This is a genomic window from Microbacterium sp. MPKO10 (assembly GCF_026107415.2).
GTDB lineage: Bacteria > Actinomycetota > Actinomycetes > Actinomycetales > Microbacteriaceae > Paramicrobacterium.
This window is the reverse complement of sequence record NZ_JAPCHX010000003.1, coordinates 1-57,671: the sequence shown is the minus strand read 5'-3', so window position 1 is coordinate 57,671 and position 57,671 is coordinate 1. Positions and strand designations below refer to the sequence as shown.

The 57,671-nt window shown below is 64.3% G+C and carries 52 protein-coding genes and 2 tRNA genes (1 of these 54 running past the window's edge); 20 read left to right on the top strand and 34 right to left on the bottom strand.

The window, feature by feature from the left end; genetic code table 11:
- From ftsX to prfB, 3 genes are all read right to left on the bottom strand, one after another.
- Positions 1-700: the 5' portion of a permease-like cell division protein FtsX gene (gene ftsX, locus OK352_RS07780; RefSeq protein WP_265140900.1), read on the bottom strand. Its footprint begins 221 nt before the window's first position; 700 of the gene's 921 nt are visible here — the first part of the coding sequence; its start codon is at positions 698-700; its stop codon lies beyond the left edge, outside the window.
- Complete coding sequence (ftsE, locus tag OK352_RS07775; RefSeq protein WP_265140899.1) at positions 697-1,662, bottom strand: cell division ATP-binding protein FtsE; 966 nt, start codon at positions 1,660-1,662, stop codon at positions 697-699. Before ftsE ends, ftsX begins: the two co-directional genes overlap by 4 nt.
- A gap of 73 nt (positions 1,663-1,735) precedes the next feature.
- Positions 1,736-2,842: a peptide chain release factor 2 gene (gene prfB / locus OK352_RS07770; protein WP_265140898.1), complete on the bottom strand. Its 1,107-nt coding sequence runs from the start codon at positions 2,840-2,842 to the stop codon at positions 1,736-1,738.
- Between the two features lie 58 nt (positions 2,843-2,900).
- Between prfB and OK352_RS07765 the strand changes: the two genes are divergently transcribed.
- Entirely contained in the window at positions 2,901-4,157 is a 1,257-nt protein-coding gene (locus OK352_RS07765; protein ID WP_265140897.1) for an MFS transporter, read from the top strand.
- Between the two features lie 3 nt (positions 4,158-4,160).
- Here the strand turns inward: OK352_RS07765 and OK352_RS07760 are convergent, their stop codons facing one another.
- From OK352_RS07760 to OK352_RS07730, 7 genes are read right to left on the bottom strand one after another with little or no spacing between them, the layout of a single operon-like run.
- On the bottom strand, positions 4,161-4,601 hold the full coding sequence (locus tag OK352_RS07760; RefSeq protein WP_265140896.1) for a pilus assembly protein TadG-related protein: 441 nt from the start codon (positions 4,599-4,601) through the stop codon (positions 4,161-4,163).
- Positions 4,598-5,065, bottom strand: coding sequence for a TadE family protein (locus tag OK352_RS07755; protein ID WP_265140895.1), 468 nt, complete (start codon positions 5,063-5,065; stop codon positions 4,598-4,600). The genes OK352_RS07760 and OK352_RS07755 overlap by 4 nt, the downstream gene beginning before the upstream one ends.
- On the bottom strand, positions 5,040-5,435 hold the full coding sequence (locus OK352_RS07750) for a TadE family protein (RefSeq protein ID WP_265140894.1): 396 nt from the start codon (positions 5,433-5,435) through the stop codon (positions 5,040-5,042). The genes OK352_RS07755 and OK352_RS07750 overlap by 26 nt, the downstream gene beginning before the upstream one ends.
- A gap of 1 nt (position 5,436) precedes the next feature.
- Complete coding sequence (locus tag OK352_RS07745) at positions 5,437-5,619, bottom strand: hypothetical protein (RefSeq protein WP_265140893.1); 183 nt, start codon at positions 5,617-5,619, stop codon at positions 5,437-5,439.
- Positions 5,620-5,652: 33 nt separating this feature from the next.
- Positions 5,653-6,576 carry a type II secretion system F family protein gene (locus OK352_RS07740; protein WP_265140892.1) on the bottom strand — a complete coding sequence of 308 codons (924 nt, stop codon included), beginning with the start codon at positions 6,574-6,576 and terminating at the stop codon, positions 5,653-5,655.
- Positions 6,573-7,445: a type II secretion system F family protein gene (locus tag OK352_RS07735; protein ID WP_306387785.1), complete on the bottom strand. Its 873-nt coding sequence runs from the start codon at positions 7,443-7,445 to the stop codon at positions 6,573-6,575. Before OK352_RS07735 ends, OK352_RS07740 begins: the two co-directional genes overlap by 4 nt.
- The gene (locus OK352_RS07730; protein WP_265140891.1) at positions 7,442-8,677 is read right to left on the bottom strand and encodes a TadA family conjugal transfer-associated ATPase; all 1,236 of its coding nucleotides are present in this window, start codon (positions 8,675-8,677) and stop codon (positions 7,442-7,444) included. Before OK352_RS07730 ends, OK352_RS07735 begins: the two co-directional genes overlap by 4 nt.
- 122 nt (positions 8,678-8,799) lie before the next feature.
- On the opposite strand from OK352_RS07730, the gene OK352_RS07725 reads away from it, so the two are divergent.
- Together OK352_RS07725 and OK352_RS07720 are read left to right on the top strand one after the other, a co-directional pair.
- Positions 8,800-8,881: transfer RNA gene (locus OK352_RS07725), tRNA-Leu, on the top strand.
- Between the two features lie 49 nt (positions 8,882-8,930).
- Entirely contained in the window at positions 8,931-9,662 is a 732-nt protein-coding gene (locus OK352_RS07720; protein ID WP_265140975.1) for a DedA family protein, read from the top strand.
- A gap of 10 nt (positions 9,663-9,672) precedes the next feature.
- Here the strand turns inward: OK352_RS07720 and OK352_RS07715 are convergent, their stop codons facing one another.
- The 4 genes from OK352_RS07715 to murI all read right to left on the bottom strand — a co-directional run bounded on the left by OK352_RS07715 (position 9,673) and on the right by murI (position 12,845).
- Complete coding sequence (locus tag OK352_RS07715; RefSeq protein ID WP_265140890.1) at positions 9,673-10,581, bottom strand: cation diffusion facilitator family transporter; 909 nt, start codon at positions 10,579-10,581, stop codon at positions 9,673-9,675.
- Between the two features lie 100 nt (positions 10,582-10,681).
- A complete protein-coding gene (gene rdgB, locus OK352_RS07710; protein ID WP_265140889.1) occupies positions 10,682-11,269 on the bottom strand; it encodes an RdgB/HAM1 family non-canonical purine NTP pyrophosphatase in 588 nt (195 codons plus the stop codon).
- Positions 11,266-11,997 carry a ribonuclease PH gene (rph, locus tag OK352_RS07705; RefSeq protein WP_265140888.1) on the bottom strand — a complete coding sequence of 244 codons (732 nt, stop codon included), beginning with the start codon at positions 11,995-11,997 and terminating at the stop codon, positions 11,266-11,268. Before rph ends, rdgB begins: the two co-directional genes overlap by 4 nt.
- Entirely contained in the window at positions 11,994-12,845 is an 852-nt protein-coding gene (gene murI / locus OK352_RS07700; protein ID WP_265140887.1) for a glutamate racemase, read from the bottom strand. Before murI ends, rph begins: the two co-directional genes overlap by 4 nt.
- Before the next feature lie 37 nt (positions 12,846-12,882).
- Here murI and OK352_RS07695 point away from each other — a divergent pair, with 37 nt between their 5' ends.
- The gene (locus tag OK352_RS07695; protein WP_265140886.1) at positions 12,883-14,199 is read left to right on the top strand and encodes a nicotinate phosphoribosyltransferase; all 1,317 of its coding nucleotides are present in this window, start codon (positions 12,883-12,885) and stop codon (positions 14,197-14,199) included.
- Positions 14,200-14,212: 13 nt separating this feature from the next.
- Here OK352_RS07695 and OK352_RS07690 read toward each other — a convergent pair whose 3' ends face one another.
- From OK352_RS07690 to OK352_RS07680, 3 genes are read right to left on the bottom strand one after another with little or no spacing between them, the layout of a single operon-like run.
- Entirely contained in the window at positions 14,213-14,494 is a 282-nt protein-coding gene (locus tag OK352_RS07690) for a DUF3039 domain-containing protein (RefSeq protein WP_265140885.1), read from the bottom strand.
- A 31-nt stretch (positions 14,495-14,525) separates the two neighbouring features.
- Complete coding sequence (locus OK352_RS07685; protein ID WP_265140884.1) at positions 14,526-16,100, bottom strand: hypothetical protein; 1,575 nt, start codon at positions 16,098-16,100, stop codon at positions 14,526-14,528.
- Complete coding sequence (locus tag OK352_RS07680; protein ID WP_265140883.1) at positions 16,076-17,164, bottom strand: ATP-binding cassette domain-containing protein; 1,089 nt, start codon at positions 17,162-17,164, stop codon at positions 16,076-16,078. The genes OK352_RS07685 and OK352_RS07680 overlap by 25 nt, the downstream gene beginning before the upstream one ends.
- 256 nt (positions 17,165-17,420) lie before the next feature.
- Here OK352_RS07680 and OK352_RS07675 point away from each other — a divergent pair, with 256 nt between their 5' ends.
- The 6 genes from OK352_RS07675 to OK352_RS07650 all read left to right on the top strand — a co-directional run bounded on the left by OK352_RS07675 (position 17,421) and on the right by OK352_RS07650 (position 22,211).
- Positions 17,421-17,876: a hypothetical protein gene (locus OK352_RS07675; RefSeq protein ID WP_265140882.1), complete on the top strand. Its 456-nt coding sequence runs from the start codon at positions 17,421-17,423 to the stop codon at positions 17,874-17,876.
- Positions 17,877-17,915: 39 nt separating this feature from the next.
- Complete coding sequence (locus OK352_RS07670) at positions 17,916-18,458, top strand: hypothetical protein (protein ID WP_265140881.1); 543 nt, start codon at positions 17,916-17,918, stop codon at positions 18,456-18,458.
- A 618-nt stretch (positions 18,459-19,076) separates the two neighbouring features.
- Positions 19,077-19,772 carry a phosphocholine cytidylyltransferase family protein gene (locus OK352_RS07665; RefSeq protein WP_265140880.1) on the top strand — a complete coding sequence of 232 codons (696 nt, stop codon included), beginning with the start codon at positions 19,077-19,079 and terminating at the stop codon, positions 19,770-19,772.
- A 68-nt stretch (positions 19,773-19,840) separates the two neighbouring features.
- Positions 19,841-20,644 carry an ABC transporter permease gene (locus tag OK352_RS07660; RefSeq protein WP_265140879.1) on the top strand — a complete coding sequence of 268 codons (804 nt, stop codon included), beginning with the start codon at positions 19,841-19,843 and terminating at the stop codon, positions 20,642-20,644.
- Complete coding sequence (locus OK352_RS07655; protein WP_265140878.1) at positions 20,644-21,381, top strand: ABC transporter ATP-binding protein; 738 nt, start codon at positions 20,644-20,646, stop codon at positions 21,379-21,381. The genes OK352_RS07660 and OK352_RS07655 overlap by 1 nt, the downstream gene beginning before the upstream one ends.
- A 59-nt stretch (positions 21,382-21,440) precedes the next feature.
- Entirely contained in the window at positions 21,441-22,211 is a 771-nt protein-coding gene (locus OK352_RS07650) for a hypothetical protein (RefSeq protein ID WP_265140877.1), read from the top strand.
- Between the two features lie 28 nt (positions 22,212-22,239).
- On the opposite strand, the gene OK352_RS07645 is transcribed toward OK352_RS07650, so the two are convergent.
- From OK352_RS07645 to OK352_RS07625, 5 genes are all read right to left on the bottom strand, one after another.
- Positions 22,240-23,502, bottom strand: a complete 1,263-nt coding sequence (locus OK352_RS07645; RefSeq protein ID WP_265140876.1) for a CDP-glycerol glycerophosphotransferase family protein — start codon at positions 23,500-23,502, stop codon at positions 22,240-22,242.
- A gap of 46 nt (positions 23,503-23,548) precedes the next feature.
- Positions 23,549-24,433, bottom strand: coding sequence for a glycosyltransferase family 2 protein (locus tag OK352_RS07640; RefSeq protein WP_265140875.1), 885 nt, complete (start codon positions 24,431-24,433; stop codon positions 23,549-23,551).
- Positions 24,420-25,235, bottom strand: coding sequence for a CDP-alcohol phosphatidyltransferase family protein (locus tag OK352_RS07635; RefSeq protein WP_265140874.1), 816 nt, complete (start codon positions 25,233-25,235; stop codon positions 24,420-24,422). Before OK352_RS07635 ends, OK352_RS07640 begins: the two co-directional genes overlap by 14 nt.
- A complete protein-coding gene (locus tag OK352_RS07630; protein ID WP_265140873.1) occupies positions 25,219-26,307 on the bottom strand; it encodes a glycosyltransferase family 2 protein in 1,089 nt (362 codons plus the stop codon). Before OK352_RS07630 ends, OK352_RS07635 begins: the two co-directional genes overlap by 17 nt.
- 100 nt (positions 26,308-26,407) lie before the next feature.
- Entirely contained in the window at positions 26,408-28,123 is a 1,716-nt protein-coding gene (locus OK352_RS07625; RefSeq protein WP_265140872.1) for a S1C family serine protease, read from the bottom strand.
- A 233-nt stretch (positions 28,124-28,356) separates the two neighbouring features.
- Between OK352_RS07625 and OK352_RS07620 the strand changes: the two genes are divergently transcribed.
- Positions 28,357-29,553, top strand: a complete 1,197-nt coding sequence (locus OK352_RS07620; protein ID WP_265140871.1) for an aminotransferase class I/II-fold pyridoxal phosphate-dependent enzyme — start codon at positions 28,357-28,359, stop codon at positions 29,551-29,553.
- A gap of 7 nt (positions 29,554-29,560) precedes the next feature.
- Here the strand turns inward: OK352_RS07620 and OK352_RS07615 are convergent, their stop codons facing one another.
- Both OK352_RS07615 and OK352_RS07610 read right to left on the bottom strand, forming a co-directional pair.
- Positions 29,561-30,382, bottom strand: a complete 822-nt coding sequence (locus OK352_RS07615; RefSeq protein ID WP_265140870.1) for a carbon-nitrogen hydrolase family protein — start codon at positions 30,380-30,382, stop codon at positions 29,561-29,563.
- 159 nt (positions 30,383-30,541) lie between these two features.
- Positions 30,542-31,393, bottom strand: coding sequence for a helix-turn-helix transcriptional regulator (locus tag OK352_RS07610; RefSeq protein WP_265140869.1), 852 nt, complete (start codon positions 31,391-31,393; stop codon positions 30,542-30,544).
- 100 nt (positions 31,394-31,493) lie between these two features.
- Here OK352_RS07610 and OK352_RS07605 point away from each other — a divergent pair, with 100 nt between their 5' ends.
- A complete protein-coding gene (locus OK352_RS07605; RefSeq protein WP_265140868.1) occupies positions 31,494-32,228 on the top strand; it encodes an SDR family NAD(P)-dependent oxidoreductase in 735 nt (244 codons plus the stop codon).
- 17 nt (positions 32,229-32,245) lie between these two features.
- Complete coding sequence (locus OK352_RS07600) at positions 32,246-33,511, top strand: M24 family metallopeptidase (RefSeq protein WP_265140867.1); 1,266 nt, start codon at positions 32,246-32,248, stop codon at positions 33,509-33,511.
- A 74-nt stretch (positions 33,512-33,585) separates the two neighbouring features.
- Here OK352_RS07600 and OK352_RS07595 read toward each other — a convergent pair whose 3' ends face one another.
- The 4 genes from OK352_RS07595 to OK352_RS07580 all read right to left on the bottom strand — a co-directional run bounded on the left by OK352_RS07595 (position 33,586) and on the right by OK352_RS07580 (position 38,557).
- Complete coding sequence (locus tag OK352_RS07595; RefSeq protein ID WP_265140866.1) at positions 33,586-34,101, bottom strand: mycothiol transferase; 516 nt, start codon at positions 34,099-34,101, stop codon at positions 33,586-33,588.
- A 90-nt stretch (positions 34,102-34,191) separates the two neighbouring features.
- Positions 34,192-34,268, bottom strand: a tRNA-Met gene (locus OK352_RS07590).
- Between the two features lie 146 nt (positions 34,269-34,414).
- The gene (locus OK352_RS07585) at positions 34,415-37,327 is read right to left on the bottom strand and encodes a UPF0182 family membrane protein (protein ID WP_265140865.1); all 2,913 of its coding nucleotides are present in this window, start codon (positions 37,325-37,327) and stop codon (positions 34,415-34,417) included.
- 78 nt (positions 37,328-37,405) lie between these two features.
- Positions 37,406-38,557, bottom strand: a complete 1,152-nt coding sequence (locus OK352_RS07580; RefSeq protein WP_306387783.1) for a YlbL family protein — start codon at positions 38,555-38,557, stop codon at positions 37,406-37,408.
- A gap of 114 nt (positions 38,558-38,671) precedes the next feature.
- Between OK352_RS07580 and OK352_RS07575 the strand changes: the two genes are divergently transcribed.
- On the top strand, positions 38,672-40,090 hold the full coding sequence (locus OK352_RS07575; protein WP_265140864.1) for a zinc-dependent metalloprotease: 1,419 nt from the start codon (positions 38,672-38,674) through the stop codon (positions 40,088-40,090).
- Between the two features lie 731 nt (positions 40,091-40,821).
- Here OK352_RS07575 and OK352_RS07570 read toward each other — a convergent pair.
- Both OK352_RS07570 and nudC read right to left on the bottom strand, forming a co-directional pair.
- On the bottom strand, positions 40,822-42,549 hold the full coding sequence (locus tag OK352_RS07570) for an ATP-dependent helicase (protein WP_265140863.1): 1,728 nt from the start codon (positions 42,547-42,549) through the stop codon (positions 40,822-40,824).
- Positions 42,546-43,436 carry an NAD(+) diphosphatase gene (gene nudC / locus OK352_RS07565; protein ID WP_265140862.1) on the bottom strand — a complete coding sequence of 297 codons (891 nt, stop codon included), beginning with the start codon at positions 43,434-43,436 and terminating at the stop codon, positions 42,546-42,548. The genes OK352_RS07570 and nudC overlap by 4 nt, the downstream gene beginning before the upstream one ends.
- Positions 43,437-43,506: 70 nt before the next feature.
- Between nudC and OK352_RS07560 the strand changes: the two genes are divergently transcribed.
- Complete coding sequence (locus OK352_RS07560; protein WP_265140861.1) at positions 43,507-44,733, top strand: phosphotransferase; 1,227 nt, start codon at positions 43,507-43,509, stop codon at positions 44,731-44,733.
- Here OK352_RS07560 and OK352_RS07555 read toward each other — a convergent pair.
- On the bottom strand, positions 44,673-47,855 hold the full coding sequence (locus OK352_RS07555) for an ATP-dependent DNA helicase (protein ID WP_265140860.1): 3,183 nt from the start codon (positions 47,853-47,855) through the stop codon (positions 44,673-44,675). The genes OK352_RS07560 and OK352_RS07555 overlap by 61 nt on opposite strands.
- Positions 47,852-50,998 (bottom strand): ATP-dependent helicase, encoded by a 3,147-nt coding sequence (locus OK352_RS07550; protein ID WP_265140859.1) that lies wholly within the window; start codon positions 50,996-50,998, stop codon positions 47,852-47,854. Before OK352_RS07550 ends, OK352_RS07555 begins: the two co-directional genes overlap by 4 nt.
- Positions 50,999-51,131: 133 nt before the next feature.
- Here OK352_RS07550 and OK352_RS07545 point away from each other — a divergent pair, with 133 nt between their 5' ends.
- Together OK352_RS07545 and OK352_RS07540 are read left to right on the top strand one after the other, a co-directional pair.
- Positions 51,132-51,356 (top strand): DUF3107 domain-containing protein, encoded by a 225-nt coding sequence (locus tag OK352_RS07545; RefSeq protein WP_265140858.1) that lies wholly within the window; start codon positions 51,132-51,134, stop codon positions 51,354-51,356.
- Between the two features lie 9 nt (positions 51,357-51,365).
- Positions 51,366-51,653, top strand: coding sequence for a hypothetical protein (locus OK352_RS07540; RefSeq protein WP_265140857.1), 288 nt, complete (start codon positions 51,366-51,368; stop codon positions 51,651-51,653).
- 151 nt (positions 51,654-51,804) lie between these two features.
- On the opposite strand, the gene OK352_RS07535 is transcribed toward OK352_RS07540, so the two are convergent.
- On the bottom strand, positions 51,805-52,512 hold the full coding sequence (locus OK352_RS07535; RefSeq protein WP_265140856.1) for a ferritin-like domain-containing protein: 708 nt from the start codon (positions 52,510-52,512) through the stop codon (positions 51,805-51,807).
- Positions 52,513-52,591: 79 nt separating this feature from the next.
- Between OK352_RS07535 and OK352_RS07530 the strand changes: the two genes are divergently transcribed.
- Positions 52,592-54,067, top strand: a complete 1,476-nt coding sequence (locus tag OK352_RS07530; protein ID WP_372338087.1) for a DEAD/DEAH box helicase — start codon at positions 52,592-52,594, stop codon at positions 54,065-54,067.
- Between the two features lie 22 nt (positions 54,068-54,089).
- On the opposite strand, the gene OK352_RS07525 is transcribed toward OK352_RS07530, so the two are convergent.
- Positions 54,090-54,953: a PHP domain-containing protein gene (locus OK352_RS07525; RefSeq protein WP_265140854.1), complete on the bottom strand. Its 864-nt coding sequence runs from the start codon at positions 54,951-54,953 to the stop codon at positions 54,090-54,092.
- A 50-nt stretch (positions 54,954-55,003) separates the two neighbouring features.
- On the opposite strand from OK352_RS07525, the gene OK352_RS07520 reads away from it, so the two are divergent.
- Together OK352_RS07520 and OK352_RS07515 are read left to right on the top strand one after the other, a co-directional pair.
- A complete protein-coding gene (locus OK352_RS07520; protein WP_265140853.1) occupies positions 55,004-56,038 on the top strand; it encodes an endonuclease/exonuclease/phosphatase family protein in 1,035 nt (344 codons plus the stop codon).
- 169 nt (positions 56,039-56,207) lie between these two features.
- On the top strand, positions 56,208-57,626 hold the full coding sequence (locus tag OK352_RS07515) for an aminopeptidase P family protein (protein ID WP_265140852.1): 1,419 nt from the start codon (positions 56,208-56,210) through the stop codon (positions 57,624-57,626).
- The last annotated feature ends 45 nt before the right edge of the window (positions 57,627-57,671 follow it).

The window sequence follows — 57,671 nt, the reverse complement described above, 5'->3', positions numbered from 1 at the left end:
CGAGGATAAACGGCGTTTGAATAAACCTATTCGAGGCTCCGACTAGCCGCATGATCCCGATCTCCTTGCGGCGGGAGAAGGCGGAGAGCCGGATCGTCGTCGCAATGAGCAGAACTGCCGCGACCAGCATCAGTCCGGCGATGCCGATGGCGGAGTAGCTGGCGATGTTGAGGACGCTGAAGATCTGGTCGAGGTATTGACGCTGATCCGTCACCGACTCGACGCCCGGGGTGTCCGAGAACGCTTCGATGAGGACCGCTGACTGCGACGGGTCCTTCAAGTTCACCCAGTACGTCTGATTGAACTGTTCCGGTGTCACGAGCTCCGTCATCTCGTTGCCCTCGAACTGCTTTGAGAAGTTCTCATATGCCTGTTCGTGGTCCTCGAAGTAATACTCCTGGATGTATCGCGACAGCGTCTCGTCTTCCAGCTGCGCCTTCACAGCATCAAGCTGCTCCTGGGTCGCCGCACCGCCTGCACACGCCGCGTCGACGGCAGCATCCGTCTCGGTACACATGTAGATCGCGACCTGCGCACGGTCGTACCAGTAGTTCTTCATCTGGCCGATCTGCATCTGCATGAGAGCCGCCGCCCCCACGAAGGTGAGCGAGATGAACGTGACGAGGATCACCGAGATCACCATCGACGCATTGCGGCGCAGCCCGTTGAGCGCCTCCGACAGGACGAGATTCAGCCTCATGTGGTCGGTCCTACATTCTGCTCGTCATCGCCACGATCGGAGTTGGAGCGCAATCCGAGGCGCTCGGCGAGGGACAAGTGCTCTGACGTGTCGGCGTCCGTCGCCGTGTCGTCCGCGTCTTCGGGCACCGCGGGCGCAGCATCCGGTACCGATTCGACGGTCACGGGAACAGCGACCGAATGAGTATCCGGCGTCGACGCGGCTTCCTCTGCCTCTGCTTTCGCCTTCTCGGCCTGCTCGCCGCGCTCGGGCAGCGGTGTGATATCGATGATCGACGCGGTGTCGCCGTAGCCGCCCTTCGTCTCGTCGCGAACGACGCGTCCGTCCACGAGCTCAACGACGCGTCGGCGCATCCTGTCGACGATGGCTGCCTCGTGCGTCGCCATGACGACTGTCGTGCCGTTGCCGTTGATCCGTTCAAGCAGCTGCATGATTCCGGCGCTCGTCGCCGGGTCCAAGTTTCCCGTCGGCTCGTCGGCGAGGAGGATCTGCGGCTTATTGACGACGGCACGGGCAATGGCGACGCGCTGCTGCTCACCTCCCGAGAGTTCGTGCGGCATGCGACCGCCCTTGCCGTCGAGGCCGACGAGTTTGAGGACGTCAGGGACGGCCTCCTGCACGAAGCCGCGCGATTTGCCGATCACCTGCAGCGAAAACGCGACATTCTGAAACACAGTCTTCGTCGTGAGGAGTCGGAAGTCCTGAAAGACCACACCGAGGTTACGACGGAAGTACGGAACCTTGCGGTTCGAGATCGATACGAGATCGTGTCCAAGAACGTGCACGGTGCCGCGTGTCGGACCCTGCTCTTTGAGAATCAGCTGCAGGCAGCTCGATTTTCCCGACCCCGAGGCTCCCACGAGGAACACGAACTCGCCCCGCTGCACCTCGAGGTCGACGCCGTTGAGCGCCGGCCGCGGGTTGCCCGGGTATTTCTTGGTGACCGTGTCGAATCGAATCATGACTCTTTAGAGCCTAAGCAGGCGGCACGCCAACCGGCGGAGCGACTCACCCCAGCGTCCGGCATTCAGCGTTTTAAGCGTCTTTCATCGATCGCCAGCGGATACCCGCCGCGATGAATCCGTCGAGATCGCCGTCAAACACGTTGCTGGGGTTGTTGACCTCGAATTCGGTTCGCAGGTCTTTCACCATCTGGTACGGCGCCAAAACGTAGGAGCGCATCTGATCGCCCCAGCTCGCCGTGATGCTGCCCGCCAGCTCCTTCTTCTTCGCTGCTTCCTGCTCGCGCTGCATCAGGAGGAGCCGTGACTGCAGAACGCGCATGGCGGCCGCACGGTTCTGAATCTGGCTCTTCTCGTTCTGCATCGATACGACGATTCCCGAGGGAACGTGCGTAATTCGCACGGCCGAGTCCGTTGTGTTCACAGACTGACCGCCAGGTCCGGAAGACCGAAAGACATCGATGCGGATGTCCGTGTCGGGAATCTCGATCTCCGTCGCCTCTTCCATGAGCGGGATCACCTCGACGGCCGCGAAGCTGGTCTGCCGCTTGCCCGCCGAGTTGAAAGGGCTCATCCGCACGAGCCGGTGCGTGCCTGCTTCGATGGACAGCTTGCCGAACGCGTACGGCGCATCCACTTCGAACGTCGCCGATTTGATGCCGGCCTCTTCGGCGTAACTTGTGTCGAGGACCTTTGCCGCGTACCCGTGATGCTCCGCCCAGCGCAGATACATGCGCAGCAGCATGTCGGCAAAGTCAGCGGCATCCACCCCGCCGGCCCCAGCCCGAATCGTGACCACTGCGGGTCGTGCGTCGTACTCGCCGTTCAGCATCGTCTGAATCTCGAGATCCGCGATCGTGCGCTGAAGACCCGTGAGTTCGGTGCGCGCCTCGTCCGCCGATTCCTCGTCTCCCGCTTCGTTGGCGAGTTCGACGAGCACTTCGAGGTCGTCGATCCGTTGTTCGACGCTCTTCACCCGGGCGAGGTCCGCCTGTGCATGGCTCAACCGGCTCGTTACCTGCTGGGCGCGCTCCGTGTCGTCCCACAGACCCGGCGCCGATGCCTCGGCACTCAGCCGCTCGATGTCGTCGGTCAGTTTGTCGACATCAAGCACCGTGCGAATATCGGCAAAGGTCGCGCGCAGCGCGTCGATCTCCGCGCTCATATCAAGGTCTAGCATCGTCTCCCCACACTACAGGGCCACTGGCTGAGCCGCCCGTGACTAGGCTGGACTCGTTATGGCCGACGACGATTCCGGGTTCTCTCTGCGCACTGTCGCCGCCGCCGTCTACCTCCCGACCCTGCTTTTCGGCATCGGCGAGGGGGCACTCATCCCCCTGATCCCGGCGGCCGCCTCCAGCTTGGGCGCCACCATCGCCATCGCCGGAGCCATCGCGGCGATGCTCAAAATCGGCGAGCTGGTCGGGGACATTCCGAGCGGCATTCTCGTGAGCCGCATCGGCGAGCGCACGGCGATGATCGCGGCCGTCGCTCTCGCCCTCGTATCGGCCGTCGCAATCATGCTCGCCCCAACCCCGTTCGTGCTGGGCATCGGAGTCTTCGTCCTTGGCCTTGCTACCGCGGTGTTCGCCCTCGCCCGGCACGCGTTTATGACGACGTATGTTCCGATCAGATTTCGCGCCCGCTCTCTCTCGCTCCTCGGCGGCGTGTTCCGGGGCGGCCACTTTATCGGCCCCCTGCTGTCGGCACCGATCATCCATCTCACGGGCGGGATGGCGGGCGTGTACTGGACGATGGTGGTGTTCTGCCTGAGTGCAGCGATCGTGCTCCTCGTCCTTCCCGATCCAGAGAAGGTCGCACGGGCGCACCGTGTCTCGGTCAGGACGACCACATCAGAGGTCGCTGTTCCGCCGACGGGAATCATCGCGACGATCGGTGCCAATCGCCGGGTGCTCGGGACGGTCGGAGTCGGGGCCGCGATCCTCTCTGCGCTCCGCTCGGCACGCACCGTGATTATCCCGCTCTGGGCGGTGAGCCTCGGCGTCGACGAGGCCTCGACGGCGTTGATCATCGGCATTGCCGGCGCCGTCGACTTCGCACTTTTTTACGTCAGCGGGCACATCATGGACACGTACGGTCGGCTCTGGGGAGCTCTGCCGCCGATCATCGGCCTCGGCGCGGGCTTGGCACTGCTTGCCTTCACACACGATGTCCCATCGGCTGTCGTATGGATGTGCGTGGCGGCGGGTCTTCTCGCTGTCGCGAATGGGATTAGCAGCGGCATCCTGATGACCTTGGGTGCTGACCTCGCCGGCCCTCGGAATCCGGCGCCGTTCCTTGGCGCGTGGAGGTTCGTGACGGATGCTGGCGCGGCAACGAGCCCTCTCGTCATCGCCGGTGTCACGGGACTCGCATCGATCGCCGTTGCCGCTGGCTCCCTCAGTGGTCTCGCCGTTGTCGGAGCCGTCGTGATGGCGACGTCGCTCCCCCGCTACATCAGCCGGCCCCCGCGACGCCCCTCTCTCGAAGATTGACCGTCACTCGAAAACTGACCGCGCGACACTCGTCACCTCGACGCGGATTCCCTCGGGAACGAACAGGGTGAGGACGGGCGGCTGCCACTGGCTCGACACCGTGACCGTTGCGCTCACCCCGTCTCTGCTCGTTGCTCTGACGAGTGTCAGGTCGTCCTGATCGGCAAACGCGGGGTCATCGAGAAACGCCGTCACTGCCCGGTCCACGTCGGCGGGGTCCAGTGTCAGCGCGGGAGCGCCGTCGTCTGCGCGCACGTCAGACAGGGAGAAGGCCTCAGCCCCGACGAGTGCCGCGGCATCAGCGACGCTGACGAGCTGCTTGCGCTCCAGATACAGAGACGTCGCGGCAGCGACGATCAGGATGAGCAGAAGAGACAGCGCCCCGTAGAAGATCGTCAGTATCAGTGTCGAGCCGTCGTCGTTGCGCCCCGTCGCGCGCTTCATGGCGTGCCCCAGAAGCGCGAGACTTTCTGAACTGCATGCGCCTCAACGGGAACGCTCGCGGCTTGGCGAACATCGAGGACGTCAGGGACGAGCGGGAGGGCGACCGCCGCGGTCACTGTCACGGTCACGACTTCGCCGCGCCTCAGGCATTCTGCTCCAGACCCATCGGCGCATGTCACCGTGACGTGAGCCTCGTCTGCGTCCACACCGAAGTCGGCGAGGCTGACTCGCACTGCCGTCTCGACGCGCGTCAGCGCAACACTCGGGTCGTCGGCGAGTACGAAGACGCGCGCCGCCTGTTTGGCTGCCCCTGTGACGGCAAGGGATCCTCCCTGAATCTGTGAGAGGGCGATGACCAAATAGACCAATGGAACCAGAAGGATCAAGCCGGCCGTGATGAACTCGAGCGATGCCGAGCCGCGATCCTCGGTCAGGGGATCAGTCAAGCGTTTCGCGAGCCGCATGCCCTGATACCTCCAAACCGCTGTCAATGCCGATCAGCCCGATCACCGGGAGTGTCGTCGTCACCGTCACTTCAGCGCAGGGCTGGCCGTTCCAGGTCTCGTATGAGACGGCAATGTCTCCCACGTAGTCGGGTCCGATCGCCGTTGAGATGAGCTCCCGCGTGAGGGCAGCGCCGTCTGACAGTGTCGAGTCGGCCAACGCCGCCGTGCGGGCTCCTTCGGCGGCAGCATCCAGCACCGTATTGCGCACCAGCAACGCCAGTCCCAGCTGGATCACGCTCACCGTCAGCAGTGTGAGCAGACCAGCGACGAGCGAGAACTCAGCGACGGCGGACCCGTCGTCGGCGCACAGCCGTTGGCGAAGCCCCACGTCACATTCCTGTGACCTTGGCGATGGCCTGCTCGAAGATCGCACTCAGCGCGGGGCCGGCAAGCCCCCAGATCAGGATCACGAGCCCAGCTGTCATGAGCGTGATCAACACCCACCCGGGAACATCGCCCGTGTCATCTGCCAGGTCAGGCACGTCGAGCAGCCGACGTCTCAGCGTCTTCATTTTTCCTCTCACTTTCTCCGATGGTCATCGATGTTAGAATCCGGCGCGCAGAACAAAAATGCCCGGCAAGAGGGCGAAGGCGATGGACAGCGGCAGAATCAGCAGCACAAGCGGTACAAGCATCGCGACTTCCTTGCGCCCGGCTGCTTCGAGAAGCGATCGTTTGAGATCGTCGCGGGCGTCCTGCGCCTGAGCCCTCAGCACCTGGGCGATCGGAGATCCGTGTTCCATCGCCGCACGCATCTGTTCCACGGCGCGCGTGAGCGATGGGGAGCCGACCCGTGCCGCGCAGCGAGTCAGGGCGACGGCGACCGGGACGCCCGCCGATATGTCGACGAGAGTGAGCCTCACCTCAACGCTCAACTCCCCCGATCCGATTCGCGCGATCCGCCGCAGAGCATCGACGATGCCCTCCCCGGCAGAGAGCGACAGGCTGAGGAACTCCAGAACCGTCGGGACCTCCTCACTGATGCGGGTGACACGGGATGCTGCGCGACGACGCAGGTACACGTCGCATCCGACGACGGCTGCAGCGGCAACCGCGAATGGCATGGCGACGCCTGCCATCGGACGACCGTTCTGAGCAAAGACAACGCCGAGTGCTGAACCGGCGACAATTCCGGCTCCTCCCAGCAGCACTTGGCGCACGCGGAACTGCTGCACGTTCAAAGACCACCCAGCCTGGGCCAACCACTTCTCGACAGACACGTTGCCGCCCAGAAGCGCAGAAAGCGCGCGCACCGCGCGGCCGACCACGGGTGAGAGCAACCGCCCGAGCACGGGAAGAGGGTCCGAGACCCGTCGCTCCGTCAGCTGCCGTGCCTCCTCAGAAACGTCGAGCAGGTACGGTGCGATCCTCTCCGACAGTCGACGCGCGCCCACACGAGGAACAACGGCCGCGACGGACCAGAGCCCCACTCCGAGCATGCAGCCGAGTACGACGGCAAGACCGGTCACCGGAACCACCTCCGCTCTTCGGGAAGGCGACCGAGCGCGAGCATGAATCGATACGCAACCACAGACACCACGGCGCCGGCGACGATTACCGTGACTCCGATCGGCGAATTATAGGCGGCCGCGGCCTCGGGCCGGGAGGCGAGAAGGAACAGAATCAGCCAGGGCGCCGCGACCCCGAGCTTGGCGGCGTTGCGCACCCACGATTGCCGGGCATCGACCTCGGAGCGGATCCCCGAGTCTTCGCGAATAGCTGCCGAGAGGCTGCGGAGCACTCCCGGAAGCTCTGTGCCTCCGACCTCGCGCGCCATCTTCAGCGTCTCGATGATGCGGTCGGCAACGGGGTCTCCGAGATCTTGCTTGAGACGATCAAGCGCACCAGTGAAAGACGCGGAGGTGCGGTAGTCATGCGCGAAGGAGCGGAAAGACCCTCGGAGTGACTCCGGACCGGCTTCGGCAAGCTGAGCGAGTGCATCGGGAAGGGCGGTTCCTGCGCGAATAGACGAGACCAGATGATCGACGACGTCCGGCCACAGCATCCGATGTGCTCGCCGCGTCGCCCGTGCCCGCCACGTCACGATGGTGACCGGAGCGAGAAGCCCGACCGTACCGGCCAAGACCGTCAGGATGATGATGCCGAACCACGCCTGAACGGCACCGCCGGCCAGCGCGCCGAGCAGAATCGACACCACAAAGAAGACCGGCACGGGCACAGAATTCAGGCCGGCAAGAGACAGACGCGACCGCAGCTCGTGCCCGAGAGCGTGCTCGCCTGTGCTTGGGCGTACAAGAACGGTATCGGGAAATGCCGCGGCGATCACGATGAGCGCCCCGCCCATGCCCAGGATTAGGCCGAGCCCCAGAGCGATCATGATGCTCCCCTAGTCACGAGCTCGGCGACGTCGATTCCCGCCGCCACATATTTGTCGGTCTGTTCAGGGATGGCTCCGGTCGCGCCAAGACCGTGTGCCGTCCGCCGGTAGATCGTCGTTGCCTCGAGCTGCCCGTCGTGCGAACGTCCCGTTGGAGCCGCGATTTCGACGATCCGTCGCACGCCCGCGGCATCGCGAGCGCAGTGGACGACGAGATCGACACACGAGGCCACTGTCGGCACGACGAAGGCGCTGTCGATGTTCGCCCCGGCGAGGAGAGGGAGCAGGCAGAGTTTTCGCAGCGCGTCCGTCGCCGAGTTGGCGTGCACGGTGCACGCGCCCGGAACACCGGAATTCAGAGCGATGAGCAGATCGAGGCTCTCTGCCTCGCGTACCTCACCCACGACGATCCTGTCGGGGCGCATGCGGAGCGATTCCTTGATGAGGCGGCGCAGTGTGATCTCTCCCGTTCCCTCGAGGCTCGGCTGGCGACACTGCAGGCCGACAGCATCCGCCGCTGTGACGTCGAGCTCGAAGGTCTCTTCAACCGTGATGATGCGCTCTGACTGCGACACCGCGTTCAGCAGCGCGCCGAGCAGCGTCGTCTTGCCTGCCTGCGTCGCACCCGACACCAGGATGTTGCAGCCGGCGCGCACGCTTGTCGACAGGAACTCCGAGGCCTCCTCAGACAGGGCCTCCCGGGCAACGAGATCCTCGAGTGTGCGAATGCGATGCGTGAATTTGCGAATGTTCACGGCCATGTGCCGACGCGTCACATCCGGAATCACGACGTGAAGACGAGACCCATCGTCGAGGGAGGCGTCAACGAAGGGCGAGCTGACATCAACGCGCCTTCCCGTGGCCTGCAGCATCCGCTCGACGAGGTCTCGAACGCCGGTTTCGGTCAGCATGACATCGGTGAGCTCGGGGTCTCCTCCTCGGGCCACGAAGACGCGCGTGGGGCTGTTAATCCAGATCTCTTCGATCTCTGGATCGTCAAGAAACGCCTGCAGCGGACCGAGCCCCGTCAGTGTCGCGATGATCTGACGTGCGGCGGCCCGCTCATCGTCGATCAGCTGCCCGGTTCCGGCAAGTGCCTGTTCAGAGTAGCGTCGCAGCTCGTCCGAGACGTAGCGTTCGGTGAGCTCAGCGTGGTTCGCGAGGTCGGTTCCCTCACGTCGTACGCGCTCGCGGACAGCCTCAGCGATGATGTCCACTGCGCTCGTCGTCATGCCGCCATCATGCCGAAAACGCGAGACCGACGTGAAAGTTATCCACAGTCTCGCGCGGGCCCGGATGATCGGAGGGATCTCACAGTCTGTGTACAAGAGAAAGTCAATAAACTGGGTCGTACGCGGGAGTGGTGAAATTGGCAGACACGCAGGATTTAGGTTCCTGTGCTTTCGAGCGTGTGGGTTCAAGTCCCACCTTCCGCACGCGGGCTATCGCCCTGTCGAACCCCATCCGTAGGGAGCACACCTGATGATGCACGCCGGTCTCATCCCGTGGCTCGATCCTGAGCTGATCATCACGACCGCGGGTCCATGGGCGGTGCTTGTCGTGTGCCTCATCGTCTTTGCTGAAACCGGTCTTCTCGTCGGATTCCTCCTCCCCGGCGACACGCTCCTGCTGATGGCCGGGCTGCTGTCATTCACCCCCGGACTCGGCTTCGATGTGTGGTGGGTCGCCCTGTTCATCGGCGCTGCCGCATTCCTCGGCGGTGAGGTCGGCTATCTGATCGGCAACCGCGGCGGGCCGAAGGTATTCGAGCGCAAAGAATCTGGCCTATTCAGCGCCGAGAACGTGAATCGCACCAATGCGTTCTTCGAACGTTTCGGCCCCTTCGCGGTGGTCGCCGCCCGCTTCGTACCGGTGGTGCGCACGTTCGCTCCCGTCGCGGCGGGTGTCGCCCACATGGACTACCGCCGGTACAGCCTGTACAACTTCATCGGCGCGATGATCTGGAGCGGCGGCATTGTGTTCGCCGGATACTTCCTGAGTTATGTTCCGCCCATCGCCGATTTTGTGCGCGACTACATCGACCTGATCCTTGTGGCGGCTGTTGTGCTGACGGTCGTGCCCTCCGTCTGGCACTATCTGTCGGCCCGGCGCAAGGCAAAGAACGCACTCGCGACTCGCCGAGAGACTCATCCGGATGCTGCAGCGGCAGCCGAGTCTCAGCAGGACCAGTGCATGGTCGACAAGCCTCGGCGCTGACACCGCTGCGTCACGCGTGCGTGGTGTCTTCACTCACTGTGCGGGTGGCGGGCTCGAGCTGGAATGTCGAATGCTCGACGTCGAAGTGCTCGGCAAGGCACGAGCCGAGCTCATCGAGAAGACCGGCGACGCGCCCCTGCGCAAACACTTCCTGCGTCACAATGACGTGGGCCGAGAACACCGACGCTCCCGACGTGATCGACCACACATGAACATCGTGGACGTCGATGACACCCGGCGCCGCCCGCACGTGATCGCGGATCAACTCGACGTCAGTGCCCACCGGTGTGGACTCATTGAGGACCCGCCACACGTCACGCAGCAGGATCCCGGCACGGGGAAGGATGCCGGCGGCGATGAGCAGCGACGCGATCGCATCAGCTTCGACGAAGCCCGTCGTCATGATCACGATCGCTGCGCCTGCGACGAGGACAGACCCGAGAAGGTCGCCGAAGACCTCGAGGTAGGCGCCCTTCATGTTGATCGATCGCTGCGCGCCGTCTCGCAGGAGCGCCAGCGAGATCGCATTGACGACGAGTCCGACGAGCGCGACAAGGAGTACAGGCAGCCCATCGACTTGGCCGGGGTCAGGCTCGATGAGCCGCTGAATCCCTTCCAGGGCGACGGTGACCGCGACGACAGTGAGGATCAGTCCGTTGAGAAGAGCAGCGAGAACCTCGGTCCTCTGGAAGCCCCAGGTGTGCCGATCCGTGGCCGGACGAGCGGCGATGCCGATCGCGATCAGCGCGATGATGAGCCCGGTGAGGTCGGAGAACATGTGTCCCGCGTCCGCGAGCAGGGCAAGCGAGCCGGTGAATATGCCTCCGACCACCTCGGCAACCAGCGTTGCCGAGACCAAAACGATGACGACGATGAGCCGTTTCCGGTTCGTCGTTCCGTGAGAGTGATCGTGGGCCATGCCTCCACGTTAGGCAGGTTCGCTCGCGGTTCTCCAGCGTGTCTCGCAGATAGGAATGATGGCCATTCTCATTACCAATCCGCGCCCGACGCGAAGCGGTTCACAGTGCCTGAAGAATCGGCACGGCAGCGCGGAAGGCACGAGCCCGGTGCGAGATCTCGTTCTTCTCGTCCGGGGCGAGTTCAGCGGAACTGACCGTGTATCCCTCCGGGACGAAGATCGGGTCATAGCCGAAGCCGTGATCGCCGCTCTCGTGGTGGGCTACGCGCCCCGGCCACTCCCCCCGGGCGACCTGCTCCAACCCGCTTTTCGGATCGACGATGGCGATTGCGCAGTGGAATGTTGCAGCACGATGCGCATCGCCGATGTCCGCGAGCTGCGCGAGCAGCAGCCGCCGGTTCTCGTCATCCTTCCGCGTACCCGACCACCGCGCCGAGAAGATCCCCGGTGCTCCGCCCATGATGTCGACACTGATGCCGCTGTCATCGGCGAGGGCGATCCGTCCAGTGTGAGCCGCCGCGGCCCGGGCCTTGATCAGCGCGTTCTCATCGAAGCTCACGCCGTCTTCTATAGGTTCCGGTCCGTCGTAAGGTTCGATGGCGATGTCGGGGACGTCGCGACCGAGAATCTTCTGAAATTCCGTGATCTTGTGCGCGTTGTGGCTCGCGAGCACGACATCGAGTGTCATGCGCGCTCGAGGGCTTCGCGCTGGAACCCGCTGAGTTCCTGCGCCCCAGCGGTCGCCAGGTCGAGAAGAGCGTCCAACTCACCGCGATCAAACGGTGCACCCTCTGCGGTGCCCTGCACTTCGACGAAGAGCCCGCGCCCGGTGACGACGACGTTCATGTCTGTCTCCGCTCGCACGTCCTCGACGTATGGAAGGTCGAGCATCGGCTCGCCGTCGATGATCCCGACGGAGACCGCAGACACGCTGTCGATGAGGGGCACTGAGTTCTTGCCAATGTGCCCTTTGCCGCGCGCCCATTCCATCGCATCGACGAGTGCGACGTATGCACCGGTGATCGCGGCAGTGCGCGTTCCGCCATCGGCCTGCAGCACGTCGCAGTCGATCACGATTGTGTTCTCCCCCAACGCCTTCATGTCGACGACGGCGCGCAGGCTGCGTCCGATCAGGCGCGAGATCTCGTGCGTGCGGCCGCCGATCTTTCCTTTGACGGATTCGCGGCTTGAGCGCTCATTGGTCGCGCGCGGCAACATCGCATATTCCGCGGTCACCCAGCCTTTGCCCTTGCCGCTCAGCCAGCGCGGCACGCCGGGAGTGAACGACGCGGTGCAGAGCACCTTCGTCTTGCCGAACGAGATCAGCGCCGAGCCTTCGGCCTGCTCGCTCCAGCCGCGCTCGATCGTGATTGGCCGAAGCTGATCGGGAGTGCGTCCGTCTTTGCGTGTTGTCACGTATGGTCTCCTTCTTTGAGTGCTGCGTGCAGTGAGGCAAGGTCGATTGCGCCCGTCTGCACAAGATTGACAGACGAGATCTCGTGCCCAATCAGTCGGTGCGCGAGTTCGAGGAACTCGTCGGCGCTTTGCCCCGTGGCTTCGTAATGATGCGCCGGCGGCGCGGATGCTGTCCGGGCGATCCCCCGGTCGATGAGCGTACGGTACACGTCGTTCGCGGTCTCGGTATCACTCGAGACCAAAGTGACCTCCGGGCCCATGACATACGAGATCACGCCCCTGAGGAACGGATAGTGGGTGCATCCGAGCACGAGCGTGTCGATTCCCGCGCGGCGCAGCGGGCTCAGGTAGTCCTCGGCGACGTCAAGCACCTCAGCGCCCGTCGTGACGCCGGCCTCCACGAATTCCACGAATCTCGGGCACGCCCGCGCGACGATCTCGAGGTCCGGAGCTGCGGCAAAGGCGTCGTGGTACGCACGGGAATTGATCGTGCCCTCGGTGCCGATGACCCCGACTCGGTGATTGCGCGTCGTCGTCACCGCCGTGCGCACGGCAGGTTGGATCACTTCGATCACGGGCACGGAGTATCGCTCACGAGCATCCCGCAGCATCGCCGATGATGCCGTGTTGCAGGCGATGACGATCATTTTCACTCCTTGCGCGACGAGATCGTCGAGCACATCGAGTGCGAATCGCCGGACGTCAGCGATGGGTTTGGGCCCGTACGGCGAATGTGCCGTGTCGCCGACGTAGAGCACCGATTCGTTGGGAAGCTGGTCTTGGATCGCCCGTGCGACGGTCAGCCCGCCGACCCCCGAGTCGAATATCCCAATCGGTGCATCAGTCACACCTCAAGCCTAGCGGCCTCGCCATTAGGCTTGAGGCGTGGACACGTCGACGGCATTGCGCACAGACCGCTACGAGCTCACCATGCTTGAGGCGGCGATCGCTCGCGGAACGGCCGACACGCCGTGCATGTTCGAGGCCTTTGGGCGCCGCCTTCCCGGCGCTCGTCGTTATGGCGTCGTCGCGGGGATCGGGCGTGTTCTTGAACGCATCCGCGATTTCCGCTTCGACGATGCCGAACTGGAGTGGCTCTCCTCCCATGAGATCGTGAATCCATCGACGATCGAATGGCTGGCCGATTACCGGTTCACGGGCGATGTCTGGGGGTACGCAGACGGTGAAGCATATTTCCCGGAGTCACCGATCCTCATTGTCGAGTCCTCGTTCGGCGAGGGTGTGCTTCTCGAGACGCTGATTCTCAGCATCCTGAATTACGACTCGGCGGTGGCAGCTGCCGCAACTCGCATGGTGACCGCCGCATCGGGTCGTCCGCTCGCCGAGATGGGTTCGCGGCGCACGCATGAGGATGCCGCCATCGCCGCGGCCCGCGCCGCATACATCGCAGGCTTCGACGCGACGAGCAATCTCGAAGCCGGGCGCACGTGGGGAATCCCGACGATGGGCACGGCCGCTCACGCGTTCACGCTGCTCCACGAGAACGAGGAGGAGGCGTTCCGGGCGCAGATCGCGTCGTCCGGAACGGGAACGACACTGCTTGTCGACACCTATGACATTGCTCAGGGCGTCGAGACCGCGATTCGCGTGGCTGGCCCGGATCTGGGAGCGATCAGGCTCGATTCCGGCGATCTGCCGACACTCGTCGTCGACGTGCGCCGTCAGCTGGATCGCCTCGGGGCGCACGCGACGAAGATCACGGTCACGAGCGATCTTGACGAGTATGCGATCGCGACGCTTCAATCCGCCCCGGTCGATTCCTATGGTGTCGGAACGTCTCTCGTCACCGGTTCCGGATCGCCCGCCGCGGGGCTCGTGTACAAGCTCGTCGCCCGGCAGGGTGACGGCGGCTCGTGGGTACCTGTCGCAAAGGCGTCGGCGGGGAAACGATCAGTCGGCGGGCGCAAGTTCGCCACGCGCGTGCGCGACGAGAACGGCATTGCCCGGCAGGAGAAGGTGTATCTCGGCCTCGGGCCGGAGGACGCCCAGGCGATTCCGGCCACCGAGCGCCCGCTTCTCCATCCGCTGATCGCAGCGGGTGAGATCAATCAGCAACACATCGGCTCAGACGGCACTCACGCCGCGCGTGCACACCATGCGGATGTTCGTGCTGAGCTTCCCGCCGATGCGTTTCGGCTGGGCCGCGGTGATCCGGCTCTGCCGACGACGTTCGTCGAGTGACGATTCTCCGTCGCTACTTGTCGCGGAGCCGCTCGTATACCTTCTTGCACTCCGGGCAGACCGGGAACTTCTCGGGGTCACGACCGGGAGTCCACTTCTTCCCGCAGAGTGCCCGCACGGGCTTGCCCGTCATCGCGGACTCGAGGATCTTATCTTTCTTCACATAGTGTGAGAACCGCTCGTGGTCGCCGGGATCGATCGTCTCTTTCTCGATGAGCTCTTCGAGCTCACGGTCGAGCACGGAGGTCGAGCCTCCCGTCGACAGAGGGTCCTCTGTGCGCACCTGAACGTTCATAGTCACATTCTAGACCGTTCGAGTGGATCGGTCAGTGGGAGGTAACGAACTCGATGATCTCCGGGCCGCGGCGGTCGAAAGCGCGACCACCGAGCCAGATGCCGAGGGCGAAGACGAGAACCCCGCTGCCGAGGCCGACAAGGAGCGACAGCATGGTTGCACCCTCGACGCCGTTGAGCCCCTGCCACGCGAAATAGAGCGTTGGGACTGCCAGGATCACGGGGATGGCCAGGCCAAGTGTCTGGCTGACGCCGCCGCGCGATCCGCTGAACTGTGGCTGCTGAAACGCGCTGTCTCCTGGCGCTGCGGCCGGGTACGGGAACACTGTCGACACGTAACTCGACACGCCCAGCCCGCAGAGGAGGAGGCAGGCTGACACACCGAACATGCTGGGTAGAACTGACCAGTCGCCGTAGAAGGCGATAGAGATCATCGAGCCGATTACGACAATGGGCACGCCGATGAGCAGTGTGGGGCCGGTGCGCCCGAGCCGGTCGGCGTATCCTCTCACGCCCGACGCCACATGCAGCCAAACGGCGCTCGCATCGAACGCAAGGTCGTTGTGCAGGGACCATCCGAGAAAGAGCGACATGAACGGCAACGGCAGGAGCGCGAGCGGCTCCGCGGGAACACCGGCGATGAGCAGGGGCGGTATGAGCAGGAAAGGCAAGATCGGGATGATCAGAATGGACACGATATAGCGCGCGTCCCGCCCCCAATAGCTTAGGCTGCGCGCAGCGATCGCGCTCGTTGCTTTCGCCGGCATGACATCGAACCATCCGAGACTGCCGAAGCCGCCTTCGGGGATCACACGCGGAGGTGTGCGCAATGCTCGTGCGACGAGCGCCCACCAGAGGAGATACAGCACGGCGACGGTCCCCGCAGCGACGGCGAGCTTTCCCCACGCCGCGGCCGTGTGGCCGAGCGCTGCCGCGCCGGGGGCAGCCCACACCGCGCCGAAGGGTGTCCAGCTGACGACCTCGGCGGCGCGGCTGAACTCGCTCATTCCCGAGCCGGCACTCCAGTCGATGCCGAGGGCGAAGATGATCGCGGGCGCGATGAGAACGAGCGTCAGCAGCAGGAAGACGACGCGCAGTTCGCGCGATTTGCGGGTCACCAGAGCTCCACTTGCGATGTGCTCGGCAATACGCCCGGCCACAACGCAGGTTGCGATGGCGAGGACAGCACTGATGACGGCGATCACGGTGGCGAACGGCGATCGACTCCACGTCACGACTGTCGTTGCGCAGAGCACGACCACAACCAAGCTGGGCAGGCTCAACAGGCTGGCAAGCAGCGTCCCCGGTGCGAGCACCGCGCTGCGGATGCCATAAGGGGCGAACGTCCGCGGATCCATGGGATCCGTCACGCCGAGCATCGACGGCACGAGAAGAAACCCGAGAACCACGAACGACCCGGTGACGACGAGAAGATCTCGAACATTCGCCGCGCCGGCCGTCGTCAACCCGACGAGACCGTTCGCGAGCGCCCATGTCGCGGCTGCGACGACGGCGACGAGCAGCACCCAGCCGATGATGCGCCCCGGGCGTGCTCGAAGCGGTCCGAACGCGAGCTCCAGCCTCAGTCGGAGAAGCTGTGCAACCATTCAAGGTCCTCCGTCGCCTTGCGTCCACCGACAAGTGAGATGAAGCGCTCTTCCAGGGTGCCGCCATCGCGGACGTCGTCGATCGTGCCTTGTGCCAGCAGCTCACCGCCAACGATGATCGCCACGTTGTCGCAGACGCGCTCGATGAAATCCATGCCGTGGCTCGAGAGGATGACGGTTCCGCCATTCTCGACGTACTTCTGCAGAATCTCCGTGATGCTCGCCGCCGAAACCGGGTCGACGGATTCAAACGGCTCGTCGAGCACGAGAACGCGCGGTGAGTGGATCAGGGCGCAGGCAAGAGCGATCTTCTTCGACATGCCCGCGGAGTAATCGGAGACCAATCGCCCGACAGCATCCTCGAGCCCGAATGCGCGCGTCAGGCTCTTCACACGGGCACGAACTGTCACGTTGTCGAGGCCGCGAAGCACTCCCGAATAATAGAGGAGCTGCGCACCGGTCAGCCGGTCGAACAGTCGCATCCGGTCGGGCAGCGTTCCCATCATGCGCTTCGACGTCGCCGGGTCATCCCACACGTTTGTCCCGCCCACCGTAATAGTGCCGGAGTCAGGACGGAGAAGGCCTGTGATCATCGACAGAGTTGTGGTCTTTCCTGCCCCGTTGGGCCCGACGATTCCATAGAAAGATCCCGAGGGGATGTCGAGATCGACGGATGCCACAGCAACGGTGTCTCCGAAGCTCTTGCTCACCCCGCTCAGAGTGACGGCCCCCTGTGCCTCTGATGGCGCGTTCGTGTCAGAAGGAGTCGGGCCCTGCCGAGCCTCTTCCTCGGCACGCGCGCGCTTCTCCGCAGCTTCCGTTGCGCGTGCTTCCTTCGCCGCGTCGCGTGCGCTGGCCCGTTCCGCTGCCCGGACGGCGAGCTTCTCACGCTGGCTGGCGATGCCCTGTCGTGTTCGCGACCATGTGGCACGGAGCCACGTCTTCACTGGGTTCGGCTCATCGTTCGTGTCAACGCCATGTGAACTGGTGAGTTCGGCGGAATCACCGTCTGGGAAATCGCCGTCGACAACCATCGGCGTCGAGTCATCGTCGGGATCCGTCACTTCGCGAGGTGCTTTCACCTGTTCGGCCGCAGAGCGCTGTGCAGCGGCACGCGCAGCGTCAGCAACAACCGAGGATGCCGCAAGGTGCGGAACCGCAGCGGACTTCTGATCAGAGGCTGCCTGCGAATCCGATGTTCTCGTGGGGGAACCTGTGGGCTTCTGACGGGCATTGGCCTGGTCTTCTGGCGTATCGGGAGTTCCCGCGTTATCTGTGCCGCTCGGTTGTGGTGCGTCAGCCGCTGGAAAATCTGCGGTGATGTCATCCGGCGAACCCAGCGTGTCGCGCGCAGCGACCGGCTCCTCCGAATCCTCGCGAGTTTCGTTGGGGGATGCCGCAGCGGCAGCCGCTGTCTCAGCTGTTGTGGCGGTGTTCGCCGCTGCCGAGGAATCGGTGGCCTGCTGCTTGTCGGGTTCGGCCGCCGTTTCTGTGGCTGATGCCGCTGTCCGTTGTGCCGTGGTGGGTTTCGTCTCGGGTGTGCCTGCGTGGCTGTCCTGTTTCGGCGCCGACGTCTGGGCCGCGTTTGTTGGCGCATTCGCTGACGACTCGTCATCTAAGGATGCTGAGGTTTGCGTTGAAGCCGCAGGCTTCGTGGTCTTCGCTGTCGCGGGTGTTGCCTTCTTCGGCGTTGTCTTCTTTGATGCCGTCGTCTTCGCCGGGGCCGCAGATGTCGGGGCCTTCGTCTTCGTTGCCTTCGGTGCTACCGACGTTTGAGCGGAACTCGGAGTCTCCGCTTTCTTTCCCGCAGCGCCTTTGGCTGTCGTGCTCTTGCGCGCCGTGCCCTTGCTGGTTGTGCTCTTGCTCGTCGTGCTTTTCGCCGTCGTGCTCTTTGCCGCGGCACTCTTCGTCGCCGTGTTCTTTGCCGCGGCACTCTTCGTCGCCGTGTTCTTTGCCGCGGCACTCTTCGTCGCCGTGTTCTTTGCCGCGGCACTCTTCGTCGCGGTACTCTTCGCCGCGCTGCCCTTCGGTGCTGCGCCGTTCGTCGCGCTGCCCTTCGTCGCCGTGCTCTTTGCTGCGGGGCTCTTCGGCGCTGCACCCTTCGTCGCGGTACTCTTCGCTGCGGTGCTCTTCGCCGCACTGCCCTTCGGCGCTGCACCCTTCGTCGCGCTGCTCTTCGCTACAGCCCCCTGTGCCGAGGCAGCCTTCTTCACGCCGGACTTTGCGCCCGAAATACTCGCGCCCGCGTCACGCTCAGAAGAGGTGCCCGCCGATGCAGTCGAGCTCGTTTCGGGATTCGATGCCCCGTCGCCTGTCACCTTCGACGGTGCGGAGGGCCTCTTCGCCGACGTCTTCTGAGATGCCGACGTGGACGATGTGCTCGTCGTCGGTCGGGTCGAACTCGGTGAGGCTTTCCGCCCACCGGAGTGAGGCGATTTCTTCGCCCCACGCGGAGCTGCGGCGCCCCCGGAGGACGACGTGCCCGAGACAGGAGCTCGCTTCACCGGAGCTTCGGCGACCGTCGACCGGCTGCTGGTAGCGCCCGTGGAACTCTCACCGTGATCGTCGAGGTTCCTCTCCGAACGCGTGGCGTCCTGGTCCGTCTCCTCGTTGTCCTGCGACGCGGTCAAGGACGCCGTCTCATCGGACTCTGCATTCTTCTCTGCAGAATTCGCGGACGGCGTCTCATCGGGCAATGGCGAAGGCGCAGAAGTCACCCATGAAATCTACCAAGTCGACCTGACAAGCACCTCATCCGAGAGGACTATTTCGATGGATTACTGCCTGAGAGAACACCGAGTGTGTTGTTACGAATCCGCAACAAGCACACCACCTCGATTTTTTCGCCAGGGTCGTCCGCTAACGTGAAAACTGGCATAAAGGGGTGTCACAGCATTTACCGATGAGCCAAGAGAACGTAACGGCCGGGGAAATTCCCGCGGCAGTTCGGCTCATATCGCAACGTGAGGAGCCACCATGACCACACAGGTCGTCATTCTAGCTGCGGGGATGGGCAGCCGGCTCGGGCGCTCTCTCCCCAAACCACTGACTGAGCTGAACGATGGTCGGACCATCATGCAGCAGCAGTTCGACAACATCCACCACGCCTTCGGCAAGAACGTCAAGGTATCGATCGTTGTCGGGTACAAGCTTGAGCACATCATCGAGGCTTTCCCAGACGCGAACTTCGTCTACAACGAGCAGTACGACCAGACGAACACGTCAAAGAGCCTCCTTCGCGCGCTCAAGGCGTCCTCCGCGGGTGGCGTCCTGTGGATGAACGGCGATGTGGTCTTCGACCCATCGATTCTCGAGCGCGCCTCCGAACTCGTGGCCCGCGACCAGTCATTCGTGACGGTCAACACGTCGAGGGTCTCTGACGAAGAGGTCAAGTACACGACAAGCGCCGAAGGCTACATCAAGGAGCTCTCGAAGACGATCAAGAACGGAGCTCTGGGCGAGGCAGTCGGGATCAACTACATCTCGCGCGCAGACAAGGTGAAGTTCATCAGGCAGCTGCAGCGCGTGGATGACCAGGACTACTTCGAGCGGGGTCTTGAGCTTGCCATCGCGAACGACAGCGTCCTCGTCGAGCCGATGGACATCTCGGATCTGTACGCTGTTGAGGTCGATTTTGCCGAAGATCTTGAGCAGGCAAATCTCTTCGTCTGAGGTTCCGCTTTCGATGCCGGCACGTGTGATGCACGTGTCGGCATCTTTTTGGCATTATGTTGGAGCCTGTGACATCAGCAGCAAGTCCCGGCCGTAAACGAACGGGGGCAGCCCGTTACCGCAGTGCGTTATGGCTGCTGACGAAGCGTGACCTTCGGGTGCGCTACTCGACAAGCGCCCTCGGCTATGTCTGGTCGATTATTGACCCGCTCGTCATGGCTGGGATCTACTGGTTCGTGTTCACCGTCGTCTTCGACAGGGGCGACCGCGTCGGCGAGCAGCCCTACATCGTCTTTCTTCTAGCAGGGCTACTGCCGTGGATGTGGTTCACGGGCACCGTCTCTGACAGCACGCGGGCGTTCCTCAAAGACGCGAAGCTTGTACGCTCAACATCCATTCCGCGCAGCATCTGGGTCAACAGGCTCGTTCTCTCCAAGGGCATCGAATTCATCGCGGCGATCCCCGTTCTCGCAATCTTCGCCCTCATCTACAACGCCCCGCTCTCGTGGTACGCGCTTCTCTTCCCCCTCGGCATCCTGTTGCAGGCAATTCTCGTCATGGCGCTCGGGCTGATCATCGCGCCCGCCGTGGTGTTCTTTCGCGACCTGGAGCGCGCAACAAAACTCATTCTGCGATTCATGTTCTACGCGTCACCCATCATCTATGGGCTCTCAGACCTGCCCGACAGCATTCAGCCACTCGCCTCGTTCAACCCGCTGGCGGGCATCATGGGAATCTATCGGTCAGCCTTCTTCCCCGATCAGCTGAATTGGTTCGCCGTCGGAACTTCAGCGCTGGTCTCCCTCGTCCTCCTTGCCCTCGGCGCGGCTCTCTTCCGCCGCTCCGAACGCAGCGTTCTGAAGGAGCTGTGATGACAGCATCCGTGATCTCGGTCGACAGCCTTGGCGTGCGGTTTCGTCGAAATCGACGAGGGCGCCGCAATTTCAAGGACCTCTTCGCCGGCAAACAGCGTCGGTCACGCCCCGGGGAATTCTGGGCGCTGCGGGACGTCTCGTTCGAGGTGAAGCGTGGAGACGCGATCGGCGTGGTCGGCCGGAACGGTCAAGGCAAGTCCACGCTCCTCAAGCTCGTCGCTGGCGTCCTCCTGCCCGACGAGGGTTCGGTGACAGTCTCGGAAGGCGTCGCCCCGCTCATTGAGATCACGGGTGGTTTTGTCAACGATCTGACCGTTCGTGACAACGTCTACCTCACCGCCGGCCTGCACGGCATGAGCCGACACGAGATTGAGGCCCGGTTCGACGAGATCATCGACTTCGCCGAGATCCCTGATTTCGTCGACACCCCGTACAAGCATCTGTCCAGCGGGATGAAAGTGCGCATCGCGTTCGCCGTCATCGCGCAGCTTGATGAACCGATCATGCTGGTGGACGAGGTTCTCGCCGTCGGTGACAAAGCATTCCGAGAGAAGTGCTACAGGCGCATTGACGAAATGCTCGCGGGTGGACGGACACTGTTCTTTGTCTCGCACAACGAGCGTGACCTGCGGCGCTTCTGCACACGTGGGCTGTACCTGGATAAGGGCTCCCTCGTTCTCGATTCGACGATCGATGACGTTCTCGACAAATACAACGCCGATCACAACAGCTGATTCGCAGGTCGCACCCAGATCGACGCGAAACACTGTCGACAACACATCCAGGAGGCGACATGGCGACACGCAAACCACTGCCGATGCCCGAGATCGTCTCACCCGCGACGATTTCGGGTCAGGAGAACGAGACGTTGTCTGCGCTCCCCGCATGGGCATCTGCGCTCGACAAGGTGCTTTCAGTGCAGCGTCCGGTCGTCGTTGCTCACCTGCGTGGGATCCGCCGACGAAACCCGACGCTGACGGGGATCCAGCTGCTCCGAGTGCTGGAGCGGCGCTATCTGACGGCCGTGACAGCTGGCGGAGCCGCTGTCGGCACGACTGCGGCGATTCCCGCTGTCGGGACCGGTGCCGCACTGGCGATAGCGGGCGCGGAAACTGTGGGGTTTCTCGAATCTTCGGCTCTCTTCGCGCAATCGGTTGCCGAGGTTCACGGGCTGCCGGTCACCGATCCCGATCGTGCGCGTGCCCTTGTCGTCACCATGATGCTCGGCGGTGCAGGCAAGGATCTTCTGCGACAATTTTCCGGGGAGATCCTCAAAACGGCCAGGCCACGCTCGGCGTTCTGGGGTGAGTTGATCACGTCGAATCTGCCACAGTCAGCCGTTCGCCCCGTCGCCGATGAGCTCACCAAACGATTCCTCAAGAGATTCGCGACGACGAAGGGAACCACGATGATCGGCAAGGTCGTGCCTTTCGGCGTTGGGGCCGTCATCGGCGGAGTGGGTAACCACATCGCCGGGCGAGAGGTCGTCCGCGGCTCGCGGAGCGCCTTCACGCCCGCACCGCTCATGCTTGTCCCCTCGGAATTCGAGATGGTGGAGCGCTGAAAAGCGTCACGAACGCCCGTTCCGCGTGTCAGTGCGGTGATTCCGCGAGGCCCTGTGACATCTCGGGCTCGTGCAGACGAGCGTGAACGTCCCATTCAGCCATGAGGTGCTTCACTGCGGCGTGGAACCGCTCGGTTGCGCGCCCGGGTCGGGTGTCACCGAAGTAGTACTGCGCCCAGGAGGCAATGCGCTCAACGGTTTCCGGGTCGTGAAGCACACGATCAATCTGCTCGGTGATCTCGGCAACGTCGTCCATCTCGAGCCATTCACACGCGGACAGGTAGCCTCCGTCGTCGATCTTCGCTCGTTTGCTGACGGGTCGGGTGACGAGAAGGGGCTTCCCCGTCGCCAGACGATCGTAGATCATGGCCGAAATATCGGTGATCGCGACATCGGCCGCGGCGATCTGCCACCCAATCTCAGACCCGTCGTCATACACGTGCTGTGCAGACGGATCCGACTTGTTCGCGGCGGCCAGCATGCCGATGATCTCGCGATTAGCCTGTCCGTACAGATTGTTCACGACGCCCGATCGTGGATGTGGGCGATAGATCACGCGGTGGCGTCCCGTCGCCAGCAGAGCACGCACGAGACCGACGCCGTGGCTCGCGATGGAGCCGTAAGCCGCGGCGGCACGGTCGCCCTCCCACGTCGGCGCATACAGCACGACGATACGATCGTCCGGGGTGTAGGGAAGATCCCCAGAGAAATGATCGGCCTGAGGTCGCCCGATGGGAATGGCGCGCTTGTCGAAGTCGTAGTCCCACAGCACACGCTCAAGCCGTGACCGTGCGGCGTCACCGGCGATCAGGCTGTAGTCGTACGCCTTGAACTGGTTCGTCGTCATGTACATCTTGTCGCTCTCGCCGTGATTGATGAACACGTGCCAACGCTGTCCGTATCGGAACATCTGGAAGTTCTTGGCGTTCTGATTCACGTAGAAGACGATGCGGATGTCTTGCCTCGCCACGGTCTTCTCAAGATCGGCGACGGTGCGCACATACGTCACGGGCAGAGGCGATTCGTCGAAGAGCTGGATAGCTGCTGTCGAGCCCCTGCTCAGGATGAGCACCGGCCAGGTCTTCGCCAGTTCGATGAGTGGCTGGTACCACTGGCGGATCTGGTACATATTCACAGCTTCGTCTGCGAAGTACACGGCAATCTTGAACCGCTCCGGCTGCAGCGGCGGCTGAGAGCGCACCTTCTGCCGCAGGAGCATATGCGCCCGACGGTTATCGACGAGTTTTTTACCCAGCTGCAAAGCTTTGCGGGTGTCACCGATCATGTTCATCGTGCTTCACCGTATCGACACCAGATAACGTTTAGCTTGGAGCACATCAGATGACCGGTGGGCGTCCTGCTCGGGCCATGCGGAACACGGTGCGCCACCGCATCCGCGACCGGGGGCCCGGGTCATCGCGCCAGCCGTCGCGCCAGCCGGAGAACCAGATTGCGAGCACGGAGGGGGTGCGCCACCACCGCAGAAGCGTGATGCCCGTCCATGCCGCCACGTAGATCGGCTGAAGCACGAACGGGAGGTTGCGCCGTGCGAGCCACACCCGATTACGCGCATTGAGCCGATAGTAGTCTTCGTGGCGCGTGGGGTGGACGTACGGATGATTGGCGACAAGCTCGCCCGCGTACCATGCTCTCTTACCCTGATCCCACACCCGCCAGGCGAGTTCGATCCCTTCATGAGCGTAGAAGTACGCGTCTCCCCAGCCCCCGCACGCATCGAAGACCGCTCGGGGCATAACGATGACTGCTTCGAGGCACGAAAAAATATTGCTCGACCGCGTCCGGTCCCCCTTGCGAATGCGCGGAATCCAACGGCGCGGTGCGCTACCGTCCGTCGCGTCTTCCAGCCGGGGCTGGACGAGCCCGATCTTGGGATCGGCAACCATCAGCGCAATAGCGTCCGCCAGGAACGTCTCGCTCGGCAGCGTCGCATCATCATCGAGAAAGAAGATGTATTCGCCCGATACGACGGCGGCACCGCGATTGCGCCCCGCAGGAATTCCGAGGTTCTCATCGAGGCCGAGGCCACGCACGTCCTCGGGAAGCCCGGATGGTTGCCAGCCGTTGCCCACCACGACGATGTCGGTCGTGACGTGTCTCTGCGCCTGAACGGAGCGGATTCCCTCGGCAAGCTCGTGCGAGCGTGTGCCCTGGGTCAGGACGACCACCCCGACGCGCGGACCGGGTGGCTCAGCTGCGGACACGCTTGGACGCCATGATCGCGAGGAAATGACCGATGAGAGTGAGTACGGCGACGACGAGCAAGATCACCAGGACCGAGCGCATCGCAAGCTGGTCCCCGATGAACAGTCCGACAACGGATGCCGCAAAAATCACCATCGTCATCTCCACCGAGTGGAAGATTCGGTGCAGCGGGACCACCTTCGCCAGGCGCCGAAGGCGCGCGAGAATTCCCCCTGACGGAGCCATCTCGTCGTCAGAGTACGTCAGTTTGGGGGCTCCGAAGTTGGCGCGCGCCACGCGCACCATGTCGTTGAGCGCCTTGTTCATCACGAGAACGAGCGAGAGCGCCAGGCCGAGAGTCGTCCAGAGATAGTCGCCGTCGGGCGTGAACGGGTAGCCTGCGGCGCGGATGGCGAGTGCGATCGGGATCAGCGCCTCGGTCGTATAGTGTCCGACAGCATCCAGAAATGCTCCGGCCGGTGAGGACGTCTTGCGCCACCGTGCGACCTCGCCATCGCAGCAGTCGACGAGCATCTGCACCTGGCACATCACGAGTGCGAGAGCGGCCCCTCCGAACCCGGGAATGAGCAGGGATGCTGCGACAGCCCAGCCACTCAGGATCATGAGCCCCGTGACGCCGTTCGCGCTGATCGGTGTGCGCAGCAGCAGCCACGTCACGTATGGCGACAGGTTCCGCAGGTAGAGGGATGCTGTCCAGTGCTCGGCGTTCTTGCGGGAACGAACTTCGTCCGGCTGGGCAACGGCGCGCAGCTCGGCGATCGTCCGTGGACGACGGGGGCGTTCGTCATTCGGGAGTGACACGGGTGTCCCCACCCTTCTCATACTTCTGGGCGGCGATGTTGCTGGCGAGCAGGAGGAAGCCGGGGATGAATCCCACTCCCCAACAGAAGTGTATGCACGGAAGCACCACAATGAGCCAGCGGCGCACCGCAAGAGAGCGAACACCGGGGAGCACGACGGACGCTCCCACGATCGTGAGCAGGTAGATGACGGGTACGACGAACGCGAACAGAAGCCACGGGAAGGCGCCGAGACTTCCCTGTACGATTCCGGCGATTCCGAGGAGCGATCCCAATGCGACGCCGATCACCATGAGCGGCGGGATGAAGTACCGCAGCGTGCCGCGCACGGGGAAGCGCCTGCTGAGTTCGCCGCGCCACATACCCGTGGAGAAGAACTGGCGCGCCAGTCGCGACAGAGTCGGTCGCGGCCGGTAGACGACGCGCAGCTCCGGCGTGAACCAGACGGTGTGCCCGTTCTGCCGAATTCGCCTGTTGAGCTCCCAGTCCTGACCGCGTTTGATGCGTTCGTCGAAGAGTCCGACTTGTTGCAGCACCTCACGACGGAACACGCCGAGGTACACGGTGTCTGCGGGACCCTCATTCCCGCCGACGTGATGCGGAGTACCGCCCAGTCCGACACGAGAGCCGTACGCGGCAGCCACGGCTTCCTCGAAGGGCGTTGTCCCCTGTGCATCCATGATTCCGCCGACGTTCCCCGCACCGGTGCGCAACATCGTCTCCACGGCGATGCGTGTGTATTCGGGCGGAAGCACGGAGTGCGCGTCCACGCGCACGATGATGGGGTGCTCCGTCGCGCGGATCGCGATGTTGAGCCCTGCCGGAGTGGATCCCACCGGATTCTCGACCACGCGCACGCGTGAGTCCGCACGGGACAACGACTCAACGAGCTCGTTCGTGCCGTCGATGGAGGGTCCTACGGCGATAGCAACGTCGAACTGCCCCTGATAGTCCTGACCGAGAAGGCTGTCAACGGCCGCCCGCACATGAGTGACGTCGTTCAGCACGGGCATGACGTACGACACGCCAGGCAGAATGCCCGACGAGGGCATCTCTGACGCTGATGTTCCCATGTTCTCCACTCGAAGTTGGACCGGACTGAGCTTATCAGCAGCGGCTCAGATACAGCGAAGACGCCCATGCTCAGCGAGCATGGGCGTCTTCGATCGACGGTTACTCGGCCAGCTTTCCGAGGGTCACATCGGCGGTATACGTCTTACCGTTTCGCACGTATGTGATCACGACGTCACTACCTGCGGCGCTCGCCTTGACTTGGGCGACGAGGTCGGTGTCATTGCTGATGGTGATGTCGCCGTACTTGGTCACGACGTCTCCCGCACGGAGTCCAGCTTCATCTGCCGCTCCTCCCCCGGTGATGTCTTTGATCAGCGCGCCGGCGACCTTCGCATTCGGATCACTCACTGCGCTCGTCACCGCCGCTCCAAGGAGCCCGTGTGTGGCCGTGCCGTTCTCGATGATCTCGTCGGCAATGCGCTTCGCGATGTTTGCCGGGATGGCAAACCCGACGCCGATACTGCCCGACTGTGAACCTTCCTCGGAACTCGACCCCGCGCTGGCGATCGCAACGTTGACGCCGATCAGCTCACCGTTGTCATCAACGAGTGCTCCCCCGGAGTTTCCGGGATTGATCGCAGCATCTGTCTGAATCACAGCGAGAGAGACATATCCGCCGTTCGATGAACCCTTTTTCTCGTCCGGCTGACCGAACTCGAACGGGGCGTCCTTGTCTGAGCCATTGTCCGGATCTTCCGGAACGGCGGACGACGCAACGGTGATGCTGCGGTTCAGAGCGCTGATGATGCCGTCGGTGACCGTGCCGCTCAAGCCAAGCGGAGCACCGATCGCGACCGCCGCGTCACCGACGTTGACGTTCGATGAATCGCCGAACGTCATCGGCGTCATGTCCGACGCGCCCTCGAGCTTGATCACGGCGAGGTCGTATACGGGGTCTGTGCCCACCACCTTCGCTGTATAAATGTTTCCGGCGTCATCGGTCACCTGAATATCCGGATGCGACGACTCGCCGTCGAGCGTGACGACATGGTTGTTCGTCAGGATGTAGCCGTCCTTGCTGAGGACGATGCCTGATCCGCTGCCCGCCGTCTGTGTTCCGCGCACCGCGATCGTGACGACGCTGGGAGCCGCCTTGGCCGCGATGGCCGTCGTCTCGGTGACCTCTTTGTTGTTGTTGATCGTCACAGACGAGTTCGGGGACGAATTCGTCACTTCGTTGCCCTGCTGCGCGCTGTCGATGATCGAGAACGTGCCCGCTCCCGATGCGCCACCGACGAGCGCCCCAATCACGAGGCCTGCGACGAGCATCCGCGTTCCCGTCTTCTTCCTTTTCACCGGCTTCTCAGGCGCACCTGGCGCCCGATGGGCTCCGTGCGGACTGCCTTCGTGATCACCGGTGCCGCCGGGGTATGGAGGCTGCTGGTCGAATGCTGGCGGCTGCTGGGGAATCCCAAATGCGTTGGGCGCGCCCGCGCCATACGGAGCGTGCTGCTGAGCCGTGGGCTGCGCGTACGCTGGCGCGGGTGCGGACCAGGCGTGCGGCAGATCAGGCTTCGGAGGGAGCTGGGCGGCATCGAACCCGGCGCCCGGAGCACTGGCATCGGCCGTTCGGCTGTCCTCGGCGCGTGGAACTGCCTGCTCGCCGTGCGGGGTGCCTTGCTGCGAGTTCAGCGTGGTGCCCTGCCATTCCCCGTGCGTGTGGTTGCGCTGAGGTGCGCCCTGGCCCGCCGGGAGGCCCTGGCCCTCGGTAGCCTTGTGGTCCTGCGAAGCACTCTGATCGTGCGGTGTGCCGTTGTGACGCCCGGCCTCGTCGGGCCCGGGGCCCGTAGGGGTGGTGGAATCGTTGTCGTTCATGCTGAGTTCCTTCCAGACATCACCAGTGTGTGACCCGAAGCTATCGATCCCGCGTGCTGCGCCTATGACGGAGCTATGTCGAATCTGCGACCACTCTGTGAGAGTGCTATCGGCAGGCTAATACAGGCGACTGACCGTTCTCCGAAAAGTGACTGCCAACCTGCCGAATCGGAGTACTCCCTGCCAGACGACACGAATCCGCGCAGGAACGACCGGGCGGATACCCTGGGGGCATGCGTGATCACGGTGGATGGCAGAAAGCAGCGGCCGGAGCCGGTCTGCTCGCGGACGACGGCACACTCGCGGAGACGATTTTCGCCGAGATGACGGCTCTCGCCGCCCAGACCGGAGCGATCAACCTGGGGCAGGGGTTTCCGGATCAGGACGGGCCGGCGCATGTGCTTGAGGTGGCGCGGGACGCGATCGCCTCCGGCGCCAATCAGTACCCGCCCGGACGGGGGATTCCTGATCTGCGGCACGCCATCAGCGAGCATCAGGCACGCTTTTACAATCTCACCGTCGATCCCGTCACTGACGTCCTGGTCACGGCGGGAGCGACGGAGGCTCTCGCTGCGACGATTCTGGCGCTCGTCGAGCCGGGAGACGAAGTGCTGACCTTCGAGCCGTACTATGACGCCTATGGGGCGCTGATCGCCCTCGCAGGTGGTATCCACACAACAGTTCCGCTCCTCTGGCCGGACTTCCAGCCCGATCACGATGCGCTCACTCGTGCGGTCACGGATCGCACGCGCATCATCCTGGTGAACACCCCGCACAATCCGACGGGGACCGTGTTTGATTCCGACACTCTCGCGATCATCGCCGAGCTCGCCGAGAAGCACGACGCGATCATCGTGACCGATGAGGTGTACGAGCACCTCACGTTCGGCGCACGGCACACTCCCATTGCCGCACAGCCGGTCGCTGCGGAGCGCACGGTCACGATCTCGTCCGGCGGTAAAACCTTCAGCACGACGGGGTGGAAGATTGGCTGGCTGACAGCATCCGCTGATCTTGTGAGCAGAATACTCACGGTGAAGCAGTATCTGAGCTACTCGAATGGCGCACCGTTTCAACCCGCAATCGCGGCAGGGCTGCGCAGCGACGACGCGTTCTTCGCCGGTCTTGCCGAGGACCTCGACCGTCGGCGCCTGCTCCTGAACGACGGGCTCACCGCAGCGGGATTCGCGATCGCGCAGTCAGCCGGAACCTACTTCACCGTCGCCGACGTCGCGCCGCTTGGCTTCGATGATGCCATCGAGTTCTGTCGCGTGCTGCCCGAGCGTGCCGGTGTGATCGCCGTTCCGGTCTCGGCATTCGCGTCGTCGCAGCACAAAGACGCGTATCGCACCCTCGTTCGCTTTGCATTCTGCAAGCATGCCGACCTGCTCCAGCGGGCGGCCCATCAGCTCGCCGCGCTGTCTCGCTGACGCCCTGTCACTCGCCCGTCGTCGGGACGATCCCGTACCGGCGAAGCTGCAGCGAGGGATTCACCGCCCGCGTCTCGGTCAGCACGGCACGCGACACAAACGCGACAGCGACGTCGGACTGGGTTCCGAGCGTTGCGAGCGGCACTCCCGAAGGGTCAACAACCATGCTGTTTCCCGCCCCGATCGACGGCGGATGATCAGCACCGGCCACATACACGGTGTTCTCGATCGCGCGGGCCGTCAGCAGCGTCCGCCAGTGGTGCTCCTTGAGCGGGCCGCGTACCCACTCGGCGGGCACGAGAACGACCTCGGCGCCAGCATCCACGATTCGACGTGTGACCTCGGGGAACCGGAGGTCGTAGCAGGTCTGCATGCCGACCATGAGCCCGCCCACCTCGAAGGTCTGGGGCTCGTCGAGTTCGCCCGCGACGACCCAATCGCTCTCTTTCTGCCCGAATGCATCGTACAGATGCTGCTTGCGGTAGACGGCGACGGTCTCTTCCTCGGGGCCAACAGCGACCGCGGTGTTCGAGAAGCGGCGCGGGTCGTCTGTGGACTCGACTAGCCCCGCAACGATGTGCACCCCGAGCTCGCCGGCGAGCGCTTCAAGCGTGCGGACGAACGGCCCATCAAGGCTCTGAGCGTGACGCGCGAACGAGTCATCCATAGGGTTGACGAAATAGCTCGAGTACTCGGGAAACACCACAATGGATGCTCCGCGCTCTGCCGCGCGGACCGAGAACGAGCGGATCGTCGCCAGGTTGGCGTCAACATCGGGAGTCGGCGCGAACTGGGCGACGGCCACGCCGAGAGGCTCATGCAGTGTCATACCGCCAGCCTATGGTTCACCGGCTCTCAGGGGTAGTGCCGATTGGGTCTCACGGCACTCACGTCTCACACGAGTGGGGCGCAGTGAGACGGCGGCTCGGTTTGGAATGACCTCGGCAGCACTCGACGGTCACCGTGCGCCGTGTGCCTTTTGGCTGGCTCACACGCTCGGGACCCGCGCAGAAACTGTCGCAGTTGCACGGATGCCGGCGAGAGCTTCCGCCTCGAACGATCCGTCTGCGGCAGAGAAGACGATCATCGACTGCTCCGCGTCGGGGACCACGAGTGTGTCGCAATCCAAGACGAGTGTGCCGTGCTCGGGGTGGCGCACGGTCTTGTACATGGAACGGCGCACGGTCGATGTCCCGTCCTCCCACCGAGTCCAGAACGCTTCGCTTCCCGCAAGGAGCTCATCAATCAGCTCTCGCAGGCCAGGATCATGCGGAAACCGAGAGAGCGCGCTGCGGAGCAAACCGACGGCCTGCTGCGTTGTCAACGCGTCTTCGTGTGGGCCCGCTCCCACGCGTTGATCGCTCTCACCGAGAAACCGCTGCCAGAAAATATTCCGCTGGCCCTCGGGAAAGCGATTGGCATCGCCGAGCAGCTCAACTGCCATCGCGTTCTGCGCCAGCACGTCACCTTTCGCAGAAATGACAAGTGCCGGCAGGTCGTTCAGCCGGCTGAGCAGCCTCAGAATGCTCTCTCGGATCGTCATCGTGATCCTGCCCGCCGGTGGAGGCGCGCTGTCCGCAAGGCGAAACACCTGGTCTCGCTCATCGTCTTCGAGTTTGAGCGCCCGTGTGAGGGCGCTCAGGACCTGCGTTGACGGGTGTGATCCCCGCGCCTGCTCGAGGCGCACGACATAGTCAACGCTCACTCCTGCGATCTGGGCGACTTCCTCTCGCCGCAGCCCGACGACGCGACGCCTCGGCCCAGAACGCAGACCGACGTCTTCGGGAGTGAGCCGTGCTCTGGCCGCCTTCAGAATGCGGGCAAGTTCACGACGTTCCATCCGTCAATTCTCCTCCTTTTCGCGCAGAACATCCTGGGACCGAGACTCCCAGGCTCATCCGCGCCTGTATGTGTGCTCAGTCTCGGAACAGAGTCGAGATATGGAAGAACCGCGCACTAATCCAGAATCCACAACCGTCTTGATCACCGGTGCCAATAAAGGGCTGGGCCGCGAGACCGCGCGCCGCCTTGGCGAACTCGGCTGGCGCGTCTACCTCGGCGCCCGCGACGAGTCGCGTGGCCGTGCTGCAGCTGAACAACTCGCTGCCGATGGCTCAGACATCCGCTTCATCACGCTCGACGTGACCTCCGACCGATCTGTGGCAGAAGCCGCAGAAACCCTCAGCAAGAGGGAGCATCAGCTCGACGTACTCATCAACAATGCAGGCATCACCGGAGAAATCATCGATCCGGCAGAAACTCTCCCGCAGCATCTCATTCCCGTGCTTCGAGTCAATGTGCTTGGCCCGGTTCGCGTCACCCACGCGTTCCTTCCACTGCTGAAATCTGCACGCGACCCACGCGTCGTGATGGTCTCGAGCGGCGCCGGTTCGCAGACCATCACGAACGACCCGCTAAGAAAGGAATCGACCTACCCGCATCTGATCTATCCAATGTCGAAGGCGGCGCTCAACATGATCACGACCCAGTACGCCCGCTCGATACCCGGCATTCGCTTCAATCTCGCCGACCCAGGTTTCACGGCAACTGACCTCAACGGCCATCAAGGAACGCAATCCGTGACAGAGGGGACAGACGCAATCGTCTCACTCGCCACCACATCACCAGGGCCCACCGGTGAGTACCGCGACCGCGACGGTGTGCTGCCGTGGTAACGACAGAAAGAGACAACATGACTACTCCTGACCTCCCGACCTTTTCGATGACCGAGCGTGACCGCCGGTGGGCACGTGCGCGAGCATTTATGACGCGCGAGGGACTTGACGCGCTGCTCGTCTACGGTGAGCACGAGGATGCTGGTCCCGCGCCCTTCGCATTCGACACGTGGTTGACGAACGCGCGCGCAGGTACAACGGTCATTGTCCCCCGTGACGGTGATCCGATCTGCCTGTTCCCGATGGAAATGTTCGCGAAAGACCATCTCGAATCCCGGCGACGTGGCGAAGCCGTCTGGTTTCCACCGGAGAATGTTCGAGCATCGCGCGACTCGCGTTCGATCATCGACACTCTGACCGGTTTGGGCCTGGAGCGCAGCTCAGTCGGGGTCATCGGCCTGGAGCCGGCGCCCCCGTGGCATCCGGAGGGGATCATGCCCTATCGTCTCTGGGACAGCATCCTCACGGCGCTCCCCCACATCACGTTCACGCCTGTCGCTCCCGCGTTCTCACGGCACATTATGCCCATGGGCCAGGAGCAGATCGACGTCGTGCGCAGATCAGCAGAGATCGGAGATGCGATGGCTCGGGCGATGGTCGACGCCGCGACGGCCGGTGTCCCGGAGAGCGATGTGTATGCGGCAGGTATGGCAGCGGGATATCGGCATGGGACGACGCCGGCCGCCATGCACCTCTGGTCGGGAGCACATCCGCTCTCGCGCGGACTCCCCTCGTGGTCATATCGCCCGCAAGCCCCGCGCATTCTGCGCGACGGGGACATCGTCTCGGCCGAAGTCTTCAGCAACGCCGGTGGGCACCACACGCAGCACCAGGTGACGATCACGATCGGCAAGCCGCATGAGGATCTTCAACGCGCTGCCGCCGTCGCCCGTGCCGCGTACGACGAATGCCTACGAACGCTGCGCCCTGGCCGCACATTCGGCGAGGTCGTCGAGGCGATGCGCGTCCCGCTCAATGCAGGCGACGGTTGGGAGTTCGGCCCGTCAATTCATGGTCTCAATCCGACGATCGCGTTGGGTGGCTTCCCCTCGTATGCAAACAGTCATATCCCCGGTGCCGATGTCTACCCGAGAGAGAGCACGCATCCGACTCTGGCTGGCGATATGGAACTCGTTCCCGGCATGAGCTTCGCTCTCGAACCTAATTATGTGGTCGGCGGTCGGCTCGCCTACCTCGGCGGCACGGTCATCGTGGGGGACGACTCACCGATCGAGCTCAATCCGTACACGGCTCGCCTCCTCCAGGCAGCGGGTACCCCCTGATTGACCGCATCGAGTGGTTCCCCACCTCATCGCCGGGTGGAGACACTCTCGCTTTGTGACGAGTGTGAGCGTCTTCACCCGGCTATGTTCTTCAGCGACCCTGCCGCGTAGGCCGCCTGCCCCACGTGCTGCAGCGCGTCGCCGATGATGCTGACCAGCCGGGCGCCTCTCGTCACCGGTGGGGTCCAGTTCTCATCGATGACCTCGTCAAGCTCGACGTCTCCCAGAGTATTCACGTAGTTGATCAGAGCGTCTGTCGCCTCCGTGAGGTAGTCGTAGAGAGCATCCGCGTCATCCACACGAATGGCACGAGCCTGCTCGGGTGTGTGGCCGTACCCCACCTGGCCGCCGGCATCGCCGAGCCCCGTCCGACGTGCATACTCTCCGGTCTCCCAGATCTGGGATTCGCCAGTGAGACCGGCCAGCTGCGCATCGATTTCACGCCCCGTGTGCCAGAGAAGCCAGGCAATCGAATTGTCGTGACCGCCCGGATGGCCGTTCAGCGTTTCTCGATCAAGTACCGGACGCAGTCCCTCGGCCGCGGCCAGGGGCCTCGCCGCCGCATCGCTCAGAATGTCACGTGTGCTCATGCCAGCCACGGTACACCTGGGCAACGGCCACCGAACAGGCTCGACCACATGCAAAATGCCCGGTCTCCATGAGACCGGGCATTCTGCTTTTGGTTGCGGGGGCAGGATTTGAACCTACGACCTCTGGGTTATGAGCCCAGCGAGCTACCGAACTGCTCCACCCCGCGGCACAAGAAATGACTCTACCAGAGGCCAAGCACTCCCCCAAATCGAGGCGGCCGCCGCGAAAACACGACAGAAAACGGATGCTGCCGGCCGACGCAGTGCGTCGGCCGGCAGCATCCGGAGCAGGCTTTTCAGCCCGAGTCACCCGTTAGCCGTTGAGCAGCTCCAGAGCCTTCTGGATGGCTTCGTTGAGGCGGTCGTCAGCCTCACCGTATGCTGCCCAATCACCGGCCTCCATCGCTGCCTGCTTGTCGGCCATTGCCTGCTTTGCGGCCTCGAGAGCAGCAGCGAGATCGGAGTCCGCCGGCGGCGTCTCGCTGTCGCCTGACTCGTCGCCACCCGACTCATCACCCGAGTCGTCGGCAGGCGGAGTCTCAGTGTCGTCCTTGCCGTCTGCAGCTGCCTGGTCACCGGCTTCCGCACCGGAATCGCCGCCGAACAGCTCGTCGAGCGCCTCGTCGAGCGTGTCCTTGAAGGCGATCTTATCTCCGAACGCGACAAGCACCTTCTGCAGCAGCGGATAGCTCGTCTCACCCGTCGACTTCACGTAGACGGGCTGCACGTAGAGCAGACCGCCACCCACGGGCAGCGTGAGCAGGTTGCCGTTGAGCACCTCGGTCTGGCCACGTTTCAGAATATTGATGAGGTTGGAGACCTCGGTATCCGAGTTGAACGAGTTCTGCACCTGCCCCGGACCGGGAACCGTCGTATCCTTCGGCAGTCTCAGCAGGGTGAGCGTTCCGTAGCTGTCAGAAACGGTTCCCGCCTTACTCCCCGCGTTCGAGTTCGCCGACAGATATCCAGCGAGCACACTCGATGCGCCGCCACCGCCCGGGATGAACGTCGTGTACAACGAGTACGACGGGTGATCGTCACCCGGCATCTGCATCGAGAGGTAATACGGCGGCTGAAGTGTGCTGTTGCCCTCCTGCTCCTGCGGATCTGCCGGAGTCTTCCACAGATCTGAGTCGGAGTACCACTTGCTCGGATCCGTCACGTGGTACCGCTGGAGGACGTCACGCTGAACCTTGAAGAGGTCTTCGGGGTAGCGCACGTGCGACAGGAGATCGCCGTCCATCTCAGAGATCGGCTTCACCGTCGAGGGGAAGATCTTCTGCCACGTCTGAAGGATCGGGTCCTTATCATCCCATGCGTACAGGGTGACCGAACCGTCATACGCATCGACGGTGGCCTTCACCGAGTTGCGCATGTAGTTGATGTCATCGAGCAGGAACGACTGATTGCCGTCCTCATTCGAGATCGCCGAGCTGAGGCTCGTCGTCTTCGAATACGGGAACGAGTTCGACGTCGTATATCCGTCGACGATCCAGACAATTCGTCCGTCGACGACGCTCGGGTACACGTCGGAGTCGAGCGTCAGGTACGGTGCCACCTTCTGCACGCGCTGGCGCGGGTCGCGATCGTAGAGAATCTGCGAGTCCTCCGTGACGTTGTCCGAGAGGAAGATCTGCTCTGACTGGAACTTCAGCGCATACACGAGCTTGTTGAAGACATTGTCGAGCTTCGGCCCGCCGTCGCCGTCAAACGTCGTGTACGTCTCGCCTGATTCGCCAGACGGATAGTCGAGCTCGACGTCCTTGCCGCCTGTCGAACCGCCGACGATTGAGTAGGTGGGCGAATCCTCGCCGAAGTAAACGCGGGGCTCGAAATCACCGAGCACACCCGTCGAGGGGATGCCCGACTGCATGAACACCGGCTCGCCGTCGCTGGAGCGCTGGTTGCCGTAGGCGGCGACCAGCCCGTAGCCGTGCGTGTAGACAAGGCTGCTGTTGAACCAGCTCAGGTCGTCTTTCACACCAGATTGGTTCATCTCGCGCACCGCGACAACGGCATCCTGTACTTCACCGTCGATCGTGTACCTGTCGACGTCAAGCTCTTCCTGGAACTTGTAGTAGGTCTTGAACCGCTCGAGCTGCGTCACGGTTGCGCTGATCAAGTCTGGGTCGATGATGCGAATGGATGCTGTCGTCTCGGCGTCCGAGCGCAGAGCCCCGGGCTCGGCATCCGTTGTCGCGTCGTACTCGACCTCCTTGACGTCGGAGACGCCGAATGCGTCACGCGTCATGTCGATGTTGCGCTCGATGTACGGCTGTTCGAGAGCACGCTCGTTCGGCTCGACCTGGAAGCGCTGGATCACCCACGGATAGGCGGTGCCGATCAGCAGAGCAGAAACGAGCAGAAGCGCGGTCCCGACGATGGGCAGGCGCCAACGGCCGATGAACGCGGTCACAAAGAAGAGGATGGCGACAAAGAGCGCGATGCCGGCCAGGATGGCCCGTGTTGGGATCGTCGCGTGCACATCGGTGTAGCTCGCTCCCGTGATCAGGGTGCCGGTCTCGGTCAGAGTCAGATACTGGTCAACCCAGACGCTGACGGCCTGGATGACCAGATAGACGCCCGCGAGGACGGCGATCTGAATGCGCGCTGCTTTCGAAATACGCAGCTCGCGGCCCATGAGCTGGATCGATCCGTACAAAAAGGTCACGGCAATCGTGCAGATGAGCGCGAGAAGCACGACAGCCGACGCGAACGCGAGCACCTCACGGTAGAACGGGAGCTGGAACAGGTAGAACGACACGTCGAGGCCGAACTGCGGATCGGTTTTTCCCGTCGGCGTGGCGTTAAGCCACATCAGCACCGTCTGCCAGCTCGTCGCGGCAGAGAATCCGGCGAAAAGCCCCAGAAGCGCCGGGATTCCCCACATCCCGAGGCGGCGCAGCGGCTCGATGAGCTCTTGGTAGCGGTCGAGCTGCGAATTCAGCTTCGCGTACACCGGTCGCAGCCGATAGGCCAGCTGCAGAGCCCCCCACACCGGCACCGCCATCGCGATGAATCCGATCACGAACATGACGATCGTGGCGATCCACTGTGTCGTCAGAACCTGGGTGTAGCCGAGCTGCTGGAACCAGAGGAAATCGGAATAGAAGCTCGAGAAGATGAAGAACAGCACGACGAGCACACCGACGGAGATGAGGGTGATTGCGAGTGGTGCGCGCTTCTTTCGACCGGCATTCGAGGAACGTGCCGTGGCAGATGACATCGATAGGCCTTTTCAGTGTCGGGGTTTAACTGACAATCCTACGGATAATTGCCTTGCTTTGCCTGTGCAGGGCAATGCTCATGGCGAACACGACGGAAGTGAGGAAATGTCACCCCCGGTGCTCAACGTCTCGAGCGCTGAGAGCGAGTCCTCGAGTGTCGCTACCTTGAAGACGTCGAGACCGTCGGGCACATGACCAACCACTTCGTCACAGTTGTCGGCCGGGGCGAGGAAGTACTCGGCCCCCGCTTGGCGAGCGCCGTACAGCTTCTGTCTGATGCCGCCGATCGGCCCGACATCTCCCTCGGCATCGATCGTGCCGGTTCCGGCAACGGCGGCATCCCCGGCCAGCGGGCCGGGAGTGAGCTTGTCGATGATCCCCAGAGCGAACATCATGCCGGCACTCGGACCGCCCACGTCATCGAGCTTGATCGACACATCGAACGGGAACTCGTAGGTCTCTGTCGTCTGGACGCCGATGACGAAGGCGGATGAGCCGTCTGTGTATTCAACCTCGGTCGGGGTCACCTCGGCGTCGATCTTCTCTCCGTCGCGCATGACTGTGATCGACATCGGCCCGTCCGCCTCGTGGTCGGCGATGATGTCGCGAAGCTCCGTGACATCATCGACGCCGACCCCATCTGCTTCGATGATCTCGTCGCCAACGTTCAGCACGCCGTCGGCTGGAGTGCCCTCGACGATGTCACCGACGATGAGCGTCGAGGTGAAATCGATGTCGAGCTCTGTCAGCGCCGCTGCGACAGCATCCTGCTGCGAATTCACCATCATGACCTGCGTCTGCTCATCGCGCTCTTCCGCCGTGGTTCCGTCGGGAAAATACAGCGACATCGGAACGACGGCCTCACTGCGATCGAACCAGGCCTTGCCGATCTGGAACCAGTTCGGGGACTGCTCCGGGTTGCCGACGACGCTCACCGTCAGCATGTCAAGGGTCTTACCCACGTCGTACGTCTCGGTCCCGTCAATCGAGATGAGCGGCACAGACTCATCGCCCTCGGTCTCGCCGAGCACGTTGAAGACGGGTCCGGGCTGCTGAATCACATATGGCGCGGGAGCCAGTGCGAGAACGCCGAGAATGACGAATGACGCGGCGAGGCTGAACCAGCCAAACACGGTCTTTCGTGTGGGACGGGGCCGATCAGGGCCACCCGGAGGTGGGAAAAGTCCGGGCTCATTCGCCTCGATGTCGTCGTCGCCGTGCAGCGTCACACTGGTCCCTTCTCCACGATGTTCGCGACGGGCGGACGCAGAGCATCGGCGGCCACGACTAACCTCAAGCTTCAGGCACTAGCGTAGAGCGACAACACCGTCTCTCGCTGAAAGGTGGCTGAAGTGCCAGACGAGGACAAGAACCCCGAAGACGACTTTCAGGACATGATCCGAGAGATCCTCTCGGGTAATGCCGGAGTCGATCCGAGCAAGCTCGCGGGTGCCGCCGGGCTGCCGAGCGATCCCGCGTCTCTGCAGGCCATGATGATGCAGTTCCAACGCGCCATGCAGCAGCAGAGCGCTGAGGGCGGCATCAACTGGGATGTCTCCCTGGAGCAGGCCGTGCAGATTGGCCGGAACGATGCGCAGAACATCACGCCGGCAGAGCGAGAGCAGTTCGCCCAGGCATTCCATGTCGCCGAGCTCTGGCTTGCCGACGTGACGTCGTTCGCGTCTCTGACGAGCACGCCGCGCACCATGAGCCGCGCTGAATGGTCCAAAGCGACGATGCCTCTGTGGACACAGCTGGCGGAGCCGGTGGCGACGAGTATTTCCGACGCCTTGACGACTGTTCTCAAAGAGCAGGCGCCCGAGCAGATGCAGGAGATGATCGGCCAGGCCACGCGCATGATCAAGGGCGTCGGCGGCACCATGTTCGCGATGCAGTTGGGCCAGGTGGTCGGGCAGCTGTCGACCGAGGTGGTATCCGGCGGCGATGTCGGCATTCCCCTCCTCGAAGACGAAGCGGCCCTCGTGCCGCAGAATGTGGCTGCGTTCAGCGAGGGTCTCGACATTCCCCTCGACCAAGTGCAGCTCTACCTTGCTGTCCGAGAACTCGCGCACGCACGGCTTTTCCGGCATGCCCGGTGGCTGCGTCTGCACCTCATCTCGTCGATCACGGCGTTCGCGCGCGGAATCCACATCGACACGGAAGCCATCGAAGAACTCGCCTCTGGTTTCGACCCGTCGAACCCCGAGGAACTGCGCGAGGCCATGACGAACGGCTCGCTCATTCCGCCGAAGACCGACCAGCAGCTGGCAGCGCTTGAACGTCTGGAGACGACGCTGGCGCTCATTGAGGGCTGGGTGGATGTCGTCACTGCCGAGGCGACGGTTCGCCTGCCGAAAGCGGGATCTGTCGCTGAAACCGTGCGTCGACGTCGGGCAACCGGCGGCCCGGCGGAGCAGGCATTCGCGACACTCGTCGGGCTTGAGCTTCGGCCGCGGCGCCTCCGTGAGGCTGCGGCGATGTGGACAAAGGTGACGGATGCCGTCGGCGCGTCTACCCGCGACTCTCTCTGGCAGCATCCGGATCTCGTGCCGACCTCGGCCGATATCGACGACCCGGCCGCACTTGTGGCGCGTCTTGAAGCCGCCGAGCGCGGCGAAGCTCCCGAACCCGACGAATTCGACGTTGCTCTCGAAGACCTCCTGCGCTCTGAGCGCGAATCGGACGAGGCCGCCGATGCGCAGCGTGACCCGAGCGAGTCGGACGACGACAGCCCCCGAGAGGACCCGCCCGCTGTGCCTTGACCGCACGGCTGTGGATAACCTCGACCGGACCTGCCGGGTTTGAGGCACGATATCGAGCATGGTCATTCAGCTCGATCCTCGGCATCCGCTCGTGTGGCGCACGCCGACGACAGTGCAACTCGGTGTCGACGATGTGCGCGTTGTCGCTGAGCTCACCCCCGCGCACGAGCATCTGCTGTACGCGGTACGGCGCGGAGTTCCCCGTCACGCGCTCGATGTGCTGGCCGAACATCAGGGGCTGACCGCCACCGATGTCGACGACTTCCTTGACCTGCTCGCGCCGGCTCTGCGCGTACCGCAGCCGGCGCCTCGGCCGCTGCGCGTGCTCATCGAAGGCCGCGGTGAAACGGCTGAGGCGATCGCCCGCGCCGTCGAGCCGATCCCTGACGGTGAGATGCCCGACGTCACCGTGATCGTCGCGCACTTCGTCATCGACCCGGCGCAGTCCGTGCGCTGGCTCAGTCGCGACATTCCCCATCTTCCCGTCGTGATCTCCGACGCTGAAGCTCGCGTGGGACCGTTCGTGCTGGGCGGTGAGGGCCCCTGTCTGCATTGCCTCGACCGCGAGCGAGCCGACCATGACCCCGCGTGGACGGCGATCGAGACTCAGCTGTTCGGCGTGACGTCGTTGCTGGATCGCGGAGATTTCGCTCAGGATCTCGCATCGGTCGCTACGAGGATGCTGCATGAGTTCGAGCGCAAGGGGCGCCGCTCGTCTCGTGCCGTGAGCATCACTGTCTCGCCGACTGCCCCGCAGCGCGTTGTCGTGCACCGGCCGCATCCGGAGTGCGGGTGCCGATCTCTTGAAGAAAACGCGACCGCTCTCTCGTCCGACGCTGGCCGGATTCCGACCACGTGAGGGTCAGCCGCCGTCTGGCTCTCGTGATGCCGACATACAGCAGCCGTCGCTCTTCGTCGATCTGATCGAATGACCGCGCATAGCTGATCGGGACGAGACCCTCAGAGAGTCCCAGGAGGTACACCTCGTCCCATTCGAGTCCTTTCGCCGAGTGCAGGGTCGCGAGCGTGACAGCCTGCATTGTCGGTTCGTGCTGCGCTTCCTGCCGTTCCAGCAACTCGTCTGTGAACGCGCGGAACGTCGTCCCCTTCGGAGCCTGGTCGACGAGCCCCATGATCGCATTGAGCGATTCCCAGGATGCTCGAACGGCGCCCTCGCCTTCGGGCGGAGTCTGGCTCCAGCCCAGCGAGCGCAGCACATCGCTCACGGATTTGAACAGCGGCTCCCCCGCGACGGAGACGGATGCTCCTCGCAGTGCCAGCACGGCGCGTTTCACCTCGGGCCTGTCGAAGAACCGGGTGGATCCCCGGACGTGATAGCTCACGCCGACATCGCTCAGCGCGGTCTCGAGCGCGGCCGATTGAGCGTTGACGCGATACAGCACGGCGATGCTCTCGGCCCGGGCTCCCGCCTCAATGCGCGACAGAATCGACTGCGCGATCCCACGCGCCTCGGCCATGTCGTGGGGATAACGGACGAGATCGGGGTCAATCGGCGCCTCGTCGTCGTGGGAACCGGCAGCCCGAAGAGTCAATGCACCAGGCCGGTCGCGCATAAGACGATTCGCCGTCGTGACGATCGGAGGTGTCGAGCGGTAGTTGCGTTCGAGCCGCACGATCTGTGCCCCCGCGTACCGCGACGCGAAGCCGAGGAGGAACGATGAGCTGGCGCCCGCGAACGAGAAGATCGTCTGGCTGGCATCGCCGACCACGCAGAGCTCGCGCCGATCGCCCAGCCACAGGTCGAGAAGCTGCTGCTGGAGCGGCGACACGTCCTGATACTCGTCGACGACGAAGAACCGGTACTGCTCGCGCACCTGCAGGGCGACCCGGGGCTCCTGCTCAAGCATGCCCGCGCACGACAGCAGCACGTCCTCGAAGTCAAGCTGCCGTCGTTCGTCTTTGAGGTCTTCGTAGGCCTGAAGCATGTCGACGGTCTGCTCGAGATCGAGCGACCCCGGCAGGGGACGGTTCGCCGCGGCGTACTGCTCGATGCTGCGACCAGACACCTTTCGCCACTCGATTTCAGCCGCGAGATCGCGCAGCGTCGCCGTGTCGATCCGCAGCGAGAGCTTCTCTGCTGCGTGGCCAAGGATCCGGCCTTTGCTCTCGATGAGTCGCGGCATGTCACCGCCCACCACCTGAGGCCAGAAATAGCCCAGCTGACTCAGGGCCGCCGAGTGGAAAGTCCGCGCCGGCACGTTCCCCGCGCCCAATTGGCGCAGTCGCCCCCGCAGCTCGGCCGCCGCCCTATTGGTGAACGTCAGCGCGAGCACGCGATTCGACGCATAGGTTCCCGAGGCGACGCCGTGCGCGATGCGATGTGTAATTGCCCGGGTCTTTCCCGTCCCCGCACCGGCCAGAACGCAGACGGGGCCGCGCAGGGTCTCGGCGACGACGCGCTGGTCGTCATCGAGCCCGTCAAGCAGACTCGAGGTCATTCAGCCACCAACCACTGCTCGATGATCGCGTGGGCAATCGACGATCGTCCCGGCAACCGAATTCCACTGTCGGGATCAGCGAGTTCCTCACGTGTGAACCAGCGCACATCGAGAATCTCCTCGCCGTCCGCCTGCGTGTGGTCGGCCTGCTGATCGGCATCGATCTGTGCCGCATACCCGAGCATGAGCGAGCGCGGAAACGGCCATGGCTGCGACCCCAGGTATCGCGGTTCGGCGACACGAACGCCTGCCTCCTCGAAAACCTCGCGCACGACGGCGGCCTCCAACGATTCGCCCGCCTCGACAAAGCCGGCGAACAGCGAGTATCGCCCGGATTCCCAGGCGGCGTTCGAGCCGAGCAGGATGCGGTCACGAGCATCCGTGACCCGCACGATCACGGCAGGATCGGTGCGGGGAAAGTGCTCGGTCTCGCAGCGCGGGCAACGACGCATCCAGCCGGAGTGCTCGATAATCGTGCGTTCTCCGCAGCGTGAACAGAATCCGGATGCTGCATGCCAACCGATCACCGCGACAGCCGCTGTCGCGAGCCCGGCGTCGCGATCACTCAGTGCCGCGGCAACCTCTCGCAGCGGCGCCCATGTGGCCGCGGACTCGTCGGGGACGGCAACGAGGGGCGTTCCCGCGTCGATGCCGCGCTCCGCCGCCGTTGACGTGCCGAGGAACACGGCGTGCTGTGCGTTCTCGACCTCGGCGAGCGGCCGAAGTGCCAGATGCCCGCCATCAAGTGCCACGTCTCGCCCGCGCACGTGAACAGCTCGCGTTCGCGGGTCGGAGAGAATGGTCTCGAGATAGCCGGGCCGGACTCGCGCATTGCCGTCACGGTCGAATCCTGTGCGCGACAGCGGCAGTCGGCCCAAAGCGGTCATCGCATCTCCTCACGTGTGGACGGGCGTGGCGCACGGGCCATGACGGGGTTCACGACCTAACCTAGATGCCATGGCCAGGTCTCCTCTCACTCTAGCGGCGGTCGCGACGTCGGCCCTTCCCGGTACGACATTCGTGGGCAGCGGTGAGCTCGGTCACCGTGAGACCGGCTCCTACGATTCGGCTCTGCTGCTTGCCGATGACGACACGCGCTTCGTCGTGCGCATTCCGACGAACCAGCAGGCCGAGACCGATCAGGCGCGGGAGCTTCTCGTGCTGCAGGCGATGAGCGACGGTATCCGCAGCAGACTCCCCTTCGACGTTCATCGCGTGCTCGGTCAGGCGCCCACGGGAGACACACGCGCCGTCGTCTACGACTACCTTCCCGGCTATCAGGTCGATGCCGACGCGATTCCCGCGGGCGATGGCGTCGCCAGCTCGATGGGTGGTGCACTCGCTGCCCTCCATGCCCTTCCGGGCTCGTTCGTCGCAGAAGCCGGGCTTCCCGTGCAGAGTGCCTCCGACAGCCGGTCCGAAGCGCGCAACATCATCGAGCGTGCGGCGTCAACGAAACTGCTGCCTGCCGCCGTGCGCAAGCGGTGGGCAGATGCCGCGGCAGATGACGCACTGTGGCGATTCCAGCCCACTGTCATCGGCGGCTCGATCGCCGCCGATTCTTTCCTCATTACCGACCACTCGGCCGGTCCGATTGTGACGGGAATGATTGGCTGGGGATCGCTGCGCGTTGCCGATCCTGCCCGCGATCTGCACTGGCTCTCAGCCGCGGGTGAAGCGGCTGAGAGCGTCTTCGCGGCCTATGTCGCCGCGAGCACACGTACCCCGGACGCCATGATCAGGCAGCGCTCGATGCTTTATGCGGAACTTGAGCTTGCCCGCTGGCTTTTGCATGGGCGTGATCTGCATGATCAGGCGATCATCGACGATGCCGTTGCCATGTTGGACGGGCTCGTCGACAGCGTCCTGGGTAACCTGATGTCCCCGATTTCGTCATCGCCTGGGCCCGTGATGACGGTTGCCGACGTGCAGGAGATGCTGAAGAACACGCCCGAGGCACCAGCATCCGCCGGGTCATCGGCGATCTCGATGGACACCGACAGTTTCGATCCTGAGGAGTTCGAACGCGAGCTTGCCCGAACCTCAGGCGAGACCGCCGAGGCAGAGGATGCTGATGAGCCGGCGTCCCCCGATGATCAGGAGACCGGCCCTATCGACGTTTCTCAGCTTCGTGAGAACGACGATTCCCAGCGCGATCGGAGTTCGTCCTCTGACGACACGTGATCGGGTCTGATGATGAGATCATCGGCGACATAGTAGAGCACAGCATCGATCGTGCTCGGGTCAATGCCCTCGGCCTGCGCGTAAGCCGCTCGATACAGCGCGAGCTGCAGCTGTCGGTCATCGTGCTCTTCCGGTGTGCGCGGCGGCTTGCCTGTCTTCCAGTCGACGATCTGAAACCCCGTAGCCGTCCGATACACGGCGTCGAGCTTGCAGATGATGATGCGGTCGGCGAGCACGAAATTGATCTCACGCTCGACGTCGATGGGCTGCGCGTTCGCCCATTGTGATGCTTCGAAGGTGCGCTTGAGGGTCTCGAGTTCCTCCAGCTCGGCCTGCTCGGCCGGAGCGAGTGTGCCCGCCTCGCCGTCGTCAATATCGAAGAGGTCGGAGTCCAGGGTCTCCGCGCCGCCGTAGAGGCCGGAGCGCTCCTCCACCCAGCTGTGGAACAGCGTCCCGAGGCGTGTCTGCCGGTAGGGCTTCTCCGGCATTGGCCGGCGCAGCGCTGTCGCGACAGCATCCGGATCTGTCACGAAGTCTTTGAACCGCGAGGCGGGAACACGCTGTGGCAGGGCGATGGCCGCCTCGGCGTTCCGCGCACGATCGCGTTCGGCCAGCAGCAGGCTGATCTCGTCGTCCCACGGTGTCGCGGCGTCCGCGTCGGCATCCCGCACCGCCTGTGCCGCGTGCAAGACCAGTGCGCGCCGAGCACCCAGCGGGTCGCGCGGCCACGGCAGGGGCTCGACGTCGATCGCAAGAGGGTTCTCGTCCAGCTGCGATGCCTCGGGCAGTTCGTCGATCGCAGACGGCACGGCACGGTGGATGTCGGCAAGGAACTCCCCCGGCGGCCGTGGCTTCTTCTGCGTCGCCCAGAACGAGCCGCTAGCCAGAAGGGCTCCGCGGGCACGCGTCACGGCGACGTACGCGAGACGACGCTGCTCGTCGGCGTGCTGACGTTCGATGGCCGCGCCGAACTCAGCGTTGGCGCGCACGAAGTCCTGCTGGTTGGCGGCACCGCGCCAGGCAAGGTCCGGCAGGTCGAACCGATCGCCGCGGAACGCGTACGGCAGCTCGCCGAAGGCCGTCCAGCCGCGTTTGCTGCGCGGCTGAGCGGGCAGTTCGCCCGCGACGAGACGGGGCACGGCCACGCTGTCCCATTCCAGCCCCTTTGCACCGTGGATGGTCAGGATCTGCACGGTTCCCGGCTCGGGATCTTCGGTGCGTGGGCTGAGGTTTTCGAGCTTCTCCGCCTCGGCCAGCCAGGAGAGAAACGGGCCGAGCGCACCTCGCTCGTCAACGCTGAGGTACGCGGCGATCTGGTCAGAGAACGCCTCGAGGCTGGAGCGTCCCAGAGGATTCGCCGCGTTCGCCGCAACCTCGATGTCGAGGCGCAGTTCTTGAACGACAAGGCTGACGAGATCGTTCAAGGCCAGCCCCGACCGCCTGCGCAGTCGGGCGATCATCGTGCCGCACGAGCGCATCCGGGAGCGGCCCGCCTCGCTGATCGCCTCAAGTGCGCGATGATCGTCCGGCGCGGTCACCAGAAAATCGAGAGCGTCGACGAGGGACGCGCTGTCGTCATCGGCGACGGACTCCCGAAGCAGTTGCCGTGTCTCCTCCGGAACGCGCTGCTGGTGCAGATCACGGTCAGCGAGCCAGCGCGCCGTCTGCCGAAGACCGGCGATGTCCCTGGTGCCGACCCGCCACCGAGCGCCCGTGAGGAGTCTGATCAGCTCGGAACCGGCCGTCGGATCGTCGAGCACCCGCAGAGCACAGATGAGGTCGACGACGACGGGCTGCTCGAGAAGCCCTGCCAGGCCGAGCACGTGATAGGGAACGCCGCGACGCTCCAGCGCCTCGGTGAACGGGCGGACGGTCTTCAGCGAACGGCAGAGAAGAGCAGCCGAGGTTCCCGCTTCACGCAGCTGCTCCTCGAGCCACGCGGCCACATCGTTCGCCTCATCGTCGATGGTCTCCGGATACCGGATCTCGACGGTTCCTGCCGGCGCCTCGGGCGAGGGCGACAGCCGTTTCACGGGAGTGTCCGGCAATGTCGGCAATGCGGAGACGAGCGTGTTCGCCGCATCGAGGATGGATTCCGCGTTGCGCCAGCTCGTCGACAGCGAGTAGGCGCGCGTACCGGCGAAGTCGGCGCCGAACCGGGCCAGATTCGAGGCGCTGGCGCCGCGCCAGCCGTAAATCGACTGGTTCGGATCGCCGACTGCCATCACTCCGTGACCGGCGAAGAGGCGAGAGAGCAGCTCTGTCTGCGCGACCGACGTGTCCTGGTACTCGTCGAGGATCACGATCCGGAATCGGTCCCGGTACTCCTCTGCCACCCGGTCGATCGTGCGCGTAATGCGCAGGGCGAGCGCCACCTGGTCGCTGAACTCGATAAACCCGCGGACACGCTTCTGCTCGTGGAAGCGATGCGCATGCTCCAGCAGGACGGGCAGGGCAGCAACGTCTCCGCAGGCCGTCATGAGCGTCTTATCTGGCACGCGCTTGCGGCTCGTGTCATCGTTGATCGGCAGTTCCGCGAGCGTTGTGAATTCATCGGCCAGGTGATCAATCTCGCCAATGCGCTCGGTGACGTCATTGTCGCTCAGCGCATGGGCGACGCGCACGACGGCCGAGGTGATGTCGTCGACGCTCTTGTCGATGTCAGCGAGTCTCTCGTCGTCGCTCGTGACGATGATCTCGCGGGCCAGAGACCACGCGGATGCTGCGCTGATCACTGTCACATCTGGCTCCCGGCCAATGAGTCGACCGTATTCGCGGAAAAGCGCAGCGGCGAAAGCGTTGTACGTCGACACGGTGGGGGTCTCGAGAACGTCTCCGGCGTCTTCGTCTCCGTGCAGCTGCGAGATTCGCTCGCGCACGCGCGTCGCGAGTTCGCCGGCGGCCTTGCGGGTGAATGTGAGCCCCAGCACCTGCGACACGGTGATGTGCTCGTTCGCCAGAAGCCACACGATGCGATTCGCCATCGTCTCGGTCTTGCCGCTGCCGGCTCCCGCGACGACGAGCGCCGGCTCCAGCGGCGCCTCGATGACGGCCACCTGCTCGTCCGTCGGGTTCGGCAGGCCGAGTCTCGTCGCGATCTCACGCGCGCTGATTCCGCTCATTCCGACACCGCCTCAATCAGATGGATGCGGTACGCGAACCCGGAGGCGGGGTCGCGTTCACCGAGGTCGACGGCGCCGGGGAACGTGGCGGCGGCCATTCCCTCTCCCGCTGCGGCGAGCCGCTCAATGAAGGCGCTTCGCGCTGCATCGTCTGAGGGCTCCTGCACCATCAGGCGATACGAACGCCCTTTCACTCCGTCCGAGACGAACAGCAATGCCGCTCCCCCGTTCTCTGCGCCGTCTGCACCCTCGATCGCACCCTGCCCGAGCGCCAGTTGATACGCGCTGAGCTGGGCATTCTCGGGGATCTCGGCCGCGGACGGGCGAGAGCGCCCGGTTTTGAGGTCGACGATCCTGACGCGGCCGTCCGGCAGCTTCTCTACCCGGTCGATGATCCCGCTGAGAGTCACCTGCCCGATCTGCAGCTCGAAGCGCCCCTCGGCGCTGATCACCGTCGAACCCGAGCGCTTGGCGTCGAGAAGATACTCGGAGAGCGCAGCGACGAGCTCCCGCGCTTTCCTCTTCTGCGCCCCGGCAATCCAGGGAGCATCGAAACGCAGCTCGGCCCAGCGCCTGTCGACGTCGGCCCACAGCGACTCGGCGCTGAGGCGGTCGTCCGTCTGTTCCTCCGCCGGCAGCGTCCCCGCGTTCTCCATGGCCGAGTGGATCACCGTGCCCATACCGGCGATGACGCCTGACGGACGCGCCGCCATCGAGTCGATGAACCACACGAGCGGAGACTTCTCGAACGTCTCGAGCTTCGAGGGTGAGACCCGCACGTGCGCATCGGGATCCGTGAGGTCGACGAGTGGCTCCGTCGTGGAGGGCTCGGCCATTCCGTACCAGTCGGCGGGATCGGCTCCATCGACTCCCTGCCCGGCCAGCCGTGCGAGTGCGGATGCTGCCTGCCCACGGTCACCCGGTCGCGCCCCGTGCGTTGCAATCCGCCGCAGCTGCCCCGTGATGCCGCGCAGGGTGAACGGATGCTGCCCCTCGGCAGCATCGCGCACGGGTGCCTGCGCGATCGCGGGGAACCGGAAGAACACGCTCGGCTGCTCGTCATCGCTGACGGTGGCGCTCACGACGACCTGGGCAGCCGCACGCGAGACCGAGAGCGCGAACATGCGCAGCTCGTCGGCCAGCACGTCGGCTCGAGCGTCAAGCGTCTCGACGGGAAGTCCCGCGAGGACGGCACTCAGCAGCTGCGGATACAGCAGCGAACCGCGAAGCTGCGGGTTGGGCCACGCACCGTCTTGCAGATGGGCGACGACGACGACGTCCGTCTCGGTGCCGATCACCGAGTTCGGGGTGCCGACCCAGACAGCATCCGTCGATGCCTGAGGCGTCAGGGAGTCTTCGGGAACCTCAGCAGAGAACACCTCGGTCAGGAACCCCTGTGCGGGATCCTCCGGATTGCGCTCCACGTACCGCTTCGCCGCCGTAAACAGCGCCATGACAGCATCCAGGTTGCGGTTCGCCTCGTCAGCGGCAAGTCCCGTTCCAAGTGCTGCCGAACCCCAGCTGTCGGCAAGTCCGCTTCCCGACCAGAGCGACCAGAGCACTTCCTCGATGCTTCCGCCGACGGCCGCCGTCTCTCGAGCGCGGGCGAGGGATGCGGCGAAGCGCCCCGCTCGCCTGGCCGACGCGCTGTCGATCGATGCGAAGCCGTTGGGGTGCCCGACCGCGTCGACGAGTAACTCCCCGGGCGTCGATGTGCCGCCTCCGGCGATATCTTCGTGACGCAGCTCGCGCTTGAGGCGGCGCAGTGCCACGGTGTCGAGGCCGCCTACCGGACCGGTCATCAGAGATTCGACGAGCTCGATCGTCGGCTCAATGGTGCCGGTCGCCAGCGCGGCGGCATCGAGCAGTTGCCGCGACGCCAAGGCATCTCGAATGCTCAACGACCCGACGGGGGTCTTCGTCGGCACCTCGGCGAGCGCAAGCGCCTTCGAGACGGCCGGAACCAGTGCCCCCGAGCGCACGATCACCGACATGCGCGACCAGGGAACGTCACGGAACAGATGATGTTCACGCAGCACGCGCGCGATCTGCCGGTACTCGGCGGCGGGAGACGTGGCTTCGATCCGCACGATCGGCGGCTCGCCACGCGGGTCGTCGGCCGTGGCATCAGCGCGCCGGTGCTCGATTCCTCCCGCAACGCCGATGCGCTGCGAGACCGAGCTGACAAGCGCCCGGATGCTGCGCCCGCCCCGATACGCGGTGGTGAGCGTGTGCTCGGTCGCCGGCGCGCCGATCCGGGAGCCCAACTGGCCGATGGCGCCGACATCAGAGCCGCGGAATGTCGACACCGCAACATCAGGGTCCCCGAAGGCGACGATGTCGACGCCGCGCGCCGCCAGAGCGCGCAGCAGGCGCAGAGCGCCGGGCCCGAACTCCTGAAGATCGTCGACGGCGACAAGACGCAGCCTGTCGATGTCTGCTCCCTCAGAGAGGCGCTGCACGGCCTCGGCGAGCAGCTCAGACGAGTCACGGAAGGCGGTGGCGTAGCTGTCGACGATAATGCCGTACTCGTCGATGACGTCGGCTGCGGCCGACCACTCCGGGCGCTCGTGTGCCCTGGCGAGACGCCGAAGCTCGTCGGTGCTTGTGCCGTTCTCGACGCAGCGCATCATCAGCTCACGCAGCTCGGTGCGGAAGCCCTGCAGAGCCCGCACATCGGGGCCGAGTGCGTCGGGCCACGTCGGCCCTGAGCGATCGAGCACGTGCCCGGCGAGGATCTCGGCGAGAATGTGGTCCTGCTCCGCTCCGGTAAGCAGTCTCACCTGTTCCGTTCCCGTCGGCGTCGCCGATTGGACGATCTGGAATGCGGCACTGTTCACGGTGCGCGCCAGGGGGCCACTCGTCGGCAGGCCGATGCGCAGAGCGAGCCTGTCGCGCAGACGGTTTGCAGCGAGTCGCGAGGGCACGAGAGCGAGCACCGCATCAGGATCATAGCCGCGGTTCTGCACCCGATTGGCGAGCAGCTCAACGAGCGTAGTCGTCTTTCCCGTTCCGGGCGCCCCAGTGACCGCCACGTGCATGCCATCCGGCGCCTCGACGACGGCTTTCTGAGCAACGTCGAGTTCGAGCGCATCCGGCGTCATTCCCTCGTCTGAGGCCGGGGCGAACGTCGTCTGGGTCACATCGAATACGCTACAGCCCGGCACCGACACGGCAGGTGTGCCGACGTGTTCGCTGATGGCGGTATCGACGGCTCTCCCGGCGCCCGCGCCGTGCCGTAGTGTGGGCATAGAGCAAGAGGAAAGGGACACACACGTGGACATCCGCATCGGCATCACCAACAGCCCCCGCGAGATCAACTTCTCGACTGACGCGGCGATCGACGACGTCAAGAAGACGATCGGCACCGCGCTCAGCGACAAAGCACCGTTCTTCGAACTCGCCGACGATAAGGGCAATGTCTTTGTGATCCCCACCGAGGGCGTCGCGTACGTCGAGCTCGGCAACGAAGAGTCACGCCGCGTCGGCTTCGTCGCATAGGCTTTCAGCATGGAACTGCTCTTCGTCATGCTCTTCGGCGTCGCTGCCGGACTTGCCGCCCGCTATGCCCTGCCGTGGCGCACGCAGCATGGAAGCATGCTCGTTCCCGCCATTGGGACGATCGCGTCAGCGGTGGTCTGGCTCGGACTGACCTGGCTCGGCTGGGCGTGGGACGGCGGCTGGATCTGGGTGGTCTCGATTGCCGCGAGCGTCGTCATCTCTGTCGGCCTCGACCTTCTGATCGGCGCCGTCCGCAATTCACGGGATGCTGCCATGCTGACGGCGCTCGGCGCCTAGTCACTTCCGCAGAAGTGGGAGCCCTCCGCCCACGTTGCGGAGGCTATCCTCTCGGTTGGCAGGGTTACTGCCCGGTCGATACGTCGATACTGGGTCGGTACGGGACAGGCTGCCCGACCGTGTGGCTGCAGTCATTCCGTGAGGCGATCAACTACGCCGTGAGGCCCAGAGCGTCCATGCGCCGCGTATGCGCCGCGATCAGCTCGGTGAACACCGGCTCGACGCGCTCGTCTGACGCCCCATTCTCGTCGGGCACGACGGTATGGGCGAGAAGCAGCGTGTCACCGACAAGCCGCCTGCCCCACAGGGCCAGCACCGAGGAGATTCCAGGGTCGGCTTGAATCTGCGCCTGCAGATACTGGCGAAGCACATCACGCCTGTTGTCTTCGGCGAGGATCGCCGTGATGCGCCGTGATGTGTCGGGCGGCAGGCTCGATGCGAGACCAAGAAACAGGTCGTCCAGAAGCCCGGCTGTCACGTAGACGGACAGCACGCGCTGCTCGAGGGAGCCACCCTCGGTCTGCGAGCGGAATACCTGCACGGCGTCCTTCGGCTGCGCCATCGCGGTCGCCGGGTCCTCTTCCCTGCGGCGAATCTCATCGGTCAGCGCCGTGTGCTTGCGCAGCGCGACGGCTGCCGCTTGGGCGACGCCAGGTGAGAAGACCAGGTCATCCATGGCTGCGCTGAGCGTCGAGAGCATCTCGAACACGCTCAGCTGCAGGTACGCCGACTGCCCGAGGTATGTGCTCGTGTCGGGGTGGAGGTCGGTGAACTCGACTCGGATGGCCGCCGATTCTCCGCGACCGCGCAGCCGCGGAAGTTCCCCTGGGGAGCGTCGTCTCCTGAACCTGAATTGCACCCGCCCAGCTTACGTGATGCTCACTGGGCTAAGCTCGGTGTGGGCACGGCATCGGATCGGCTCACTACGCCGGACGTGAATGAAGACAGGCGTAGACCATTTTCAGCACGGACAAGGCATACATCACCTCGTGACATTTTCAGAACTCGGCGTCGACAATGACATGGCCGACGCTCTCGCACGCAAGAACATCCTCGATCCCTTCCCCATTCAGGAGCAGACGATTCCGCTCGCGCTCACGGGGCAGGACATCATCGGTCAGGCCAAGACCGGAACGGGTAAGACGCTCGGCTTCGGCCTCCCTCTTCTGCAGCGCATCGGCACGCAGCCGGAACACGGCGTGAAGGCACTCATCGTCGTCCCGACACGCGAACTGGCGACGCAGGTGGCCGCGGACCTTGAGGCAGCAGCCGTGAATCGCGACGTCGAGGTCGCACTCATCTACGGCGGCAAGTCCTACGACGGGCAGATCGAGCAGCTGAAGAACGGCGCGCAGGTCGTCGTCGGCACGCCCGGTCGCCTCATCGACCTCATGAACAAGCGGGTCCTCTCGCTGTCCGGCGTCCGCGAGATGGTTCTCGATGAGGCAGACAAGATGCTCGACCTGGGCTTCCTCGCCGATATCGAGAAGCTGTTCTCCATGGCCCCCACGACACGGCACACGATGCTGTTCTCGGCCACGATGCCCGCACCGATCGTCGCGCTCGCCCGCCGCTTCATGACCCGGCCGATTCACATTCGCGCGGCCGCGCCAGACGAGGGGATCACGCAGGCGAACATCAAGCACCTCGTCTACCGCGCGCACGCGCTCGACAAGGATGAGACCATCGCCCGTATTCTGCAGGCTGAGGGACGCGGCAAGACCATCATCTTCATGCGCACGAAGCGCGCAGCGGCGAAGCTCGTCGAAGAGCTGAGAGATCGCGGATTCCCCGCAGTTGCCGTGCACGGCGACCTCAACCAGGAGCAGCGTGAGCGCGCCATGACGGCGTTCAAGGCCGGCAAGAAAGACATCATGATCGCCACGGACGTCGCGGCTCGCGGCATCGACGTCAATGATGTCACGCACGTGATCAATCACACGATCCCCGACGACCACGAAACGTACCTGCACCGTGCGGGACGCACGGGACGCGCGGGCAAGACCGGCATCGCCGTCACCTTCGTCGACTGGGCAGACATGCACAAGTGGACGCTCATCAACCGTGCCCTCGAGCTGAACCAGCCAGAGCCAGTTGAGACGTACTCGTCCAGCCCGCATCTCTACACGGATCTCGACATTCCCGAGGGGACGAAGGGTCGAGTGATCGCAAAGCGCCCAGAGATCGCGCCGAGCGAGCGCACCTCGCGCTCTGAGCCGCGCAAGCGCAACCGCACGCGCCGACGCACTGACGCGAGGCCGGATGGCGAGCGCGCGCAGAAGCCCCGCTCAGAATCGGCGTCGACTGAAGCCGCTGGCGTCCACGACGGCCACGGCCCCGAGCACAAGGACGGCAACAGCGGGCCTCGCCGCCGGCGTCGCCGTCGTCGTACGGCATCCACTCCGACCGAGTAAAGCGGAACTGCACCCGTTCCTGTCAGGCCCGAACGGGCGACCAGCCCGTCGCCGCGTCGACGATCTGCGCCACAACCTCCGGATCCGTCGTGTTCTCAGCGAGCGCGTTGGGCTTTCCCGCCCCGTGATAGTCGCTAGAGCCTGTCGAGACGAGCCCGTAGCGGCGTGCGTACGCCCGCAGCGTCGCCTTGCCCTCCGGCGTGTTCTCGCGGTGCTCGATCTCCAGACCAAACAGTCCCGCGTCCACGAGCGCGCGAATCGATGTCTCACTCAGCATCCCGCTTCGACCGGTGGTCGCCGGGTGCGCAAGGACGGGCACTCCCCCGGCAGCGCGCACCAGAGCGACGGCAGTCACCGGATCAGGGGCGTAATGCGGAAACACGTATCCGCGCGAGGGGTGCAGGATGCCGTCGAACGCCGCCGACCGGTCGGTGACGATTCCGCGCGCGACGAGCGCGTCGGCGATGTGCGGACGGCCGATCGTCGCGCCGGGCTGCGCCTGATCACGCACGTCGTCCCACGAGATCAGGAAGTCGGCGGACAGGTTCTCGACGATGCGCTCGGCACGTGTGAGGCGTGACTCTCTGATGCGCGCTGTCTCGTCGAGCAGCGCGCGGTTATCCGGGTCGACGAGGTAGGCCAGCAGATGGACGCTACGGTGACCATGTCGTGTGCTGAGCTCCATGCCCGGAATCAGGGCGATGCCGGTCTCACGCGCCGCGCTGCTCGCTTCCTCCCAGCCCGCCGTCGAGTCATGATCGGTGAGCGCGAGCGTCGCGATTCCCGCACGTGCGGCGGCGGAGACAAGCTCGCGGGGGCTCTGCGTGCCGTCGGAGACCGCCGAGTGCGTGTGAAGATCAGCGGGCCCGCGCAGCACAAAGGTCATACCCGCATCCTATGGTCAGCGCCGGGGAATCTCTCAGAAGAGACTCGGTAATGTGGCCCGCCATGTGGAGGTTTCTCGGCGCGCTCATCACCCTTGCGGCCCTTGTCGGTCTCGTCATTCTCGCCTGGCCGCAGCTCGCCGGCTTGGAGACCACCTGGGTCATCGCCCAGGCCGTCGCGCTGAGAACCGTGATCGGGCTTGGGGCCGTGGCCGCCGCCATCGCTTTTCTCGTCCTGTGTCTTGCGAAGCCGTTGCGGGGATTCGCCGGTTCCCTGGCCCTACTGTTTCTGCTCTTCGCCGCCACTAACGCCGTGATCGTGTCCCTGCGTGGTCTCGACACCAATACGACGGTGGAGACCAGCGACGAGGACGTCACGGTGCTGAGCTGGAACACGCTCGGCGATGAACCCGGCGCCGACATGATTGCGCAGCTCGCCGCCGACGCGGACGCCGATATCGTCACGCTTCCCGAGACGACGAAGCAGGCGGGCATCGACATCGCCGTCGCGATGCGCGAGGCCGGCCACCCGATGTGGGTGCACACCGTCGCGTTCGACGACGTGGCCAAAGCGCGGTCGACAACGGTTCTCGTGAGCCCTGACCTCGGTGACTACCATCAGGTGTCGACGAACGCCGACCGTGCGCAGAACACTGCGGTGCTGCCCTCCGTCGTGCTCGATCCGGTGAACGGGGACGGCCCGCGCATCGTCGCCGTGCACGCTGTGGCTCCCACATCGTCGCAGATGGACAATTGGCGCGCCGATCTCTCATGGATCGCCGCGCAGTGTGCGACGGACAACGTGATCATGGCGGGAGACTTCAACGCCACGGTCGATCACATGGCAGGGCTCGGCGAAGGCGACGGCACCCTCGGACGCTGTTCAGACGCCGCGTCCCAGGCCGGCTCCGGGGCCGTCGGAACGTGGTCCACGGCCTGGCCCGCCCTGCTGGGGACGCCGATCGACCACGTCATGGCCACGAATGCGTGGACGGTCTCGGGGTTCCGCGTCGTCACGGAGCTCGATGGGTCTGGAAGCGACCACCGCCCGATCATCGCGCAACTCCACCCGCGGGCCGACTCCTGAACGCAGCTGGCGCCCCAGACGGGTCGGCGTCCGCGATCTGCGCAGCTCCACCCGCGCGAATGTTCGTACGGCGAGGCTCACGTCGCCGGAGAGCATCACGTGCGGTCAGCCGGACCACGGCAACGCGATACCCGCCCGTCGCTCAGCGAGCGGTGAGACAATGGCAGGTATGGATACCTCCACCTCACCCTCCACACAGACAACCGCCACAAGCGACGAGGTCACGGGGACAGCGAATCGGTCGACGACGCCGTCGAGCACCGCTTTCCAGGACTACATCGGCTCGCAGTGGGCCGACCGCGACGACCAGCTTCCCCCGGCCAGAGCAGCCGCCGCGTTCGCTCGCCGACGCCGTGACCGGGTCTCCGCGCGTTTTCCCGGAACACGACTCGTCGTGAAAGCCGGTTCGCTCGCGGTCCGCTCGAACGACTGTGATTTCCCGTTCCGCGCGCACTCCGCCTTCTCACATCTGACCGGGTGGGGCTCAGATTCTGAACCGGATTCGGTGCTGGTCTTCGAGCCGACAGCATCCGGCCACGACACGACTCTGTACTTCCGTGAGCGCGCCGACCGCAGCTCGAGCGAGTTCTATGCGAACCCGGCGATCGGCGAGTTCTGGATCGGTCCGCGCCCGTCGCTCGCCCAGGTGGCGTCTGACCTCGACATCGCGACGGCGCACATCGATGAATTCGCGCCGACAGACGACGACGTGACGCTCGAGGACAGCGAGCTTGCCTCGTTCCTGTCTGAGCTGCGCCTTGTCAAAGACGAGTACGAGATCACCGAGCTGCAGTCAGCAGTGCATGCCACGCAGCGCGGCTTCGACGACGTCATCGCGGACTTCCCCCGGATCATCCGCGAGCCGCGCGGCGAGCGCGCCGTCGAGGGTGTCTTCTACACGCGGGCGCGGCTCGACGGCAATGCGGTTGGCTACGACACGATCGCGGCAGCTGGCCCGCACGCATGCCGCCTGCACTGGACGCGCAATGACGGCCCTGTCGTTCCCGGAGATCTCATGCTGATGGACGCCGGCGTCGAGCTCGACAGCCTGTACACGGCAGATATCACGCGCACGCTTCCCGTGAACGGTACCTTCTCCCCCGTGCAGCGCCGCGTCTACGAGGCCGTGCGCGAGGCGGCGGATGCTGCCTTCGCCATCGTGCGCCCTGGCATCATCTTCCGTGACGTGCACGCTGAGGCCATGCGCGTCATCGCCGAGAAGACGGCAGAGTGGGGCCTGCTCCCCGTGTCCGCCGAGGAGTCGCTGCGCCCAGAGAACCAGTTCCACCGTCGGTACATGGTGCACGGGACGAGCCACCACCTCGGTCTTGACGTGCACGACTGCGCGCAGGCTCGCCGCGAGATGTACCACGATGGCGAGGTGTCAGAGGGCATGGTCTTCACCATCGAGCCGGGGCTGTACTTCCAGCCAGACGACCTCACCGTCCCCGAGGAGTTGCGCGGCATCGGCGTGCGCATCGAAGACGACATCCTCGTCACCAGCGACGGCGCCGTCAACCTGTCAGCGGCGATTCCGCGCACGGCCGACGAGGTCGAGGCGTGGATCGCGCGTCAGACCGCGAACTAAGCAGAGACGGCGGATGCTGTCGGGCTGCGCGCCCGACAGCATCCG

Coding starts and splice junctions, on each gene's coding strand:
- OK352_RS07720 (WP_265140975.1), top strand. CDS start 8,931: ATGCACGCCGGTCTCATCCCGTGGCTCGATCCTGAGCTGATCATCACG.
- OK352_RS07685 (WP_265140884.1), bottom strand. CDS start 16,100: ATGGTTGCACAGCTTCTCCGACTGAGGCTGGAGCTCGCGTTCGGACCG.
- OK352_RS07755 (WP_265140895.1), bottom strand. CDS start 5,065: ATGCGGCTCGCGAAACGCTTGACTGATCCCCTGACCGAGGATCGCGGC.
- OK352_RS07615 (WP_265140870.1), bottom strand. CDS start 30,382: ATGACACTGCATGAGCCTCTCGGCGTGGCCGTCGCCCAGTTCGCGCCG.
- OK352_RS07745 (WP_265140893.1), bottom strand. CDS start 5,619: ATGAAGACGCTGAGACGTCGGCTGCTCGACGTGCCTGACCTGGCAGAT.
- OK352_RS07665 (WP_265140880.1), top strand. CDS start 19,077: ATGACCACACAGGTCGTCATTCTAGCTGCGGGGATGGGCAGCCGGCTC.
- OK352_RS07555 (WP_265140860.1), bottom strand. CDS start 47,855: ATGAGCGGAATCAGCGCGCGTGAGATCGCGACGAGACTCGGCCTGCCG.
- OK352_RS07715 (WP_265140890.1), bottom strand. CDS start 10,581: ATGGCCCACGATCACTCTCACGGAACGACGAACCGGAAACGGCTCATC.
- rdgB (WP_265140889.1), bottom strand. CDS start 11,269: ATGACACTCGATGTCGTGCTCGCGAGCCACAACGCGCACAAGATCACG.
- OK352_RS07540 (WP_265140857.1), top strand. CDS start 51,366: ATGGAACTGCTCTTCGTCATGCTCTTCGGCGTCGCTGCCGGACTTGCC.
- OK352_RS07530 (WP_372338087.1), top strand. CDS start 52,592: ATGAAGACAGGCGTAGACCATTTTCAGCACGGACAAGGCATACATCAC.
- OK352_RS07675 (WP_265140882.1), top strand. CDS start 17,421: ATGTCATCCGGCGAACCCAGCGTGTCGCGCGCAGCGACCGGCTCCTCC.
- OK352_RS07625 (WP_265140872.1), bottom strand. CDS start 28,123: ATGAACGACAACGATTCCACCACCCCTACGGGCCCCGGGCCCGACGAG.
- OK352_RS07595 (WP_265140866.1), bottom strand. CDS start 34,101: ATGAGCACACGTGACATTCTGAGCGATGCGGCGGCGAGGCCCCTGGCC.
- OK352_RS07765 (WP_265140897.1), top strand. CDS start 2,901: ATGGCCGACGACGATTCCGGGTTCTCTCTGCGCACTGTCGCCGCCGCC.
- nudC (WP_265140862.1), bottom strand. CDS start 43,436: ATGACCGCTTTGGGCCGACTGCCGCTGTCGCGCACAGGATTCGACCGT.
- ftsE (WP_265140899.1), bottom strand. CDS start 1,662: ATGATTCGATTCGACACGGTCACCAAGAAATACCCGGGCAACCCGCGG.
- OK352_RS07560 (WP_265140861.1), top strand. CDS start 43,507: ATGGCCAGGTCTCCTCTCACTCTAGCGGCGGTCGCGACGTCGGCCCTT.
- OK352_RS07730 (WP_265140891.1), bottom strand. CDS start 8,677: ATGACGACGAGCGCAGTGGACATCATCGCTGAGGCTGTCCGCGAGCGC.
- OK352_RS07735 (WP_306387785.1), bottom strand. CDS start 7,445: ATGATCGCTCTGGGGCTCGGCCTAATCCTGGGCATGGGCGGGGCGCTC.
- OK352_RS07630 (WP_265140873.1), bottom strand. CDS start 26,307: ATGGGAACATCAGCGTCAGAGATGCCCTCGTCGGGCATTCTGCCTGGC.
- OK352_RS07605 (WP_265140868.1), top strand. CDS start 31,494: ATGGAAGAACCGCGCACTAATCCAGAATCCACAACCGTCTTGATCACC.
- OK352_RS07760 (WP_265140896.1), bottom strand. CDS start 4,601: ATGAAGCGCGCGACGGGGCGCAACGACGACGGCTCGACACTGATACTG.
- OK352_RS07690 (WP_265140885.1), bottom strand. CDS start 14,494: ATGAACGTTCAGGTGCGCACAGAGGACCCTCTGTCGACGGGAGGCTCG.
- OK352_RS07620 (WP_265140871.1), top strand. CDS start 28,357: ATGCGTGATCACGGTGGATGGCAGAAAGCAGCGGCCGGAGCCGGTCTG.
- OK352_RS07570 (WP_265140863.1), bottom strand. CDS start 42,549: ATGACCTCGAGTCTGCTTGACGGGCTCGATGACGACCAGCGCGTCGTC.
- OK352_RS07600 (WP_265140867.1), top strand. CDS start 32,246: ATGACTACTCCTGACCTCCCGACCTTTTCGATGACCGAGCGTGACCGC.
- OK352_RS07650 (WP_265140877.1), top strand. CDS start 21,441: ATGGCGACACGCAAACCACTGCCGATGCCCGAGATCGTCTCACCCGCG.
- prfB (WP_265140898.1), bottom strand. CDS start 2,842: ATGCTAGACCTTGATATGAGCGCGGAGATCGACGCGCTGCGCGCGACC.
- OK352_RS07520 (WP_265140853.1), top strand. CDS start 55,004: ATGTGGCCCGCCATGTGGAGGTTTCTCGGCGCGCTCATCACCCTTGCG.
- OK352_RS07585 (WP_265140865.1), bottom strand. CDS start 37,327: ATGTCATCTGCCACGGCACGTTCCTCGAATGCCGGTCGAAAGAAGCGC.
- OK352_RS07515 (WP_265140852.1), top strand. CDS start 56,208: ATGGATACCTCCACCTCACCCTCCACACAGACAACCGCCACAAGCGAC.
- OK352_RS07645 (WP_265140876.1), bottom strand. CDS start 23,502: ATGAACATGATCGGTGACACCCGCAAAGCTTTGCAGCTGGGTAAAAAA.
- OK352_RS07525 (WP_265140854.1), bottom strand. CDS start 54,953: ATGACCTTTGTGCTGCGCGGGCCCGCTGATCTTCACACGCACTCGGCG.
- OK352_RS07610 (WP_265140869.1), bottom strand. CDS start 31,393: ATGGAACGTCGTGAACTTGCCCGCATTCTGAAGGCGGCCAGAGCACGG.
- OK352_RS07655 (WP_265140878.1), top strand. CDS start 20,644: ATGACAGCATCCGTGATCTCGGTCGACAGCCTTGGCGTGCGGTTTCGT.